A 48,859-nucleotide genomic window follows, 5' to 3' on the forward strand; every position below is an offset into this window, starting at 1 on the left:
GAGACGCAGCCTGACGGCTCGAGGCCCGCGCCTCACGTAATGAACGGCATCTGTCACCGACGCGCCGCGCGCGCCGACCCTAGGCTGAGCGGATGCCGGTGCCGGGCACCAAGCTGCGCCCGCCGAGGCCGCGCCCGCGGCTGGTGCCGCGCGGGCGCCTGATCGAGCGGCTCGAACACGCGCCGCGCCTCGTGCTCGTCGCCGCGCCGGCCGGGTTCGGCAAGACCACGCTGCTGGGGCAGTGGCTGGCCGCCGGGCGCCGGCGCGTCGCGTGGCTGGCGCTCGACCGCACGGACGGTGAGCTGCGGCCGTTCCTCACCCACCTGATCGCCGCGATCCAGATCGCGGAGCCCGAGGTCGGCGGGGAGGCGCTCACGCTCCTGGAGGCCGAGGCCGGCGACGCCGTCCTGGTCAGCCTGATCAACGATCTCGACGTGCGCGCCGGTCCGATGGTGGTGGCGCTCGACGACTACCACGTGATCGACGCGGCCGCCGTGCACGAGGCGCTCACGTTCCTGCTCGACAACCTGCCTCCGCAGATCACGCTGGCGCTGACCACGCGGGCCGACCCGCCGCTCCCGCTCGCGCGGCTGCGCGCCCGCGGCGAGCTCGCCGAGGTGCGGGCCGCGGACCTGCGCTTCACGGCCGAGGAGGCGGACGCGTTCCTCAACGAGGTGATGGAGCTCGGCCTGGAGCCCGGGTTGGTGCAGGCGCTGGAGACGCGCACCGAGGGCTGGGCGGCCGGGCTGCAGCTCGCCGCGCTGTCGGCCCGCAGCCACGCCGGCGACGTCGCCGGGTTCGTCGAGGCGTTCTCCGGGAGCCACCGGTTCGTGCTGGACTACCTCGTCGAGGAGGTGCTGGACCGGCAGCCGGACGCCACGCGCGCGTTCCTGCTCGACACCTGCGTGCTCGACGAGCTGACCGGCGGCCTGTGCGACGCGGTGACCGGCGGGCCCGGCGGCCGCGAGATGCTGGAGACGCTCGAGCGCGAGAACCTGTTCGTCGTCGCGCTCGACGACGAGCGCCGCTGGTACCGCTATCACCACCTCTTCGCGGATGCCCTGCGCGCCCGCCGGAGCCGCGACCCCGCGCGGCACGCGGCGGCCGCGCACTGGCTGGCCGAGCATGGCCTGCTCGCCGGCGCCGTCAAGCACGCGATCGCGAGCGGCGACCACGAGCGCACCGCCGACCTGATCGAGCTCGGCCTGGCCGAGCTGCGCCGGCAGCGCCAGGACCGCATCCTTCGCGAGTGGCTGCTCGCGCTGCCCGAGGACGTCGTCCGCGGCCGGCCGCTGCTCGCCACGTTCATGGGCTGGAGCCGGCTCTCCGAGGGCGACTTCGACGGGGTGGAGGCGTGGCTCGACGCGGCCGCGCAGACCCCCGCGCCGGCCATCCGCACCGCGGGCGCGCCGGCCGAGGCGCTCGGCGACCGCGAGCGCGAGATCCGCTCGCTTCCGGCGATGATCGCCGTCTACCGCGCCTCGGTCGCCCAGGCCCGGGGCGACGTCGGCGGGACGGTCGCGCACGCGCGCGAGGCGCTCGCGCTGGCCGAGCCGGACGACCACTTCCGGCGCGGCGCCGCCGCCGGCTTCATCGGCCTGGCGGCGTGGGCCGCCGGCGACCTCGTCGCCGCGGTCGACACGTTCACCGAGGCGGTCGCGAGCCTGCGCGCGGCCGGCATGGTGGCCGACGCGCTCGGCGCGACCGTCGTGCTGGCGAACCTGTGGCTCGCGCGCGGACGGCCGGACGAGGCGCGCCGGCTGTACGAACGCGCGCTGGCCGAGGCCGAGGACCCGGTGCTGTCCACCACCGGCGACCTGCACGTCGGCCTCGCCGACGTCCTGCGCGAGCAGGGCGACCTCGAACGCGCCGCCGAGCACCTCGAGATCGCCCGCGGGCTGGGCGAGCGGGCCTCGCTGCTGGAGAACCGCCACCGCTGGTACACGGCGACGGCCGCGCTGCTGCGCGCGCGCGGCGATCTCGACGGCGCGGTCGCGATGCTCGACCGGGCCGAGCCGCTGTTCCTGCCCGGCTACTTCCCGGACGTGCGGCCGATCGCCGCGACCCGGGCACGCGTGCGGATCGCCCAAGGCCGCCTGGAGGACGCGCGGGCGTGGGCGCGCGGGCGCGAGCCCGCGCCCGGCTACCTGGGCGAGTACGAGCGGCTCACGCTGGCCCGGCTGCGGATCGCCGAAGCCGACACCGATGAGGCGCTCGCGCTGCTCGACCGCGTGCTGGACGACGCGCGCGAGCGTGCCGGCAGCGCGATCGAGGCGCGCATGCTGCGCGCGCTCGCCCGCCGCGACCCCGCCGGGCTCGCCGCCGCCGTCGGCGAGGCGGTCCCGGCCGGCTACCGCCGGCTCTTCCTCGACGAGGGCGAGCCGATGGCCGAGCTGCTCCGCGCCGCGGGCTCCGAGCTCCTCCCCGGCACACCGCCGGCACCCGCCGCCCGCGCCTCCGAGGAAGGGCTCAGCGAGCGCGAGCACGAGGTGCTGCGGCTGCTCGCGACCGAGCTCAGCGGCCCGGAGATCGCGGGCCGGCTGTTCGTCTCGGTGAACACGCTGCGCACGCACACCAAGCACATCTTCAGCAAGCTCGGCGTGAACACGCGCCGCGCCGCGGTGGCCCGCGCCGCGGAGCTCGGCCTGCTGTGAGCGAGATCACCACCTCGAATCACATCGCTTGGTGATGCGGACTCACCACACCCGCGCATAGCTTGCGCGCCATGGAGATCACCGCGAACCGCCTCACCGCCGCCGCCGGCCTCTGCGCCGCGGCCGCCGGCGCCATCTTCCTCGGCGTCCAGGTCAATCACCCGCCGGCCGACGTCGAGCACATCGTCACCGGCGAGATGGCGGTCCGCGAGACCGCGAAGGTGCTCATGACCGTCCTGGCCATGATCGGCATCACCGGCATGTTCCTGCGCAACCGCGAACGCTTCGGCGTCCTCGGCCTGGCCGGCTACGGGCTGCTGATGGCCGGGTTCCTCTCGCTGTTCGCCGTCGAGTGCATCGTCGGCTACGTCCTCCCGGCGGTCGCGCACTCGAACCCCGGCTACGTGCAGGACGTGCTCGACGCGGCCGTGGGCGGGAGCCCGAAGGGCGACATCGGCCACATGAGCCAGCTGTTCCTCGTCTCCGGCATCGGCTACGCGCTCGGCGGCCTGCTGTTCGGCATCGCGCTGTTCCGCGCTCGCGTGCTCGCCCGCTGGGCCGCCGCGCTGCTCGCCTACGGGACCACCTCCGCGCTCGCGCTGTCCGCGCTGCCGGAGTCCTTCAACCGCCCGTTCGCGGTCCCGACGGCCGTCGCGCTGATCGGCCTCGGCGTCTCGCTCTGGCGCGACGGCGCCGGCGCGCCGGCCGCGGCGTGGGTCCCCGAGCCCGCGACCCGATGATCTACGCGATCCGCGTCGACGGGCACCTCGACGACCACTGGTCGGCGTGGCTCGGGGGCGACGAGATGACCCGGGACGGCGACGGCGGCAGCACCGTCACCGTCCGGGTCGCCGACCAGGCCCAGCTGCACGGGGTCCTCGCCGCGCTGCGCGACATCGGCGCCGTCATCACCGAGCTGCGCGCGACCGGGGCGCCGGCCGCGCCGTCGCTCGAGCGCCCGCTGCGCACCGCGCGGCTCACGCTCCGCCCCGGCGCCGCCGGCGACGCCGGCGCGACCTGGGCCTACCGCCGGCTCGAGCCGGTCAACGAGTGGCTCGACGGGACGCCCGCCGATCTCGACGGCTACCGCGCGCGGTTCACCGAGCCCGCGCGGCTCGCGGCGACCGTCATCGTGGCGCTCGGCGAGCGCATCATCGGCGACTTCATGCTCCGCCGCGAGGGCGCCGAGGCCGAGCTCGGCTGGGTCCTGGATCCCGCCTTCACCGGCCACGGGTACGCCACCGAGGCCGTGCGCGAGCTGCTGCGCCACTGCTTCCAGGATCTCGGCGTACGCCGGGTCACCGCGAACTGCTACCTCGGCAACGACGCCTCGTGGAGGCTGATGGAGCGCGTCGGCATGCGCCGCGAGCAGCACCTGGTGCGCGAGTCGCAGCACCGATCCGGCGAATGGCTCGACACCGTCGGATACGCGATCCTCGCCGAGGAGTTCGCCGCCGATCTGCTAAGCCCGTAGCGATGAAGCGGATCGGGTTCCTCAGCTTCGGCCACTGGTCCGGCGCGCCGGGCTCGCAGACGCGCACCGCCGCGGAGTCGCTGCGCCAGCACGTCGAGCTGGCGGTGGCGGCCGAGGAGATCGGCATCGACGGCGCGTTCCTGCGCGTGCACCACTTCGCGCCGCAGCTCGCGTCGCCGTTCCCGCTGCTGGCGGCGATGGCGGCGCGGACGTCGCGGATCGAGCTCGGCACCGCGGTGATCGACATGCGCTACGAGAACCCGCTCTACATGGCCGAGGACGCCGGCGCGGCAGACCTGATCAGCGGCGGGCGGCTGCAGCTCGGCATCAGCCGCGGCTCGCCGGAGCCGGCGCTGCGCGGCTATGAGGCGTTCGGCCCCGTGCCGCCCGAGGGGCGCAGCGATGCCGACATGGCGCGCGAGCACGCGGCGCGGTTCCGCGCGGCGATCGCCGGCGAGCCGGTCGTCGAGGCCGACCCCGCGATGACCGGACGGCGCGGCCTGCTCGCCATCCAGCCGCAGTCGCCGGGGCTGGCCAAGCGGATCTGGTGGGGCGCCGGCACGCGCGCGACCGCGGTGTGGGCGGCCGAGCAGGGCATGAACCTGATGAGCTCGACGCTGCTCACCGAGGACACCGGCGTGCCGTTCCACCAGCTCCAGGCCGAGCAGCTCCAGATGTTCCGCGACGCGTGGGCGGCGGCCGGCTGGCCACGCGAGCCGCGCGTCTCGGTGAGCCGCAGCATCTTCCCCCTCGTCAGCGACCTCGACCGTGCCTACTTCGGGCACGACCGCAACAGCCAGGACCAGGTCGGCCACATCGACGGCGGGCTGGCGCGGTTCGGCAAGTCGTACGCCGGCGAGCCCGACCAGCTGGTCAAGGAGCTGGCCGAGGACGAGGCGATCGCGGCCGCGGACACCCTGTTGCTGACCGTGCCCAACCAGCTCGGGGTCGACTACAACGCGCACGTGATCGAGAGCGTGTTGAAGTACGTCGCTCCGGAGCTCGGCTGGCGCTGACACGGAAAGTGGCAGACCTTCCTCACGCCGTTCTCGCGGCAGGCGTGTTGGGAAGGTCTGGGACTACCGGCGCGGGTGCAGGGGTCATCGGCGTGTCCGTGGCCGTGCTCGACATCGTGCTGATGCTCGGAGGGGTCGTCCTCACGGCCATCGTCCGACCCCGCCCGTGGGAGGGCCACCTGCCGGATTACGGCGGTGGCCCTTCGTCGTAGGACGTAGCCTCTGGTCCGCGGCTCCGCAGCCGTGTACAACACGACCGCCTGGCGAACACGGCGGTCGGACAAGCATGGACACTGAGGACTAGACCGGGTTGACTGAGTCGGCCGATACCCCGCGGATTCCCCGATTCTGCCGCGGGGCGGGGGGAGTGAAACCTATCGTGATCTCGATCTTGGCGGGTGCCGTCACGCACGACGGCGTCTCGAACTCGATAGACGTGGGTGGGGCGAATGTCTGAGGAGAAGCGGCGCGACAGCGCTGGGCGCATTGCGTCTGCACTTGCACTTCCCGAGTGGTCGCTCCGTCGCAAGCTGGCGCTGGCCCTGGCCATTCCGATGCTGCTGGCCGCAACCTTCGGCGGCCTCCGCGTGCACAACGAGCTGAGTGAGTCCGACAACTACTCGTCCACGGCGAAGCAGATCGAGGTGCTCCGGCCTGCCGCCGGCTACCTGGCTGCGGCCGAGCGCGCCATCATCATCTCCAGGCAGCGGCCCGCCCTCGACGACCCGGGCCGGCAGTCGGCGATCTCCGCCGTGGATGTGGCCGGCAAGCGGCTCGAGGACACGGGCAAGACCGCCGACCTGACCGCGACCCAGCAGCAGCGGCTCAATTCGGTCATCAACCTGAGCGCCCAGCTGCGTGACGGCACGGCCTACCTCTCGACCGGCCAGGCGGTCTCCCAGCTCCGCCAGCTGCAGCGGGGCGTGACCGGGCTGATCGACTCGATCGTGGCGGCACAGATCAACCCGGAGCCCAAGCTGGGCGCCCTGCAGCAGGCGCTCGACGGCCGGGTGTCCCTCGCCATGCAGCTCTACATGACCAACGCGGACCCCAAGAGCATCAACATGGTCGACCTGTCGGCCGAGCTGGGCGTCGAGCAGGTCATCATCGACCGCCTCGGTTCCTACCTGGGCCTCACCCAGCCGATGGTCCAGAAGCTCAACCAGCAGAACGCCGCTCACTTCGGTGTCATCCGGGACAACCAGACCAACATCGGTGACGCCGAGGACTTCGAGCCCTACGACAACCTGACCACGTCGTTGCTCGCGGACATCGACAAGGACCTCACCAGCGCCGCCAACGACGCCCGGGGCCTGGCCATCGCCAACGCCGTCATCACCATCGCGTTGCTGCTGGCGGCGCTCCTGCTGGCGCTGTTCGTCTCGCGCATGCTGCTGAACCCGATCCGCAAGGTGCGTGAGGGCACCCTCGACGTCGCGAACACCCGGCTGCCGGAGATGGTCACCAAGATCCGGTCGGGCGACGATCCTGGCGACATCGTCCCGATCCCCGTCACCACGCACGAGGAGATGGGCCAGCTGGCGCGGGCCGTCGACGACCTGCACCGCCAGGCGGTGACCCTCGCGTCCGGTGAGGCCAAGCTGCGCACCCAGGTCGGCGAGATGTTCTCGACCCTGTCGCGACGCAACACCTCGCTCATCAACCAGCAGCTCGGCCTCATCGAGCGGCTCGAGAAGGACGAGGAGGACCCCAACCGCCTCGAGTCGCTGTTCCGTCTCGACCACCTGGCCTCGCGCATGCGCCGTACGGCGGACTCGCTGATGGTCCTCGCGGACGCGCCGACCCAGACCAGCGACCAGGACGCCCTCGCACTCGGCGACGTCTTCCAGGCCGCGATGGCCGGCGTCCAGGAGTACCAGCGCGTCCAGATCGAGGGCGCGCCCTCCGAGAAGGTCAACGGGGCGGCGTCCGCGGACGTCGTGCACCTGATGACCGAGCTCGTCGACAACGCGCTGGCCTTCTCGCCGCCCACGGCGCCGGTGAAGATCTCGACCAAGCAGGCCGGTGACAGCACCATTGTCGAGATCAGCGACGGCGGCCTCGGCATCGCCCAGGACGTGCTGAACTCCCTCAACGAGGACCTGCGCTCCGGTGGCGAGGTCACGGTCGACACCGCCCGCCGGATGGGTCTGCTGGTGGTGAGCCGGCTCGCGAACCGGCATGGCATCACCGTCTCCCTGTCCCGCAACACCCGCGGCGGCACGACGGCCACGGTGCTCCTGCCGCCCGCGCTGCTGGGTGGCCGGCCGACCCAGGTGCAGGCCAAGCAGCGTCCGGGCCTGACCGGGCTCGGGTCGGCCAAGTCGGTGCTGCCCGCGGCCGTCGCAGAGCAGCTCAGCAACGAGGCCGAGCCGAAGCAGCCGGCCCGCCCGGCTCCCGCGGCCCCCGCGGCGCCGGCAGCGTCGGCGACGTCGTTCGCCCGGCCCGCCGGGACGGCTCCGGTCGCCCCCGTGACCCCAGCCACGCCGAGGCCCACGGTCGCGCCCGCGGCACCGGTGACCCCGGTGGCGCCTACGGCTCCGGCCGCGTCCGCCGCTCCGGCTGCACCGGCCGCTCCGGCTGCACCGGCAGCCAAGACCGACACGGCCGCGGCCGAGGTGGACCCGATCGCGGCGGCCATCAACGCCGTCACCCGGCTGCCTCAGCGTGCGCCGGGTGCGACCAGGACCGGTGGCGCCATGCCCGGCGCTCCCGTCACCTCGACCGGTGGCTCGCTGTTCCAGCGGCTTCGGGCCAGCGAGGCCGCGCAGTCCGCGCAGTCCGAGTCGTCCGAGTCCGGGAAGCCGGACCTGCCGCGGCGCGAGCCGACCACGCCCACGACCGCGTTCGCCGCGATCGACGCCGCGGCCGCCCGGGCCAGGGACCGCGACGGTGTCGGGCCGGCGAGCTCCGGGCTCGGCCTGGCGCCGACGTCGTCCGACGCGCTGCGCGAGGACGCCGACCAGAACGCGTCGTCGACGCTGGACGACGTCGTCACGCCGCTCGACGTACCGCGCCGCGGCGGCCTGAGCAACTTCCACGCGCTCAACGGCAACCGGAACGCCGGCTCCAGCAACGGCACGCCCGCACCGGAGGAGCCGGCCGCCCGGCTCGAGCCGGTGGCCGCGCCCGAGCCCGAGCCGACGGCGGAGTCCGAGCCGGTGACCGTGTCGGCGGCGGAGGCCGAGCCGGCAGCGGAGGAGGCCCCGGCCGCCAGCTGGGCGGACTCGCCGTCGAGCAGCGCGTCGGCCCCTCCGCCCACCGCGGAGCCGGCGTACGACCTGCTCGACTCGCGCAGCCCGATGCCCGAGCCGACCGAGGACGAGACGCCGATCTTCCGCACCCTGCGGTCCCGCTGGCTCAGCTCGGGCGACGACGCCACCTGGACCAAGTCGGAGATCGAGGCCGGCTGGGAGGCCGCCGAGCAGATCGCCGAGGCGCCTGCTCCGGTCAGCCAGTCCGGGCTCCCGATGCGGCGTCCCGGCAACCGGTTGGTGCCCGGCGGTGTCTCGCCGGCGCCGGCCGTCCCTGTCAGCCGCGACCCGGAGGCGATCCGGGCCAGGCTCGCCGCGCACGCTGCCGGCGTGTCCCGGGGCCGTACTGCCGCCGTGGACGAGCACGTACCCGCACAGAGCACCACCACCGAGGAAGGTCCCGCATGACCGAGATGACCGAGACCGACGAGCGCGGGCTCGACTGGGTCGTCAGCAAGTTCGTCGACGAGGTGCCGTCCGCGGCACACGCCGTGCTGGTGTCGGCCGACGGACTCCTGATGGCCAAGAGCCTGAGCCTGCCCGACGAGCGTGCCGAGCAGGTCGCCGCCGTCTCCTCCGGGATGGCGAGCCTGGCGGTCGGCGCGGCGCGACTGTTCGAGGGTGGCTCCGTCCTGCAGACCGTGATCGAGATGCAGAACGGCTACCTGCTCCTCATGAGCGTCGGCGACGGATCGCACCTCGCCGTCCTCACCGAGGACTCCGCCGACATCGGCCAGGTGGGCTACGAGATGGCCCTCCTCGTCGACCGCGTGGGCCGCATGGTCCAGGCGACCGCCCGCGTCCCGCTCAGCGGCGTCTGAAGGACGACGGGAACCAGTCATGGCACTGCCGACCCAGCCGTGGGAACCGGACGAGGACGCGCCAGCCGCGCGTGTCGTCCGGCCCTACACGCTGACCGGCGGCCGGACGGCTCCGAAGGTGGAGCTCCCGTTCGAAGCGACGCTTCGCCGGGAGACAGGTGGGGTCGAGGAACCCACCGACGGCAACCTGAAGCAGATCCTCGAGGTGTGTGACAAACGCTCGGTCGCCGAGGTGTCCGCGCACGTGCACATGCCGATCGGCGTCGTCCGGGTTCTCCTGGGCGACCTGGTCGAGCAGGGGCACGTCCGGGTGCAGGCGACCCTGACCGCCGAATCGTCGCAGGACGAGCGACGAGAGCTCATCGAAAGGACCCTCCGTGGACTACGCACGCTCTAGCGCCCAGCGCTCCGCGGCGTCGACCAAGATCGTCATCGCCGGTGGCTTCGGCGTGGGCAAGACGACCCTCGTGGGTTCAGTCTCGGAGATCATGCCCTTGCGCACCGAAGCTCTCGTCACCAACGAGTCCGAAGGCGTTGACGACCTGGCCGCCGTGCCCACCAAGGCCACGACCACCGTGGCCATGGACTTCGGCCGCATCACGCTGGCCGAGGACCTGGTCCTGTACCTCTTCGGTACGCCGGGCCAGCGTCGGTTCTGGTTCATGTGGGACGACCTGTGCCTCGGTGCCATCGGCGCCATCGTGCTGGTCGACACCAACCGGCTCGACGAGGCGTTCTCGCCGCTGGACTACTTCGAGTCGAAGGGGCTGCCGTTCATCGTGGCGGTCAACCAGTTCGACAACGCCCAGCACTACCCGCTCGAGGAGATCCGGGCCGCCCTGGCGATCCCCGAGCACGTGCCGATGATCGAGCTCGACGCCCGCGAGCGCGAGTCGTGCAAGCAGGCGCTGATCCGGATCACGGAGTACTCGCTGGAGCAGCTCACCGAAGCGGTCGCGTTCTGAGCGGAGCGCCTGAGGAACCCACCCGTTCGGTCCTCCCGGGTTGCTGACGAACCGCTCGTCCGGTCCGACCCCGGGCGGCGGTCAGCTGGCACCCCGAACCCAGCCGATTCCGCACTGCGCGGTTGCAGGCTGATCGCTCCCCGGGGTCGGGCCGGTGCAGCGGTCGGTCAGCAACCTGAACCCACCCATTTCGGCACTGTCCGGGTTGCGGGCTGACCGCTCCCCGGAGCCGGACCGCGTCGATCCCGGGTCAGCCGTCCGACAGCCGCTTGCGCAGGCTCTCGGCCTCGGTGTCGACCATCCCGCGGATCCTGCTCCCGAACAGCGCGCCGACGATCCCACCCAGGGCGCCGGTCATCTCGAAGGTGAGCGTGACGACGCAGCTGTCGGGGCCGTTGGGCTCGACGACGTGGTCGGCACGCTGGTCGTTGCCCACCCCGTGGGAGCCCCACTGGAACCGGCGGCCCGGCTCCAGCACCTGGACCTCGTAGGTCACCGTGCCGCGCCCGGGCTGCTTGACCCGCACCTTGGTCCCCGTCTGGAGCGGACCCTCGATGTCGGCCGTCTGGACCGTCGGCGTCCAGCTCGGCCAGCCGGCGACGTCCTCGAGGACCTTCCACGTCTCCTCGGCGGAGGCCGGCACCTCGATCGTGCGCTCGTACCTCATCGATATCTCTCCTGCAGCTTGCGCTTGACCAGCTTCCCGGTCGGCGTGCGTGGCAGCTCGTCGACGAAGTCCACCGTACGAGGTGCCTTGACGTGGGCGATCCGGTCCCTCACGTGGTCGATCAGCTCGCGCTCGAGCTCCGGCCCCGGCTCGACGCCGGGCGCGGGCACCACGACCGCCTTGACCACCTCGCCCATGTCGGGATCGGGTACGCCGATCACCGCCACGTCGTAGACGGCCGGGTGGAGGGTGAGCGCGTTCTCCACCTCCTGCGGGTAGATGTTGGCGCCACCACTGATCACCATGAACGCGCGCCGGTCGGTGAGGTAGAGGTAGCCGTCCTCGTCGACGTGGCCGATGTCGCCGGTGGTGGCCCAGTTGTCGTGGCGCGGGTGCTGTGCCTGCCGGGTCTTCTCCGGGTCGTGGTGGTAGGCGAAGGGCATCACGTCGCGCTCGAAGTAGACCAGGCCATCCTCGCCGACGGGCAGCTCCGGCTGGTCGGGGTGGTCCTGGTCGACGATGTGGAGGATGCCGAGAGCGGCGGTGCCGACCGAGCCAGGGTGTGCGAGCCAGTCCTGCGGAGTGATCCAGGTGAGGCCGATCGCCTCGGTGGCGGCGTAGTACTCGTAGAGGATCGGCCCCCACCAGTCGATCATCTGCTGCTTGACCTCGACCGGGCAGGGCGCGGCGGCGTGGATGGCGACCCGCAGGCTGGACACGTCGTACTTCCGGCGTACGTCGTCGGACAGCTTGAGCATCCGCACGAACATCGTCGGCACCCACTGGCTGTGGGTCGCGCGGTGCTGCTCGATCAGTGCCAGCGCCTGTTCGGCGTCGAACCTCCGCATGGCGACGACCGTGCCGCCGGTGGCCGTGACGACCATGCAGAAGCGCAGCGGTGCGGCGTGGTACATCGGTGCGGGCGAGAGGTAGACGGTGTCCTCACCGAAGCCGAACATCGGCTGGAACAGCGCCACGTAGATGCTCCCCGGCTCATCGACCTGGTGGTCGCGCAACGGCGGCTTGACCGCCTTCGGGAAGCCGGTGGTGCCCGAGGAGTAGAGCATGTCGGCGCCTGCGGGCTGGTCGCCGAGCGGGCCGCCGTCGGCCTCGGCGATCGCCCGGTCGACGTCGTCCCCCAGGAGTCTGGTGCCGACGGCTGGCGTCCGGTCGGCGAGCTCCGTGGCACGGTCGGCCTGGGCGGCGGAGGAGATCAGCACGGTCGCACCGCAGTCGTCGAGGATGTAGGCCTGCTCGTCAGCGGTGAGATGGAAGTTGATGGCGACCAGGTAGAGGCCGCTGCGCAGCGCCGCCCAGTAGGCCACGAGGTAGAGCGCGTCGTTCTCGCTGAGCAGGGCGACCGCATCGCCCGTCTGGAGCCCGGCGTCCCGAAGCACGCGAGCCAGGCGGACGGACCGGTCCTCGAGCTCGCCGTAGGTCAGGGTCTCGCCGGTGTCGGCCATCACCAGTGCCGGCTTGTCCGGGTCCTTTGCTGCGAAGGTGCCGGGGTACACGACGGTCACTCCATCACTGATGCGGAGCCGCGTCGAGGTCAGCGGTGGTGACCGTGGTTGCCCCGGTGGTGGCCGCCTGGGTGGTGGCCGCCTGGGTGGTGGCCGGCATGACGGTGCGGGGGGCCGGGACGGTGGTGCGCTTGGTGGCGGGCGTGGTGCCGGTGCTGAGGGCTGCCCTGGCGGGACACGGGTGCGGGGTCGGCCGCGTTGGTCGCGGAGGTCGTGGCGGGTACGACGTCCGGGGTGGTGGCCGCACCGGTGGCCGGCGGCTGTGGCGTGCGTGCCGCGGCCGGACGGTCCTCGGCAGCGCGCGCGTGGTGTTTGCCTGCCGCGGACGCCGTGCCCGAGGGCAGCGACAGCGAGGTCCAGCCCGCCGTGCCGAGCAGGAGCGCGAAGGCCGCGGCCGCGCCGGCCAGGACCACGCGGGCCGGCACCGCGCGGGCCGACACCACGCGGCGGCCCGGCGCCGGTCGCGCCTCGGTGGCCGCGCCGCGCAGCCGGGCGACGACCTGGGCCGCCGTCGGGCGGTCTCCCGGGTCGCGCGCGGTCATGGCTGTGAGCAGCTCCCGCCAGGGAGCCGGCAGGGTGGCGGGGATCGCCGGAGCACGGTGGAGCCGGGCCAGCGCGACCTCGACCGACGTGCCGGCGTACGCCCGGCCGCCGGTGAGCGACTCGAGGAGGACCAGTCCCAGTGAGTAGACGTCGACGGCCGTGGTGACCGGCTCGCCCGCGACCTGCTCGGGCGCCAGGTAGGCGACGGTGCCGACGACATGCCCCGTGCGGGTGTGGTGGCTGGTGTCGTCGACCAGCCTGGCGATCCCGAAGTCCGCGAGCCTCGCGGTGCCGTCCTCGCCGACCAGCACGTTGCCGGGCTTGACGTCGCGGTGGACCACGCCGGCGGCGTGCACGTGCGCGAGGGCCGCGGCGATGTCGGCGCCGATGGCGGACACCCGGGCCGGCGGCAGCGGCGCGACGAGGGCGTCGCCCAGGGTGCTGCCGCGCACCAGCTCCAGCACCAGGAACGGCCGGTCCCGGTCGACGCCGGCGTCGAGGACCCTGACCAGTCGCGGGTGGGACAGCCGCGCCAGGAGCCGGGCCTCGGAGAGGAACCGGGCCCGGTCGGTCTCGTTCGCCGTCGCCTCACGGAGCAGTTTCACCGCGACCCGGCGGTCGAGCCGGGTGTCGATGGCCTCGTGCACGTCGGCCATCCCGCCCCGTCCCAGCAGCCGGTGCAGCCGGTAGCGGTCCGCCACGGTCGCGGACGGGGCCGGGTCGCCGAGGAGAGCGGCCATGTCGGTCAGGGCCGTGTCGTCGCTCATCAGCGGGCCGTCGCCATGGCGAGAGGGCTGCTGCAGGACCGGCTCGGACATGTGCTCCCGGTTCCCCGTCCGGTCGCGGTTGATGCCTCAGCCGGACCGGACGTGGTCCGAATGTGGGTGGTGGGTCGGCTCAACATGGGTGGTTCTCCCGATCCGGGCCACGGTGATGCCGACCTAGGTTCTCGACGCATCAGAACACCGAGACCGAGGAGGACTCTGACCATGAAGACCCGCATCCTGCTGTCGTGCGTGGCCGCTGCCGCGCTGCTCACGGGCACGGCTCCGGCCGGGGCATCGACCGCGCAGCACGACCTGGGCAAGCTGCGTACGGCGACGAAGTCGTTCCACAACGTCGCCAACGCCGAGCAGGCCGGCTTCGGCCTGCTTGCCGACCAGAAAGGCATCACCTGCATCGACATGCCGGGCATGGGTGGCATGGGTGTGCACTGGGTCAAGGGCAAGCGTGTAGGCGACCCGGCCGAGAAGGTCGCGAAGCCCGAGGCGCTCGTCTACGAGCCGCTCGCGGACGGCACCCTCAAGCTGGCCGCGGTGGAGTACGTCGTGCTCAAGGCCGACTGGGACGCCACGCACACGTCCCGCCCGTCGCTGTTCGGGCACAAGTTCAACCTGACCAAGGCGCCGAACCGCTTCGGCCTGCCGGACTTCTACTCGCTGCACGTCTGGGCCTTCAAGGACAACCCGGCGGGCCGCTTCTCGCCCTGGAACCCGGACGTCCGTTGCCCGTGACCACGACGGGGGAGGGCTTCCGTGCCCGGCTGCTACGCGGGCACGGGAGCACCCCGGCTCATGTCGGAAGGAGCTCGTCATGCCGTTGCGGATCGTCGCGGCCCTGATGCTTGCTGCCGAGATCGCCATCCACCTCTACCTCACCCCCGAGCACCTCGAGGAGATGCCCTACATCGGGGTCGGGTTCGTCGTCGCCTCCGTGCTGTGCGCGGTCGCGTTGGTGCTCGTGCTCCGGGACCATCGGGCGGGCTGGCTGCTCGGCGCGGCGGTGTGCGCGGGGATGGCTGGCCTCTTCGTCGTCAGCCGGGTCGTGGGCCTGCCCGACTACCACGAGGAGTGGACCAGTGACCGCAGTCTGGGCCTGTGGTCACTGGGGCCGGAGGCCGTCTTCCTGGTGCTCGCCTGGGTCCGGCTGCGCTCAGAACTCGTAGCCGTACTCGCGTAGGTCGGCCTCGAACAGCTGGGCCACGCGCCGGCGCGTCGCCGGGGTGTAGACCTCGCGGTAGTCGGGCCGGCCGGGGTCGATGTTGACGCTCTGCGGAGGGATCCACTCCAGCCCGAGGTGGTCATAGATCTGTTTGAGGTCGCTCTCGAGGCTCTCCTGGCGGCCGGTGAAGTCGGCCCGCTTCAGGTCGTTGTTGAGGAAGGCGACCTGCGGCTTGCGCAGCCGCGGGTGCTCGTCGGGGGCATGCATCACGAAGGACTCGAAGTCCGGGTGAGCGGCGATGATGCTGGCCACGAACCGGTTGCGCTGCAGGTGGTCGACGTACCGGTCGATCCCCTGCTCGGCGCCGTCGCGGAACCGCTCCATCATCCGCCACCACGAGAGCATCCGCGCCCACGGGTTGCGGACGAAGCCGGCCGTCCAGTAGCCGGCGAGCCCCGGTTCGAGCTGCAGCAGCCGGTCCAGCGGTGCGTGCCGGTTGGCCGCGGGGATCCGGCGTACGTCGCCCAGCGCCGCGGTCAGGCCGTTGTCGATCGTCGACCCGCCGGTCTTCTGGACATGCACGAAGAGGAACCGGTGCGAGTCGGAGATGAGCACCGGATCAACCTACCGAGGGCTCTGGCACCCTCGAAGTTCGTGAGCGGCACGGTGGCCGAGGTGCGAAGGCGTTCTGCGCCTGGGCCTCGAAGCCTCCGCAGGGAAGGCACCCGGGTGGGTCCCAGCACCGGCTCACCAGGCTTCGAGGCTCGGCGCCGGGGCGCCTCGCACCTCAGCCACCGTGGTGACCCGTCGCCGGTCGAGCCTGTCGAGACCTCCGCAGCGAAGGCACCTGCTGGCCCGCCGCTGGTCGAGCCTGTCGAGACCTCCGCAGGGTAGGCACCGGGGTGAGTCCCGACGTCGGTACGACGTGCCAGTGTGTCCGCATGCGCGAGCTCGGTGACCTGGTCGTCGACCTGAGCACCCGCGGCGACCGCGCCACCGCCGTCTACCGGGCGCTGCTGGACGCGGTCCGCGGCGGCCGGCTCGAGCCGGGGGAGCGGCTGCCGCCGACGCGGGCGCTCGCTGTCGACCTGGGGGTGTCCCGGACCACGGTGGCGACGGCGTACGAGCGGCTGGTCGCGGAGGGCTTCCTCACGGCGCGGGTCGGCGCCGGGACGTTCGTCGCAGACGCGGCGCGGCCGGTGCGGCCGCCGCGGCGGGGGACGGACCTGGCGCCGCGCCCCGGCTGGGACCGCGGGCCGCACGTGACGAGCGGGACGACGCCCAAGCCGGCCCACGACTTCCGGGTCGGGATCCCCGACGCCCGACTGTTCCCGTTCGACACCTGGCGTCGGCTGGTCACCGCAGAGCTGCGGGTCGGCGCGCACGACCTCGGTGTCTACGCCGACCCGGCCGGGCACCTCCCGCTGCGCGAGGCGATCGCCCGGCAGCTGGCGCTCTCGCGCGGTGTCACCGCGACCCCGGACGAGGTCCTGGTCACCCACGGGACCCAGCAGGCCCTCGACCTGGTGGCGCGCGTGCTCCTCGCGCCGGGCGACGTGGTGGCGATGGAGGAGCCCGGCTACCCGCTCGCCCGCGACCTGTTCGCTTCCTACGGCGCCAAGGTGGTGCCGGTCCGCGTCGACCTCGAAGGGCTGGTCGTCGACGACCTCCCGACGTCCACGCGGTTGGTCTTCACCACCCCCTCGCACCAGTTCCCGACCGGACCCCCCTTGTCCCTCGACCGGCGCCATGCGCTCCTCGACTTCGCCAGCCGCCACCGGTGCGCCGTGGTCGAGGACGACTACGACAGCGAGTTCCGGTTCACCGAGCGGCCGCTGGAGACGTTGCACTCCATGGACGACGCCGGGCGCGTGCTCTACCTCGGCACGTTCTCCAAGTCGCTGGTGCCGGGGCTGCGGTTCGGCTACCTCGTGGCGCCCGAGCCGCTCCAGGCCGCGCTGCGCGCGGCGCTCCAGCTGTCGGTCGGCTACATCGACGTGCCCGAGCAGGCTGCGCTGGCCCGGTTCATCGCGGATGGGCTGTTCGCCCGCCACCTGCGCAAGGCCAAGGCGGCGTACGCCGAGCGGCGCGAGCTGGTCCTCGAGGCGGTGCACGGCCCGCTCAGCCGCCACCTCGAGCTGATGCCGTGCCAGGCCGGGCTGCATGTCACCACCGTGCTGCGCGACCAGGCGGTCGACGACGCCGCCGTGGTGCAGCGGGCGGCCGCGCTGGGCATCGTGGTCGAGACCCTGTCGCAGTACGCCGTCAGCGGCGGGCCGAAGGGCATCGTGATGGGCTACGGGGCGACCGACCCGGCGTCGATCAGGCCGGGGCTGGCTCGGCTGGCCGCGCTCCTCGACGAAACGTCGTCCACGCCAGCGCCCCCGCCCCGATGAGCGCCGGCGCGAGGAGGTGGGTCCCGGTGAGGATCAGCAGTCCGAGCGTCGCAACCAGGCCGATGGCCGCGCCCCTGCGCACCCAGCTGCCGCGCGGGAGCAGCTTGAGGGCCGCGGCGGTGCCGACGGCGTAGACCAGCGCGAAGGCGCCGGTGGTGGCCAGCAGCGGCGCGTTGAGCGAGAGCCCGCCGGCCGTGAGCACGCCGAGCGAGGTGAGGGCGCCGAGTGTCACGACGGCCAGCGAGCGGCGCGGCACCTCGCCGGCGCTCGACCCGTGGGCCAGCCACGCGGGGAGCGACCCGTCGCGGCCGAGAGCGGCGCCGAGCCGCGCGCCGCCGCCGAAGTAGGCGTTGATGGCACCCACCGAGAGCAGCACCGCGACCACCGTCGTGACCGGCCGGGCCCACTCGCCCAGGCCGAGCACGAGCAGGTCCGACAGCGGCGCCTTGCCCGGGTGGTCGCCGAGCACGGCGACGGTCGCGAACGCGACCCCCAGGTAGAGCACGCTGATGACCGCGATCGCGATGCCCGTCGCGCGACCGATGTCGCGGCCCGGGTTGCGGTACTCCGCACTCAACGAGGTGACCGCCTCCCAGCCGGCGAACGCCCACACCAGCAGCGCGGCCGCCGAGCCGACCGCCAGCCAGCCGTGGGGGGCGAACGGGGTGAGGTTGCGAAGGTCCGCGTGCGGCAGCGAGACCAGGGTCGCGGCCAGCAGCAGGGCGCCGAGGACGAACGCGATGACCAGCTGCACCCGGCCGCTGACCCGCAGGCCGAACCAGTTCATCGCGGCGACCAGCGCGATGATCGCTCCGGTGGCGACCAGCTGGGTCTGCCGACCCCCGCCGAGCGAGTCCGCGACGTACGCCCCGGCGAACCCTGCCGCGGTAGGTGCCCCGATCGGGATCGCGAAGTAGAAGCACCAGCCCACCACCGTCGCGGCCCGGGCGCCGAACGCCCGTCGGGCGTAGGTCGACACGCCGCCGCCGTCTGGGTAGCGGGCGCCGAGCGCCGCGAAGGTCGTGGCGAGGGGGATGGACAGCAACAGCAGCGCGGCCCAGGCCAGCAGCGAGGCCGGTCCCGCGGCGTGCACGGCCAGCGCCGGCAGCGAGATCACCCCGGTCCCGAGCACCGCCCCGATGGTCAGCGCCGCCCCTTGCGACACGTCCAGCCGGCCACCGACGGCGGCCTGCGGATCGGCCGGCTGGGTGGGCGGCGCGACCGATGTCATGGCTCAATTCTGGTGGCGATAATGGCCGGAGAGAACGGCCAATTCGAGGTCTTCTGTGCAGGCCATTTCGCAGTGATCCGGTGATACGGCGCACAGCGGCGGGCTTCGCCGCGCCGTTGCACAGCGCGGGCACCACCAGCCCCATCGGTGGGTTTGCGGAGGGAGATCGGCACCTGGTGCCCGAGATCCTCGGCAAAGCCCGGGTTGCGGCGGGCTACGCGCGCGGCCGACCACCCACGGACAGGTCACAAGCCGGATATCCGGTGCCCCATCCAGCCGAGACCGACTTCCAGCAGCGCCTCACCCCAGGTCGCTGATCTTCTCGATCAGCGCCGTGGTCGAGATCGCCGGCGTCCGGGGCAGGTAGACGACCTCGCAGACGTCCATGAACTCGTCGAAGCGGCCCTTCCAGTCATCGCCCATGACGAGCACGTCCGCGGCGTACTGCTCGATGTAGTGCCGTTTCAGCTCGAGGCTCTCCTCGACGAACACCTCGTCGACCGCCTTGAGGGCACCCACGATCGCCAGCCGCTCGGCCTGGCTGAAGACCGGCTCGCGGCCCTTCTTGGCCACGTTGAGCGCGTCGGAGGACACACCGACGACCAGCCGGTCGCCGTGCTGGGCCGCGCGCTCGATGACCCGCAGGTGTCCGACGTGGAAGACGTCGAACGTGCCGAAGGTCAAGACGGTGCGAGCCATGGGCGGGATTCTCCCAGCCTGGGTGCGTCCGGGAGAATCGACGGCTGATGGATGACACCGCGGTTGCCACAGCCCCTCTCGGACCCCTCGTCGCGGGGGATCCCGCTGCCGACGCCCTGCGACGGGCCGGGCTGCGGCGGATGCGCACGGTCGCCACCGGGCTCCTGGTGCTGGCCGCGGTCGTGTACGTCGTCACGAGGGACCGCGGTGGGTTCCTCGGCTTCGTCAACGCCGGCGCCGAGGCGTCGATGGTGGGTGCGATCGCGGACTGGTTCGCGGTCACCGCCCTCTTCAAGCACCCGCTCGGGCTGCCGGTGCCGCATACCGCGCTGATCCCGCGCAAGAAGGACGACCTGGGCCGGGGGCTCGAGGAGTTCGTCGGGGAGAACTTCCTGCAGGAGGCGATCATCCGCGACCGGATCGGTGCGGCGGGGGTCTCCCGGCGGCTCGGCCTCTGGCTGGCCCAGCCGGTCAACGCGCAGCGGGTGGTCGACGAGGTGGCCGAGGTGGCTGCGATCGCGCTGTCCAAGGTCCGCGATGACCACATCGAGTCGCTGGTGCGCGACGCGCTGACCCCGCGGTTCCGCGAGGAGCCGATCGCACCGCTGCTCGGCGGGCTGCTCACCGAGGCGCTGGAGGACGACCTCCACCACGGGCTGGTCGACCTCGCCCTGGCGGAGCTGCACGGCTGGCTGGTCGAGAACCCCGACACGGTCGCGGAGGTGCTCGGCGAACGTGCGCCGTGGTGGGCGCCGCCGCGGCTCAACGAGGCGGTGACCACCCGGATCCACATCGAGCTGGTCCGCTGGGTGGAGGACATCCGCGACGACCCGCGGCACCGCGCCCGGGTCGCGCTCGACTCGGTCCTGCATCAGCTGGCCGCCGACCTGCTCACCGACCCGGCGACGCAGGAGCGCGCCGAGGCCCTGAAGAGGCGCGTCCTGGACAACCCGGCGGTGCTCCGCTCCGCGATCTCGCTCTGGGACGCGCTCCGGCGCGCGCTGACCACGTCGCTCGCGGACCCCCAGGGCGCCGTACGCCAGCGGATGCTGGTCGAGATCGGGGCGTTCTCGGCCCGGCTCAGCCACGACACCGCGCTGCAGGCCCGTCTTGACGGGCTGGCCGCGGACGCCGCGGTCTTCGTGGTCGATCGGTACGGCGCGGAGGTCACCGCGGTCATCACCCACACCATCGAGCGGTGGGACGGCCGCGAGGCTGCGCGCCGCATCGAGCTGCACGTGGGGCGCGACCTGCAGTTCATCCGGATCAACGGGACCGTGGTCGGCGGCCTGGTCGGCGTGGCCATCCACGCGGTGAGCGTGCTGCTGCCCTGATCGGCGTGTGGAATTGGGTCCCCGACACGCCGGGTAGGAGAATGGGAGCGTGACGGACTACAACGACGTGCCGGTGGAGGACGACTCGATCAAGCTCGGTCAGTTCCTCAAGCTGGCAGACCTCATCGAGTCCGGCGGGGAGGCCAAGCAGGTCCTGGCCGGAGGCATCGTTCGCGTCAACGGCGAGGTCGAGACCCGCCGTGGACGCCAGCTCGAGCGTGGCGACGTGGTCAGCGTCGCCGCCAAGTCGGCCCGCGTCGGCGGCGAGCGCGCCTGGGAGTGATCTGGGCGGCGCGAGGAACGAGCCGTAGGTCAGCTGACGCCGAGCAGGTCGACCACGAACACCAGAGTCGCGCCCGGCTTGATCACGCCGCCGGCGCCCCGGTCGCCGTACGCCAGGTGCGGAGGGATGACCAGCTGCCTGCGGCCGCCCACCTTCATGCCCTGGACGCCGGTGTCCCAGCCCTGGATCACCTGACCCACGCCGAGCCGGAACCTGAGCGGCTCGCCGCGGTTGTAGGACGCGTCGAACTCCTCGCCCGTCTCGTGCGAGACGCCGACGTAGTGCACCTCGACGGTCCGGCCGGCCTGCGCCTCGTCCCCGTCGCCCTCGACGAGGTCGGTCACGACCAGGTCGGCCGGCGGCTCGGGGTCCACGAAGTCGATCTCGGGCTTCTCCATGCGTTTCTCCTATGTCAAGCCGCGGCCGGGAGCAAGCCCGCGGTCGGGGTTGAGGTGGTGGTCTTCAGGGTCTGGTAGACGACGCGGGCGAGGCGTCGTTTGAGGCAGCGGAGCGCTTCGGTCGTTGAGTCGCCGGCGGCCAGGCGCTTCTCGTAGTAGGTCCGTCCTGGACCGTGGCGTTGGATCTGGGTGATGGCGATGCGGTGCAGGGCGGCGTTGAGTTGTCGGTTTCCGGCCTTGCACATCCGGACCCGACCCTCGGTGCGCCCGGACCAGACCGGGATCGGGGCGACCCCGGCGTGCATGGCGAACTTGGCCTCGTGGGCGAAACGGTCGATGCCGGCGATCTCCCCGACGATCTTCGCCGCGGTCAGGCCGGCGCAGCCGGGCAGCTCCAGCAGCGCCGGGGCCTGGACGGCGGCCAGGGCGGTCACCTCACGCTCGAGGTCGTTGATGACCGGGGTGACCCGGTCGATGTCAGCCAGCACCTCACGGGCCATCCGGGCGTCGATCCCGGTCTTGTCGGCCAGGAACTCGGCGAGCTCGCGGCGGGTCTTGGCCTGCTTGAGCGACTTGGGCTTGGGGTCGACGGTGGGATCGATTCGGTGCAGGTGCCAGCGGAACCGGTTCATCGCCGCGGTGCGCTCTTTGACCAGGTCATCGCGCCGATCGACCAGCATCTTCAGCTCCCGGGAAGCCTCGTCGTGGGCGGCGACCGGCAGGTCCGGCTCGCGCAGCACCGCACGCGCGACCGCCAGCGCGTCGATCGGGTCGGACTTCCCCCGCGTGCGGGCGGTGCGCCGCTGCTCGGCCATCAGCTTGGCCGGCACCCGCACCACCGCCTGGCCGGCGTCCAGCAGGTCGATCTCCAGCCGCGCCGAGAGGTGCCGGCAGTCCTCGATGCCCCACCGCACCCCCTCACCACCGGCGGCGAGGTCCGCGGCGATCTGCTCGGCGAACTCGGTCTGGACCCAGCGGATCGCCTGGTCATGACCGACACCATCGGCCTTGACGGTCTTGTGCCCCAGCTTCTTCCCGACCGCGTCGACCACCACGAAGGTGTGCGTCCGCTTGTGAACATCAGCTCCAACAACAACCATGGAGGTTGCCTCCTTCACTCAGATGCGAGGGACGGTTGGGCCGGTCGGCGGACACATCTCAGTGGGGGCGATGCCACGCTCCTATCAAGTCACGCCGGCCGGTCCATCACACCCGGTGCCGGCAAAACGCATGAACATCAGCCCGAAGGCGACATCGACCCTATGAGCCAGACACCGGGTGCTCAGGATCCAACCACCGCGTGAGCGGTGCCTCACCCTGACACTGAGCTCGACCCTAGCGAGCCGCTCGTGGCCGGCCTCCCGGGCCGCCGGTGGCGGTGGGCTGGCAACGCCTGTCCACGGGGAGAGCGGTTGCAGACCCACCGCCACCCCGGCGGGCCTCAGCGGCCGCCGGCCACCCGCAGCGTCGTGCCGGTGACGTAGGACGCCTCGTCGCTCATCAGCCACGCGACCGCGTCCGCGACCTCCTCGGGCTCGCCGGCCCGCTGCATCGGGATCAGCGGCGCCACCCGCTCCAGCCGGCCGGGCTCGCCCGCATCGGCGTGGATGGAGGTCCGGATCATCCCCGGCGCCACGCCCACGACACGGACGCCCTGCTGGGCCACTTCCTCGGCCAGGCCCAGGGTGAGCGCGTCGACGCCGGCCTTTGCCGCGGCGTACTGGACGTACTCCCCGGGCGACCCCTTGGTCGCGGCTCCCGAGCTGATGTTGACGAGGACGCCGCCGGGGCCGCCGTACGCCGTGGACAGTGCGCGCACCGCCGACCGGGCGACCAGGATCGCCGAGGTGAGGTTGAGGTCGATCGTCCTGCGGATCACCTCGACCGGGGTCTCGGCGAGCGGGCCGATGTGGAAGGTCGCACCGGCGTTGTTGACGACGCCGGTCAGCGGCCCGGCCGCCTCGAACAGCCGGTCCACCCCGCCCGGCTCGAGCAGGTCGGTCCGCACCAGCGTGCACCGGCCGCCCGCGGACTCGACATCCGCCTCGGCGAGCTCGGCTGCCGCGTCGTCGTGGGCGTAGCCGAGCACCAGGTCGTGCCCGGCCCGGGCCAGCCGGTGTGCGATCGCCGCCCCGATGCCGCGGGTTCCGCCGGTGACGAGCGTGCGGGGGTGGCTGATCAGTGCCCGCCCTGGTGCACGTAGGAGTCGAGCTGGTCGCGCTCGAACTGCAGCTGGCTGAGCTTGTGCTTGACCACGTCACCGATCGAGACGATGCCGACCAGCTTGCCGTCCCTGACCACGGGCACGTGCCGGAACCGGCGCCTGGTCATGATCTCCATCAGGTCGTCGAGGGTGTCGGTGGGCGCGCAGGTCTCGACGACGTCGGTCATGATCGCGCCGACGGTGTTGTTGATGACGGTGCCGTCGTGGTGGAGGTGGCGCACCACGTCGCGCTCGCTCACGATGCCGTCGACGGTCTCCCCGTCGGCGCTCACGATCAGGGCACCCACGTTGTGCTCGGCCAGCAGGGCGATCAGCTCGCGGACACCGGCATCGGGCGTGATGGTGATGACGCCACCCTCTGGCTTGGCTTTGAGCACTTCGGCGATCTTCATCGCGACCTCCCGGGGCGGTTGGAGACTCGACGGTAGCGAGCGGACGGGGCGGTGAACAGGGGATCGTTTCAGGACTCGGGATCGCGCGGCCCGCGCGGCCGAAGCTCGGACACCGACCCCGGGCCGGACGGCTGCCAGTCCGGGTCGCCGTCGTCGTCGACCGATCCCAGGAACGACAGCACCGCGTCGTGCAGGTGGCCGTTGGTGGCCAGCGCGTTTCCGCCCCACGGACCGTCCTCCCCGGCCAGCGAGGTGAAGGTGCCGCCGGCCTCCCGGACGATGACGTCGAGCGCGGCCATGTCGTGCAGCGCGAGCTCCGGCTCGGTGGCGATGTCCACGGCGCCCTCGGCGAGCAGCATGTAGGACCAGAAGTCGCCGTAGGCGCGGGACCGCCAGCACCGGCGCATCAGCGCGACGAAGTCGTCGCCCTGGCCGCGCTCCTCCCAGCCGTGCAGCGACGAGTACGACAGCGAGGCGTCCTCGAGGCGGCGGACGTCGGACACGTGGCACTGGGTGGCCTTGAGCAGCGAGCGGCCCGTCCACGTGCCGGCCCCGGACGACGCCCACCACCGCCGCTGCAGGGCCGGCGCGGAGACCACGCTCAGCACCACCTCGTCGTCGACGGCCAGCGCGATGAGCGTGGCCCAGACGGGTACGCCGCGCACGAAGTTCTTGGTGCCGTCGATCGGGTCCACGATCCAGCGCCGCTGGCTGTGGCCGGTCGAGCCCTGCTCCTCACCCGTCACCGCGTCGCGGGAGCGCACCCGCGACAGGGTGCGCCTGATGCTCTCCTCGACCGCCTGGTCGGCGTCGGTGACCGGCGTCAGGTCCGGCTTCGACATCACGTGCAGGTCGATGGCCTTGAACCGCGCGGTGGTCAGTGAGTCGGCGTCGTCGGCCAGGACGTGCGCCAGGCGGAGGTCGTCGGTGTAGTCCGCCACGCCCTCACCCTATGCCGCGCGGCGTCTGCCGCAGCGCAGGCGCGGCCTGCCCCTATGCTGCGATGAACCACCGGGCGCGGGAGGACGTGAGTGAAGGCATGTGGGAGATAAACGGAGTCCCGCTCCATCCCCTCGTGGTCCACGCCGCGGTGGTGTTCGGGCCCCTGGCCGCTCTCTCCGCACTGCTCTACGTCGGGTGGGCGAAGCGTCGCGACCAGCTCCGGTGGGTCACGCTGGTCGTGGTCCTCATCGGGACCGGCGCGATCTGGGCCGCCTACTTCACCGGCAACAACTTCTTCTCCAGCAGCCGATTCGAGCACTTCTCGGGCGAGGCCCTGGACCGGATCCACACCCACCAGAGCTACGCCAAGACGCTGCGCTGGATCACTACCGGGTTCGCCGTGGTCACCATCGCCGCCACGTGGCTGCACGACCGGACCGGACCGACCCGCGCCGTGCTGTCGGCGCTGGTCGCCATCGGTGCCGTGCTCACCCTGGTGTGGACCATCCTCACCGGCGACGCCGGCGCCCGCGCCGTCTGGGGCAGCTGAGCGACTCAGTACGCCGGCTCGCTGCGAGCGGCCAGCAGCCGCCGGAACGACGCCACCCGGTCGGGGTCCGCCTCGCCGTTGGCGACCGCCTCGTCGAGCCCGCACTCCGGCTCGTCGGCGCCGTGCGTGCAGCCGCGCGGGCAGTCCTCGGTCATCTCATCGAGGTCGGGGAAGGCCTCGATGAGGTCCTCCGGCTGGACGTGGGCGAGCCCGAACGACCGGATCCCCGGTGTGTCGATGATCCAGCCCCCGTCGGCTCCGGGCAGCGCCAGCAGGTAGGCCGATGTCGAGGTGTGCCGGCCGCGGCCGGTCACGGCGTTGACGTGGCCGACCTCGCGGTCGGCGTCGGGGACCAGCGCGTTGACAAGCGTCGACTTCCCGACCCCGCTGGACCCCAGCAGCACCGACGTCCGGCCGGCGAGACGTGCCTCGAGCTCCGAGAGGTCGCCGCCGCGGTAGGTGACCACCCACGGCACGCCCAGCGACCGGTAGGTCGCCAGCAGCGGCTCGGGCGAGGCCAGGTCGGACTTGGTCAGGCACAGCAGCGGCGCCATGTGGGCGTCGTACGCGGCGACGAGCGCGCGGTCGAGCAGCCGCGGCTGCGGCTCGGGGTCCGCGACGGCGACCACGACGACCAGCTGGTCGGCGTTGGCCACGACCACCCGCTCGACCGGGTCGTCGTCGTCCGCGGTGCGGCGCAGGACCGTCGTCCGCTCCTGCACCTCGACGATCCGGGCGAGCGTGCCCTCGTCGCCGGAGACGTCGCCGTCGACCTTGACCCGGTCGCCGACCACGACGCCGCGACGTCCGAGAGGCCGCGCCTTCATCGCATAGACGAGCCGGTCGTCGACGAGCAGCGTGAACCGCCCGCGGTCCACGGTGACCACCACGCCGTCCGCCGCGTCCGCGTAGGTCGGGCGCTCCTTGGTCCGGGGCCGGGTCCGTCGCCGCGGACGGTCGTAGTGCTCGACGTCCTGGTCGGAGTACCTGCCCGTGGGCATCAGCGTTCCGTCCCGGGAGTGGGCGGCCTGAAGAGCCCCGACCAGAAGCCCGCGAAGTCCGGGAAGGTCTTGCCGGTCGTCTCGACGTTCTCGACGAGGACGCCGTCGACCGCGGCACCGACGATCACACCGGCGTGCGCCATCCGGTGGTCGGCGTAGGTGTGGAAGACCCCGCCGTGCAGGGGAGCCGGCCGGAACGACAGCCCGTCGGCGTGCTCGCTCACCTCCGCGCCCAGGCCGCCCAGCTCGGTGGCGAGCGCGGCCAACCGGTCGGTCTCGTGGCCGCGGATGTGCCCCACGCCCCGCAGGTGGCTCGGGCCGGACGCGAGTGCACACAGGGCGGCGACCGCGGGGGTGAGTTCGCCGTGGTCGTGCAGGTCGACGTCGATCCCCTCGAGCCGCTCCGGCCCGGTGACAGTGAGGCCCTCGTCGTCGAGGACGACCGAGCAGCCGAGCTGTTCGAGGATGTCGCGCAGCCCGTCGCCGGCCTGGGTGGTCGAGGCGGGCCAGTCGCGGACGGTGACCCGGCCGCCGGTCACCGCGGCGAGCGCGAGGAACGGCGCCGCGTTTGAGAGGTCGGGCTCGATGAGGTGGTCCACCGGCTTGACCACGCCGGGCGCCACGGACCAGCGGTTTGCCGTGGTGTCGTCCACCTCCACGCCGTGCTCGCGCAGCATCGCGACGGTCATGTCGATGTGCGGCAGCGAGGGGACCGGCTTGCCGTCGTGGCGGACGTCGACGCCTTCGTCGTAGCGCGCGCCGGCCAGCAGCAGTGCCGACACGAACTGCGACGAGGCCGACGCGTCGATCACCACCCGACCGCCGCGCACCGACCCGGTCCCGCGGATCTCGAACGGCAGCGAGTCACCCTCGGACACGTCGACGCCGAGCGTGCGCAGCGCGCCCAGCACCTCGCCGATCGGCCGGGTGCGCATGTGCGGGTCGCCGTCGAAGGAGACCGTGCCGCGAGACAGCCCGGCGGCCGGCGGGACGAACCGCATCACCGTCCCGGCCAGCCCGCAGTCGACCTCCGCGTCCCGGTCGAACCGTCCTGGTGTGACCGCCCAGTCCTCGCCGCCGGTCTCGACGGTGGAGCCCAGGGCGGTCAGGGCCGCCGCCATCAGGAGCGTGTCACGGGAACGGAGCGCGCGGCGTACGACGGAGGGGCCGTCGGCCAGCGCGGCCAGGAGCAGCGCCCGGTTGGTGAGCGACTTGCTGCCGGGCAGCGACACGGCGGCGTCGACCGGACCGGTCGCTCTCGGAGCGGGCCAGGGCGGCCCTGATGTCGCTGCCACTCAGGTGAGCCTCGCGCGCGCCAGCTTCATCTCGCGACGGCCGCCGCGGGCCAGCTGACGGGCCTCGCGGCGTGCGTCGCGCGCGGCCCGGCGGGCCCGCCAGGCCACGCCCGGCCGGCCCTCGGTGTCGCCGGCTGCGATCAGGAGGCCGCCGAGCATCGAGACGTTCTTGAAGAAGTGCACCCGCTGCTGGGCGCGCTCGGCCGGGTCCTGCTTCTCCCAGAACCGGTGGCCCGCGGCGGTGGTCGGGACCAGGCTCGCCGCCAGCACCACTGCCGACGTGCGGGGCGCCTTCCCGGTGGCCAGCGCGAGGCCGGCGGCGACCTGCACGGCACCGTTGAGCCGGACGAGGGTCGCCGGGTCGGACGGAAGCTGCGGCACGACGCGCTGCAGCATCGGCACCAGCCGCTCGGTCACCGGCTGGGCGGCTGCGGCCTTCTGCTGCGCATTGCGCACCGAGTCGATCCCACCCTGGATGAACATCGAGGCGAGCATCGGACGCGCGAAGAGTCTGCTGATGGCCATGGCCCAGTCAAACACGTCAGGCCCAGCAAGGCGCCCGGCCTGTCAGCCCGCGCCTCTAGGCTGGGCGCATGTGCGGCCGCTACGCCTCCAGCCGGCGCCCCGAGGACCTCATCGAGGAGTTCGAGGTCGTCGAGAACAAGGTCCCCGAGCCGCTCGCGCCCGACTACAACGTGGCTCCGACCAAGGAGGTCTACGCGGTCGTCGAGCGGCCGCCGTCGAAGGACTCCGAGGAGCCGCCCGCCCGCCAGCTTCGGACCCTGAAGTGGGGGCTGGTCCCGTCGTGGGCCAAGGACCCCAAGATCGGCAACCGGATGATCAACGCCCGGATGGAGACCGTGGCCGAGAAGCCCGCCTACCGCCGAGCGCTGGCCTCGCGGCGGTGCCTGCTGCCGGCGGACGGCTACTTCGAGTGGTACCCCACCGACGAGAAGACGAAAGCGGGGAAGCCGAAGAAGCAGCCGTTCTTCATCCACCCCAAGGACGGGAGCACCCTCGCCATGGCCGGTCTCTACGAGATCTGGCGCGACCCGAGCAAGGACGACGACGCCGACGACCGGTTCCTGTGGACCTGCACGGTCATCACCACCGACGCGCCGGACGACCTCGGCAAGATCCACGACCGGATGCCGCTCATGGTCGAGCACGACCACTGGGCCGCATGGCTCGACCCGCGGACCGAGAAGGAGTCGGTGCTCGACCTGCTGGTGCCGGCCGCGCCGGGGCGGCTCGAGGCCTACCCGGTCTCGCTCGCCGTCAACGCCGTCAAGAACAACGGCCCCGAGCTCGTCGAGCCGCTGGAGCTGTCGTGACGCGGCCATGAGCCAGACCCGCATGAGTCAGATCCGCAGCCTCGACACCCCGCACGGCGAGGCCCGGCTGGAGACGTTCCGCGCCAGGTCACCGTTCGTCACGCTGCTGCTCAGCCACGGCGCCGGTGGGGGGACCGGCGCCCGCGACCTGCAGGCCCTCGCCAGGCAGCTGCCGGGCCAGGGGGCGCACGTCGTCCTGCTGGAGCAGCCATGGAAGGTGGCCGGCCGCCGGGTCGCCACCCCACCGCCGACGCTCGACGCCGCCCTGGTCGCGGCCGCCCGGGCGCTGCGGTTCCGGGCACCCCTGGTCGTGGGCGGCCGCTCCGCGGGTGCGCGCTCCGCGGCGCGCTCGGCGTCCGGGCTGGGCGCGGTGGGCTGCCTGTGCCTGTCCTTCCCGCTGCACCCGCCCGGTCGCCCGGAGAAGTCGCGGCTGGAGGAGCTGCGCGGCAGCGGCGTACCGACCCTCGTCATCCAGGGCGAGCAGGACCCCATGGGCCGCCCCGAGGAGTTCCCCGGCGACCTCGACCACGTCGACCTCGCGGTGATCCCCGGCGCCGACCACGGGCTACGGGTCCCGAAGTCCGCCGGGCTCAGCGAGGCCGAGGCGATGGAGATCGTCGTGGAGTCGACGCTCGAGTGGCTGGTGCGAGAGGTGGCCGGATCCCGGGAATGACGTCGGTCACCCGGCTGTTGGACCAGTCGTGATCGCGGTCCTGGAGCCTCCCTCGACCCGCGTAGGCTGGGAGGCGATGACAGACACACCTGACCTGCAGGCGCCCGACGACCTGTCGGAGCTCGACGTCGCCACCGAGACCGACGAGGAGCGGGCGATCCGCTTCGAGCGCGACGCGCTGCAGTACCTCGACCAGCTCTACTCCGCAGCGATGCGGATGACCCGCAACCCGGCGGACGCCGAGGACCTCGTGCAGGAGACGTTCGCCAAGGCGTTCTCCTCGTTCCACCAGTTCCGGCCGGGCACCAACCTCAAGGCCTGGCTCTACCGGATCCTCACCAACACCTTCATCAACAACTACCGCAAGAAGCAGCGTCAGCCGCAGCAGTCGATGTCCGAGGACGTCGAGGACTGGCAGCTCGCCCGGGCCGAGTCGCACGCCTCGTCCGGGCTCAAGTCAGCGGAGATGGAGGCGCTGGAGCACCTGCCCGACTCCCAGGTCAAGGACGCCCTCCAGCGGTTGCCGGAGGAGTTCCGGCTCGCGGTCTACCTCGCCGATGTTGAGGGCTTCGCCTACAAGGAGATCGCAGAGATCATGGACACCCCGATCGGCACGGTGATGTCTCGGCTCCACCGTGGCCGGCGCCAGCTTCGTGACATGCTGTCCGACTACGTGCGCGCCAACGACCTGCTCCCGGCCGGACGCCTGCCCGGAAGTGAAGGGGGGGACTCGTGAACCAGCCCCACGAACACCCCGTCGAGCCGTCCGCGAGTGACTGCGCCGACTTCCTGGAGCAGATCGTCTACTTCATCGACAACGAGCTCGACGCCGCGGACTGCGCCGTGGTCCGCGCCCACCTCGACACCTGCAACCCGTGCCTGGAGAAGTACGACCTCCAGCGCACCGTGAAGTCCATCGTGGCGCGCTCGTGCTCCGAGGCGGCGCCCGAGGAGCTCCGCAAGCGGGTGCTCCTGCGCCTGCGCGAGGTCCAGGTCCGCATCACCGACGCCTGACGGGCGCCGGCGGACTGGTCGGGCTACCACCGGCTGACCCGCGCCAGCGTCAGCGCGCGGGACAGGACGAACGGTTCCTTCTGGTCGTAGAGCCAGGGCCGGCCGATCCACAAGAAGGCGTCGGCGTAGCGCTGGGCCAGCTCGACGGTGTGCCGCGGCAGGCCCCATGCCGGGTCGTCGAAGTCGTAGGTGGGCGGGATGCCCAGCGCCACACAGGGTCCCGGGTCCTGCTGGCTCTCGCAGACCCGCGCGTTGTCCGGGTCGGGGCCGCGGTAGTCGCCGAAGACGAAGCCCTTGCCGTTCGACGAGGTGTTGACGACGAAGTGCTTGTCCCGGATGCCCTGTGCGGCCAGGGCCCGGACGACGTCGGCGCCGCGTTGGACCTCGTCGACGGTCGAGGAGTAGTGCGTCGTGTTGAGGGCGATCCCACGCGCGTAGCGCACGCCGTCCTGGATCGCGATCCGGGTCGCCGCCGCCACGCCACCCTGCGACTCGATCGGCCAGTCCGCGGCCCCGACGTCGATGTAGACCGAGGCGTGGGGGAGCGCCGAGAGCGTCCGGGCGGCGAAGGCGATCAGGTCCGAGGGGGTGTGGGAGCCGTGCGGCGCGCAGAGCGCGAACGGACCGTCGGGCTGGAGGATGATCGCGGCGTGGGCGTCGCCCACCGCCGAGGCGAACCGTTCGATCCAGGTCCGGTACGACGCGCTCTCAGCGGCCGTGGGAAGCCGGTGGCACGCCTCGTCCTCCCACGGGTGCATGCGGAAGACCGACATCTGGACCAGTGCGTCGGCCGACCCCGCCTGCTGCTGGGCGCTCGCGATGTAGCCACGAACCTTGTCGGCGATCGCGGCGTCGGAGATCCAGCCCCCGAACCACTTCGCCTTGGGCGCGAGGGCGATCTTGCCGAGCAGCTCCCTGGTCTCCCCGCCGGCCCGCACGTACGGCGCCCACGCCATCTCGCCGTCGCCCCCGTAGACGCCCCACGGCCGGCCCGCCAGCGGGTTCTGCGCCTCGATGCGTCGCTGCCGCATCGCGGCCAGCCAGGCGTTGGTGCGGTGCAGCGCGGGGCCGGCGTGGTGGACCTTCGCGACCGCTGACGGCGTCGCCCGAGTCTGTGAGGGCGCCACCGGGGGCGTCGCCGGTGCCGGGTCGGACCGGGGCGGGCCGCTGGTGCCCGAGCACGACGAGAGCGCGGCGCTCAGCGCCAGCGCCGCGATCAGCGCTGACGTCCTGGCCGGGTGGCGCGATGAGGGAGGGGGCACCGGCACCGAGTCTCCCAGACGCCTCGAGCCCCAGCCGACGGCTGGGGCTCGGTGCGTGCGACGCCGGTCAGGCGTTGGGGCGCTTGCCGTGGTTGGCGGCCTTCTTCTTGCGGCCGCGGCGCTTGCGTCCGGTCTTGCTCATCGTGACCTCCTGGATCGATCGGTCCAGTCTCTCAGGGGGTCAGGACGACGGAGAAATCCGGGCGAGGAACCGCTCGGCGTCCACCACCACACGGGTCACCTCGCCCGACGCCACGACCTTGCCGTCGGCGGTGTGCCGGGCGGCGACCGTGAACCGGTGCAGCCGGCCGTCGACGTACGCCGCCTCGGCGCTCACCTCGACCACGGCGCCCACCGGGCTGGCGACCAGGTGCTCCAGCTGCACGCGGGTGCCGACCGAGGTCTGGCCCGCGCCCAGCGCGGCCTCGATCTCCGCGCAGGTGGCCGCCTCGAGCCACGCGAGCAGTCGCGGCGTGCCCAGCACCGGCAAGGAGCCCGAGCCGACGGCGATCGCGGTGTCCTCGTCGGTCACCGTGAAGCTCAAGGAGCTCACGCCAGGTCCAGTCGGTAGACGATCAGCTCCACCCCGGGCATCGGCGACCAGTCCCGCTCGGGGCAGCGGACGAAGCCGAGCCGTTGGTAGAGCCGCTGGGCCGGCGCCGTGCCGTGCGCGTTGGTCGACATCACGACTGCGGTGGCTCCCTCCTCGCGGAACCGGTCGACCACGTGCCGCACCAGCGCCTCGCCGACGCCCTGGCCCTGGGCCTGCGGCGCGACGGCCAGCATCCGGAACTCACCCTCGTCGGCGGCCGCGACCTCCCGCCAGGGCGAGCCCTCGCGGCAGATCGTCACCGTGCCCAGCACCTCGTGGTCGTCGGAGCCGACCGCGACCCACAGCTCGGCCTGGCGATCACGCGCCTCGGCGTTGGCGAGGTGCTCGGCGTAGGACGACGAGGCGTCGGTGAGCTGCGGCTGGTACGCCGCGACCGTCATGGCACCGATCGCCTCGTAGTCCTCGGGTCGGGCTCGTCGCAGGTGCATCGCGGGTCCGCTCAGATGCCGAACGTGGAGCGCGGGTAGCCGGCCTCGACGTCGGTGATGACGTTGACGAGGTAGGGGACTCCGCTGTCGAAGGCCCGGTCGAGCGCCGGTCCGATCTGCCTCGGATCGGTGACGGTCTCACCGGCGCCGCCGAGCGCCTGGACGACCGCGTCGTAGGGCGTCCGGGGCGCCAGGTCGGCGATCACGTCGTAGCCGTAGAGCATCTGCATGGGCCCCTTCTCGAGCGCCCACGCTGAGTTGTTGCCCATCACCATGACCACCGGGAGCCCGTGCCGGACCAGCGTGTCGACGTCCATGAGCGAGAAGCCCGCGGCTCCGTCGCCGAGCAGCAGCACCACCTGCGACGAGGGGCGGGCCAGCCGGGCGGCGATCGCTGCGCCCGGTCCGGCGCCCAGGCAGCCGTAGGGCCCTGGGTCGAGCCAGCCGCCGGGCCGCTTCGGCTCGACGTACTTGCCGGCGAAGCTGACGAAGTCGCCGCCGTCGCCGATCACGACGGCGTCGTCGGCCAGCCGCGGCACCAGCTCGCCGTAGATGCGGGCCGGGTGGATGGGGTCGGCCTCGGCGCCGAGCAGCTCCGCGTCGCGGGCCGACGCAGCGGCCACGGCGTCGGCCAGCGTCGAGCGCCAGTCCGCCCAATCCGGCTTCGAGCCGCGCTCGACCGTCGCCTGGAGCCCGTCGAGGACCGCGGTGAGGTCTCCGGAGACCGAGCCCGCCAGCTCGGCGTGGGTGGCGACCTGGCCCGGTGAGTCCGCCACGTGGACCACGCGCGCGGGCACCGAGCCCTCCTCCTTGCCGCCGAAGACGCCGTAGCCCAGCCGGAAGTCCAGCGGTGTCCCGACCACCACGACCAGGTCGGCACCGCCCAGCGCGAGGCTGCGCGCCTTGGTCACCAGCAGCTCGTGGCCACCGGGGACGATCCCACGGCCCATCCCGTTGGTGAGCGTCGGGATGCCGAGCTCCTGGACGAACCTCAACGCGGCCTCCTCGGCCCCGTCGGCCCACACGTCCGTGCCGAGCACGAGCACCGGCCGGCGCGCCTGCGCCAGCAGCGCGGCCACCCCGGCGACGTCGTCGCCGTCGGGCTCGAGGCGGTGCCGCTCGGGTGGCTGCGGCGCCGGTCCGGACGCGGTGTTGAAGAACTCGTCCATGGGGACGTCGACGAACGCCGGACCGCGGTGCGGGCTGCGCGCGGCCACGAACGCCTCGTCCATCCCGGCCAGGACCCCGTCGGCCGTCATGATGGTGCGGGCCAGCTTGGACACCGAGGAGACGATGGGCGGCTGGTCGAGCTCCTGGAGGCTGCCGCTACCCCAGCGGTTCTGCGGTGCGCGGCCGCCGACCACGACCATCGGCGAGCCCGCGAACTGCGCCTGCGCGATCGCGCTCACGCCGTTGGTGACCCCGGGGCCTGCGGTGAGCACGGCGAGACCCGGGATCCGGGTCAGCTTCCCGGTCGCCTCGGCCGCGAACGCCGCGGTCTGCTCGTGCCGCACGTCGAGCAGCCGCATCGGCGGGTCGGCCTGCACCGCGCCGTCGTACATCGGGAAGACGTGCGCGCCGGACAGGGTGAACATGGTCTCGACGCCGTGCGCCTGCGCCACGGCCACGGCGAGCCGGCCGCTGTGACCCTCGATGGTCTCCGTCATGGGGCCAACTCTGTCAGGGCCGCCTCAGCGGGGGTGCCTGGCCTGGAGGAAGTCCGGGTTGGAGGCTCGCAGCGCGTCCACGAGGACCAGCACCAGGTCGGGGCGGACCCCGGGAGCGTTGGGCCCGAGCGCGAGCTGGAGGTAGAGGGCGCGCAGGAACGCCTGGGCGTTGCCGCTCGCGAGGTGCGGGTCGCGGTCGTCGTAGGACGCCATGGCGCCGGCCGACGCGGCCAGCCGGGCGATCCACGGTTCGAGCACCCGCAGCGAGACGATGTTGCGGCGGAGCACCGCCATGGTGGCGGCGGCCAGCCGGTCCGGCTCGCCGTTGGAGAACAGCCGGTCGACCGGGAGCAGCACGCGGTCCGCTATGACGTCGAGGATCACGGTCAGCTCGTTGGTGGCGACGTGTGGCGACTGGGCCAGCGTGGCCAGGGCGTCCGCCCCGTGGGCGACGCCGTGCGCCCACCCCTTGCCGGGCACGAACCCGCGCAGGTCGCGCTCCCGGAGCAGCCAGGTGGCGAGCCGGTCACCCCACTCGAGGACCTTGGCACCCGGCACCAGCGGCCGCTTGTTGTCGCGGCCGATGCACTCGCCGAGGATGAGCGCCGAGAAGCTGCGCCGGAACACCGAGTCCGTGTCCCGCTCGCCCAGCCCGACGCCGAGGCCGGCGGCCATCCCGTCGCCCAGCCCGGACAGCAGGTCGTCGTAGACCCCGCGCTCGACCCAGGTGGCCAGGGTCGGGTACGCCGTCCCGTCGCGTGCCTCGGGGTCGGTGTCGCCGAGCATCCGGGTCAGCTCGGCCGTCAGGTCGTCGAGGGGCCGGTCCTGCGGAACCTCCAGCCCGGAAGCGACGACCTGCTTCCAGTACTGACCCGGCATGGAACCCATCCTGCCAAAGCATGCCGTCACCACGACGGTCAGGGGAGTCTTGTTTTGTCGTGCGAAACATGCATGCCGTCCGGGTTTCCGCGCCACCCCTACGCTGACCTGCGTGGCGTCCCTGATCGAGCTGGTCCGTGCGCACACGGACCTCGACGCGGATGACGTCGCGTGGCTCCAGCTGCTCCAGGCGGACTGGCAGATCATCGCCGACCTGAGCTTCGCCGACCTCGTGCTCTGGCTGCCCGACCGCGAGGGCACGGGCTTCTGGGCGGGTGGCCAGATGCGACCCACCACCGGCCCGACGGCGTACGTCGACGACATCGTCGGCACCTTCGTCCCCGCCGGGCGGCGCCCCCACCTCGACATTGCCTACGCCGAGGGCCGCCTCGTGCGAGAGGGCGACCCGGAGTGGCGCGACGACGTGCCGGTCCGCGCCGAGACCATCCCGGTGCGCCGGGGGCAGCGCGTCATCGCGGTCGTGGGCCGCAACACCAACCTGCTGGGCGTCCGCACCCCGAGCCGGCTGGAGCTGTCCTACCTGCAGACCGCGGCCGACCTCACCCAGATGATCGCCGGCGGGCACTTCCCGCTGCCCGGCCAGCGCAGCGACCACGCGGACACGCCGCGGGTCGGCGACGGGTTCCTACGGGTCGACGAGCAGGGCCGGGTGGTCTACGCCAGCCCCAACGCGCTCTCGGTCTACCGCCGGCTGGGCCACTCCGGCGACCTCGACGGGCTGCGGCTCAGCGAGGTCACCCGTGAGCTGGTGCCGACCCGGCACCGCTCGGACGAGGAGGCGCTGAGCGCGGTGCTGGGCGGCCGGACCAACCGCGACGCCGAGATCGGGACCGACTCGGTCTCGCTCATCGTCCGGGCCATCCCGCTGCGGCCGCACGGCCGGCTGATCGGCGCGCTGGTGCTGGTCCGCGACGTCACCGACCTGCGCCGCCGCGACCGTGAGCTGGTGACCAAGGACGCCACCATCCGCGAGATCCACCACCGGGTGAAGAACAACCTCCAGACCGTGGCCGCGCTGCTGCGCCTGCAGGCGCGGCGGATGGACAGCCAGGACGCGAAGGCCGCGCTCGAGGAGGCGGTACGTCGCGTCGGCTCGATCGCGATCGTCCACGAGATCCTCAGCCAGGCGGTCGAGGAGAGCGTCGCCTTCGACGACGTCGCCGACCGGCTTGCGGCCATGGTGGCGGACGTCGGGTCGGTCGGCGGCGGGATCCGGGTGCGCCGGGAAGGCTCGTTCGGCGAGCTGCCGTCCGAGACCGCGACCACCGTCGCCATGGTGCTGACCGAGCTGCTGCAGAACGCCGTGGAGCACGGTTATCCGGCGCTCGACGGGTCCGGGGGCACCATCGTGGTGACGGCGGAGCGCAAGCCGGACCGCCTGGTCTTCACCGTCGTCGACGACGGGCAGGGGCTGCCGGAGGGCTTCGAGGTGGAGGTGTCGAGCACCCTCGGGCTCTCGATCGTCGGCACGCTCGTGGAGTCAGAGCTCGGCGGGCGGCTCACGCTCGGCCCGACCTCAGCCGGACGCGGCACCAGGGCGGAGATAGACGTGCCCGTGTGACGTGCTCGAGTCCCAGCGCATGCTGCGGAGTGTCTCGACACGCGGTCGCGGCCTCGCAGGCTCGGCCGCGCGCGCTGCTCGACCCCCTCCTGTGAGGACCGCCTGACGGCGGTCCCTCGTTCCTCAGGACCGCCGTCAGGCGGTCCTCACCCGGGCCCGGGCGGTGCGGCGCTTGAGCGCGCGGCGCTCGTCCTCGCTGAGGCCACCCCAGACACCGTGGTCCTGCCCGGCTTCGAGGGCCCACTGGAGGCACTGCTCGCGCACGTCGCAGCGCCGGCACACCGCCTTGGCCTCCTCGATCTGGAGGATGGCCGGACCGGTGTTGCCGATCGGGAAGAACAGCTCCGGGTCCTCGTCGAGGCACGCGGAACGGTGGCGCCAATCCATGGCTGGGGTTTCCTTCTTTCCGGACAGTCTGGCGTCGTGGGGGAACAGGGCCTTTTGTGCCACACAGGGTCCCGCGGCGGGCACAGCGCGGGGACGGCAGGACGAAATGGCCGCCGGCTCAGTCCAGCGTGCCGAGATTTGGACCGTTACACAAGGGCATAGCCGGGTCTCGTGGATCACAAGCGCCCTGACGCCGGATCCGACGCACGCTCAGCCTAGGCTCCCTGCCGTGCCAGCCGACGACCGACCCCGGCCACCGTGGCCCCTGGTGGTGGCCGCGGGGCTGGTGGGGCTCGAGGGGCTCCTCCTCGGAGTCCTCGCCGTCATCGAGCTGTCCCACCTGCACTCCGGGCGCGCGACGCTGGCCATCACCACCGCGCTGTTCTTCGTCGGGATGGGCGGCGGGCTGGTGTTCTGTGCTTGGGGGCTGTTCCGCGTCGGCTCCTGGGCGCGGGGACCGGTGGTGGCCACCCAGCTCATCGGCGTCCTGCTCTCGTTCAGCTTCTGGGGCGGGGAGACCACCGCGGGTGCGGTGGTGATCCTGGTGGTCTCGCTGGCCGTGCTTGTGGGCGTGCTGCACCCCGCCTCGACCCGGGCGCTGGCCGCGGGTGAGGAGCCCGAGCAGTAGCTATCCGGAGGGCGGGTCGTCGGTCTCCAGCGAGCTGCGCAGGTGCTCCAGGGTCCTGGAGAGAAGCCGGCTCACGTGCATCTGGGAGACGCCGATCTCCTCGGCGATCTGCGACTGGGTCATGTTCTTGAAGAACCGCAGCAGGAGGATGCGCTTCTCGCGCGCGTCGAGCCGGTCGAGCACCGGTTTGATCGACTCCCGGATCTCGACGTGCTCGAGGTTGTCATCATCCACGCCGATCGCGTCGAGCATCGGGGACGCGCCGTCCTCGTCGTTGTCGCCCGCGTCGAGTGAGAGCGTCGAGTAGGCGTTGCTCGACTCGATCCCCTCGAGGATGTCGTCGACCGAGCAGCCGATCCTCTCGGCGAGCTCGCGCGGGGTGGGCGAGCGACCGAGGGACTGGGTCAGCTCGGCGCTGGCGGAGCCGATCTGCATCCGCAGCTCCTGGAGCCGGCGCGGCACCCGGATCGCCCAGCCCTTGTCGCGGAAGTACCGCTTGATCTCGCCGATGATCGTCGGGGTGGCGTACGTCGAGAACTCGACGCCGCGGTCGAGGTCGAACCGGTCGATCGACTTCAGAAGGCCGATCGTGCCGACCTGGACGAGGTCCTCGAACGGCTCCCCACGGTTGCGGAAGCGACGTGCGCAGTGCTCCACCAGCGGCAGGTGCAGGTGCACCAGCCCCTCGCGGGCGGCGTCACGGGCCGTCTCCGGCACGGAGTCGTCGTGCAGCTGTGCGAACAGCTCGGCGCTCCTCCGCCGGGTGACCTCTACCCCGCCGGACGCGTCCGCGTACTCGTCCATCGTCGGGTCGCCGGACATGTGTCAGCCAGTCATGTCAGGAGTCGGACTCCTCGACGGCCGAACGCATGGACAAGGTGATCGTGAACCGACGGTCGTCGGCCGACGCCGACGCCTTTGTCGCGAGCGTGGTCAGCACCTGCCAGGCGAAGCTGTCCTCGTCGGGCGGCGCCGGTTGGTGCGAGGGGACGCTGACCTGGATGGTCAGCTCCCCGGCCCGCATGAAGAACTCGCAGGTCAGGTCCGAGCCGGGCTCGGCCTGCGGCAGCACCAGGGCGCTGGCCTCGCCGACCGCCATCCGGAGGTCCTCGATGTCGTCGATGGTGAAGTCGAGGCGCGCCGCGAGCCCGGCCGAGGTGGTGCGGAGGACAGACACGTAGGCGCTGTCAGCCGGCACGCGCAGCTCGACATCGGCGCTCGACCCGGCTTCGGGTCCGGTCGGGGACATGCTCGTCAGCCCTTCGAATGGTGTCGTGAGTGGAGCCTAGTGTCCCGGGCGGGCAGGATCAGACCCGCCAGTCGTGGGCGCCGTCGGCCGGGAGCTCGGCCCGCTCGGCGGCTCGCAGCAGCCCGATCCGCTCGATCCAGGTCATCCCGTCCGACCACGCGCAGCGCAGCGAGATGTGCCCGTCCGGTTCTTCGACCGTGAGCAGCACCACGGCGCCGCAAACGGTTTCGTCCGGGTCGATCTGCTGCCTGACCCCGAGCTCGTCGATGAGCTGCCCGAGCTCCCGGCGCTGCGCCACAGCAACCACTTCTTCCCGTGTCATCCCCACGTTCCTCAGCGGTGACACGGTTCCCGACGGGAGGTCGTCGTATGCGTCAGGCCGGAACCGCATCCGCTCCGAGCTCTGAACGTAGCTGATCGAGGATCCGCTTGAGGAGGCGGGACGCCTGCATCTGGGTCACCCCGAGCGCGTCGCCGATCTCCTGCTGGGTGCGATCCTCCACGAACCGCATGTGCAGGATCTTGCGGTCCCGCTCGCTGAGCAGGCGGAGCGCCGGGCCGACCAGGAGCCGCGCCTCGAGGGCACGCTCGTCCGCGTCGTCCTCCGACGTCAGCTGGTCGATGGCCGGCCGGCCGTCCTCGGTGACCGGCACGTCGAGCGAGACGGGCCGGAAGCAGCCCTCGGCCTGGAGCGCCTCGGAGACGTCGGAGACCGGGAGGTCGAGCTGGGCGGCGATCCGGTCGGCCGACGGGGGAGCGCCGTGCTCCTCCCCGCGGTGGTAGGCGTGGATGACCTTGGACTGGATCTCCTGGACCCGGCGCGGCGGCCGGATCGTCCAGCCCTGGTCGCGGAAGTGGCGCTTGATCTCGCCGGAGATGGTCGGCACCGCATAGGTGAGGAAGTCGCGGTTCTGGTCGACATCGAACTTCTGGGCCGCGCGGACCAGCGCCATGCAAGCGACCTGCTCGAGGTCCTCGACGGGGACCGACCGGTTGCGGTAGCGGTGCGCGATCGCGTGGGCGACCCCGATGTTGAGGACGATCACCTGGTCGATCAGCTCATCGCGCTGCTTGCCCGTCGCGGTCGAGGCCTCCTGGAGGAGCCTTGCGGTCTCCTCACGGCGCATCGCCCGTGACGGGGTCTCATCTGGTGCCGAGATCGTCATGCCGAAGCCCCTACCCAGGGCGCGCAACGACAGAAACCTTGAAAGCTTGATTTCTGTCCCATTTCACCCATGGGGGTGAACGCCAAGGGCCTGTCGGTCAGGGTCACCCGGACAAGGGTCTGCCGATTCCTGCCCGCGGGGCGGGTCCTGAAACGCCGACGGGCCCGGCCGATCCACGGCCGGGCCCGAAGGCAGGAAGCAGCGCGTCAGCCCTGCTTGGTCTCCTTGAAGATCCGGTCGATCTCGTCGATCTTGTCCAGCAGCTGCTGGGCCACGCCGGCGTCGAGCGAGCCCTTCGCGCCGCTGGCACCGGCGAGCTTGGTGGCCTCGTTGACGAGCTGGTGCAGCTCGGGGTACTTCTCGAAGTGCGGGGGCTTGAAGTAGTCGGTCCACAGCACCCACAGGTGGTGCTTGACCAGCTCGGCGCGCTGCTCCTTGATGATCAGCGCCCGGACCCGGAAGTCGGGGTCGTCGTTGTCGGCGACCTTCTTGCAGATCTCGAGGACGGACTGGGCCTCGATACGTGCCTGAGCGGGGTCGTAGACGCCGCACGGCAGGTCGCAGTGGGCCGAGACCTCGATGGTGGGTGCGAACAGTCGTCGGAACATGCCAGTCCTTCCGGGTCTGTGGAGTGGTTGACGTCGTGGGCTTGCGACACTACTCCGCGTGTCGGGCAGCCCTGGAGCGGTACCCGGTGACCCGAGGCGGACACCGCGGTGGGGGTTCGCGGTCGTCTCCGGCGACTCGATGCGGCCGGCGCTGCGACCGGGCGACCGGCTGCTCGTCGACTACCGCCGGCCGCCCGTGCCCGGCGACCTCGTCGTCGCGCATGCGCCGGGCCGTCCGCTCTCGGTGAAGCGTGCCGCCGAACGGCGTACGACGGACCTCGGTGAGCCGGGCTGGTGGCTGCTCAGCGACAACCCGGCGGCCGGCACCGACTCGCGGACCTTCGGCGCCGTCGCGGACGCGGACGTCGTGGCGGTGGTCGTCAGGCGGATCTGGCCGCCTCGGCGCCGACGTGCTGTGCCAGACTCCAACGGTGCCTGACCCCACCCATCCGCGCGCTGGCGATCCGGTCTTCGACCTGCACCTGGGCGGCAAGATGGAGGTACGTTCGACGGTCGGGCTGGACAGCCGCGACGACCTCTCGCTGGCCTACACGCCCGGCGTCGCGCAGGTCTGCGAGGCGATCGCCGAGGACCCTTCGCTGAGCCGCCACTACACGTGGGTGCCGAACACGGTTGCGGTGGTGACCGACGGCACGGCGGTCCTGGGCCTCGGCGACATCGGCCCCGCGGCCGCGATGCCGGTGATGGAGGGCAAGGCGGTCCTGTTCAAGGCCTTCGGTGGCGTGGACGCCGTACCGATCTGCCTGGACACCACCGACGTCGAGGAGATCATCGAGACGGTCGCGCGGCTGGCGCCGTCGTTCGGTGGCATCAACCTCGAGGACATCTCGGCCCCGCGGTGCTTCGAGATCGAGGACCGGCTCAAGGAGCGGCTCGACATCCCGGTCTTCCACGACGACCAGCACGGCACCGCCGTCGTTGCACTCGCCGCGCTGACCAACGCGCTGACCCTGACCGGTCGCAGCACCGAGTCGACGCGCGTGGTCATCTCGGGCGCGGGCGCGGCCGGGGTGGCGGTGGCCAGGATCCTGCTCGAGGCCGGGATCAAGGATCTCGCGGTGACCGACCGCAAGGGCGTGCTGCACTCCGGCCGCGGCGACCTCACGCCGGTCAAGCGGGGGCTGGCCGCGCTCACCGCCGACCAGACCGGGCGCAGTGGGACGCTCTCCGACGTGCTCGACGGGGCCGACGTCTACATCGGCGTCTCGGGCGGCACCGTGCCCGAGGAGGACGTGGCCCGGATGGCGGAGGAGTCGATCATCTTCGGCCTGGCCAACCCGGTCCCCGAGGTGCACCCCGACGTGGCACACAAGTACGCACGGATCGTCGCCACCGGCCGCTCCGACTTCCCCAACCAGATCAACAACGTGCTCGCCTTCCCCGGGATCTTCCGGGGCGCGCTCGACGTGCACGCGACCGCGATCACCGAGGGGATGAAGATCGCGGCGGCGACCGCGCTGGCCGGGCTCGTCGGTGACGACCTGGCCGACGACATGATCGTGCCCTCGCCGTTCGACCCGCGGGTCGGCGAGTCGGTGTCGTCCGCGGTGGCCGAGGCCGCCCGCCAGGACGGCGTCGCCCGGGATTGATACCCCCGCAAATTTCGGGCTCTTGTGACCCATCCGTTGGTGCCCGCGCGCCTACCGGATCGCGTCTCGCCGTAAGAAGGACCGCGCTTCGCCGCCCGCTGCGCGGCGCGCCGATCTGGATTCTTGGGCAGTCCTTTGACCGCGAGCCTCGCGCGATCCGGTGATACGGCGCACAACGGCGGGCTTCGCCGCGCCGTTGCACAGCGCGGGCACCACCACCATTCCCCGGCCGGCCCCGCTGATGGGGTTTGCCGAGGGAAGTCGGCACCTGGTGCCGGAGATCCTCGGCAAAGCCCGGGTCCACCGGACTTGCACCGCATCTCGGCGTCCTGGCTGGCCAAGATGCGGCGGGTGCGGGCCTGCTACGCGCGCGGCCGCCCACCCACGGATCAGTCATAGGAGCCAAGTTTCGGCCCACCCCCGTGACGACGCTCGCTCCGCCCGTAGCACTCGGGTCCGCGAGGAGCGCTCGCTAGCGTGGCGAACATGTTCGCCGTCTATGCCGACAGGTTCAGCTCCGACGACCCGCTGTCGGGGCTGGTGGTGGGCGAGCGGCCCGATCCCGAGGTCCCGGACGGCTGGACGACCGTCGAGGTGAAGGCGGCCTCGCTCAACCACCACGACCTGTGGTCGTTGCGCGGGGTCGGTCTCAAGGAGGAGCAGCTGCCGATGATCCTCGGCTGCGACGCGGCAGGCCTCGACGAGGACGGCAACGATGTCGTGGTGCACGCGGTCATCAGCAGCCCCGCATGGGAGGGCGACGAGACGTTCGACCCCAGGCGGTCGCTGCTCTCCGAGCGCCACCAGGGGAGCTTCGCCGCGAAGGTGGCGGTGCCGAGGCGCAACCTGGTGCCCAAGCCGGCGTCGCTGACCTTCGAGCAGGCCGCCTGCCTGCCGACCGCCTGGCTGACGGCCTACCGCATGCTCTTCACCCGCGGCGGGCTGAAGCCGGGGGAGACCGTCCTGGTGCAGGGGGCCGGGGGCGGCGTGGCCACGGCCGCGGTCGTGCTGGGCCGGGCCGCCGGGCTGCGGGTCTGGGTCACCAGCCGGGACGAGGCCAAGCGCGCGAAGGCCGTCGGCGTGGGTGCGCACGAGGCGTTCGAGAGTGGCGCCCGGCTGCCGGAGCGGGTCGACGCGGTGGTCGAGACGGTGGGCAAGGCGACGTGGTCGCACTCGGTCCGGTCGCTGCGGCCGGGCGGCCGGATCATCACCTCCGGCACCACGTCGGGTGCCGACGTCGAGGATCCGGAGCTGACCCGGACCTTCTTCCTGCAGCTCTCGGTGATCGGCTCGACGATGGGCACCCGCGAGGAGCTGGCCGCGCTGATGAGGTTCCTCGACTCGACCGGCACCCGACCGCTGATCGACCGGACCATCCCGTTCGAGGACGCCCGCGAGGGTTTCGCCGCGATGGCGGAGGGCGAGGTGTTCGGCAAGATCGTGTTCACCTTCGGGCAGGGTGCCCGCTGATGGCGACGCACCTGCTGACGGGCGCCGGCTCCGGCATCGGCGCGGTGCTCGCCGAGCGGCTCCTCGAGCGGGGCGACGAGCTGGTCCTGCTGGCCCGCTCCTCCGAGCGTGCCCACGACCTGCGCTCGGACCTGCCGGACGCCACGGTCCTCGTCGCCGACCTGGCCGACCCGGCCGCGGTCGAGGCCGTGGCCAGCCAGCTCCCCGACCGGCTCGACTCGGCGGTCCACGCCGCTGGCACCGTCGAGCTGGGTCCGGTGAGCTCGCTGAGCACCGAGGTGTGGCAGGCGCAGCTGGCGGTGAACGTGCTCGCGCCCGCGGTGCTGACCCGGGTCGCGCTGCCGGCCCTGCGCGCGGCCCGCGGCACCGTCGTGTTCGTCAACTCCGGCGCCGGTCTCGCCGCCCACCCGCAGTGGTCGGCGTACGCCGCGTCGAAGTTCGGCCTGCGCGCGCTCGCCGACTCGCTGCGCGCCGAGGAGCAGGAGCACGGCGTGCGCGTCACGACCGTCTATCCCGGCCGGACCTCGACGCCGATGCAGCAGAAGGTGCACCAGCAGGAGGGCCGGGAGTACGACGCGACCGCGTGGATCGACCCGGCAACCGTCGCCGGCGCGATCCTGCACGTCCTCGACCTGCCCGAGGACGCCACGATCAGCGACCTGACGATCCGGCCCCGCTGAGGCCCCGGGTCAGAGCTTGAACGGTGCGGGCACCAGCAGCTCGACGTTGCGGTCCTCCACCCGTCCGCGCTTCCCGTCCTGGCCGTGCGGCGACTTGGCTCTCTCCTGCCAGTCGTTCGCACCCAGCTCCCGGGAGAGGGCGGCCAGCTCCAGCGGCGACCTCGGGTGCTTGCCCCAGGACGTCGGTGCCGCGTGGTCGATGATCGTGCCGAAGATCGACAGGGTCCCGTTGCGGTTGTCGACCAGCTCGACGGTCCGGGCCTGCTGGGGCCAGTCGACGTGCGAGGCGGTGTTGATCTCCCAGAAGCCGCCGGGCACCTTGGCGTGCTTGGACCGCCGGTACGCCGTCACCGTGTTGCGGTGCGTGTGCCCGTTGACCCACAGGATGACGTTGGGGAACCGGAGCAGCAGCTCGGCCACCTGGTGTCCGAGCACCCGGCCCGGGCCGGTGTCGTTGTCCATCGTGCCGATCGTGTGGTGGGAGAACAGCACGAACAGCCGGTCGTGCTTCCCGCCCTTGACGACGTGCCCCGACTCGTCGAGGTAGTGCCGGCTGCCCTTCTTGAGCTGCTCGGTGAGCCAGGCGAACTGCACCTCGTCGATGGACCCCTCGGACCCGCCGAACGGGTTGACGGTGTCGAGCGAGATGCCGCGGACCCGGCCCTTGCCGAACGCGTAGTAGGCGTTACCGGTCGCGAGGTTCCACGCGGTGTAGCCGTGCCCGTGCGGCCTGCCGGTCGACTTGAAGTACTCCGCGATGGTCTCGGCTCGGCTGAGCGGTCGCCGGTTGGGGTCGGCGGTGACCTGTCGTGACGGCCCGCCGAAGAGCGTCTGGAGCCCCGCCGGGTCGTTGGTGACCAGCTGCGCCGCGAGCTCCCCGATGTTGACGCCCGGGGGCAGGTCGATGATCTTCGTCGACCCGGTCGCGACCTGGGCCACCAGCGGGCTCGAGGGGACGTTGCCCTGGACCAGCCCGTCGTGGTTGCCGAAGACGGACATCCAGGGCATGCCGAGCCCCTTGGCGACGAACGGCCGGCGGGAGGCGTCCAGCAGCCCGGGGACGCGCGGGAACCCGGCCTGGCTGATCCGCAGGTCCGTCGGCTGGCCCGGCGGCGGTCCGTCCGGGTGCCAGTAGTGGACGTCGTACGCCGACTGGTCGGCCACGCCCTCGTACTTCGTCAGGTCACCGGAGTCGGGCACGATCCGCTTGCCGTCCAGCAGGTCGATCTGCCAGCGGAGCTCGTTGTACTGGGTGTTGTCGACGTTGTCGCCGGTCGTGATCGTGAACGCAAGCGGCAGCCCGGTGACCGGCCCCCGCCCGACCCGGCGCAGCGCCCGCACGGTCGCCTCGGCGACGTGGGTGGTGAGCGTGTCCTGCGCCCGGTAGGCGCCCTGGAAGGGGAGGATGGCGGCCCACGGTGAGCCCGGGTCGTCGAGCCGGTCGAGGAACTCCACCCGGGCCGGCGACTGGGCGTCCATCAGGTGCATGTCGGTGAGCTGGCCCATGGCGAGGATGCCGCGGCGTCGGGCGCGGCCGGGCCGACGGACGCCCCGCATCAGCTCGTGGCGGACCAGGTGCGGCTCACCGGGGCCGACCACGATCTTGCGGTAGCCGTGCTTGCCCTTGTCGCCCTTGATCAGGGTCCGCTGCAGGGTGGTGCCGCGACCGTCAGGTCCGCCCGGGCGTGCGTCGGCCGGGTCGAAGGCACCGATGCCGACCGCCACGCCGGCGGCCGCGCCCGTCCCGAGCACGGCCCGGCGGGAGAGACTGCCGTCGAGCTCGCTCAGCTCGATCGGCTCCTGGGCTGGCTGTTCCGGCATGGCGTCTCCCTCGGCGGTGAGTGTGGTGCTGCGGCCCCTCGCGCAGGCTCCCCGGGCGATACGGGTGGAGGCACAGTAGTCATCGCACGTCGGGCGTGGGAACCGCCCCGCCGCAGATGTCCGGTGCGGGTCAGCTCCGCGACCGCCAGTTGAGCGCGCCGACGAGGACCATCCGGAGCTGGGTCCGCGCGTTCTCCGCGATCTGCTTCTCGGCGCCCGGCCGGCCGGCGGCCACGATCAGCTGTTCGGCCGTCGCCACCATTGCGGTGACGACCAGGTTGGACAGGACGCGCAGGTCCTCGGTGGTCCAGGCGTCCGTGCCGGACAGCCGGGCGAGGTCGGTCGACAGCTCGCGCTCGCACAGCTCGATCTCGTGACGGATCGCCTCGCGGACCGACGGTGGCCCCGCGGCCCGCTCGCGCGCGATGAACTGGAAGTGCGCACGGTGCTGACCGACGTGCTCCTGGAGGGTGTCGACGGAGCGGTCCACGATGCTCGCGAGCGAAGGTGTGCCGGTCGAGGGGTCGCCGCGGCGGATGTCGCGGAGCATCGCCCGCAGGGAGACGAAGGACTCGTCCACCAGGGCCAGGCCGAGCGCCTCGATCGAGTCGAAGTGCCGGTAGAAGGCGGTCGGCACGATGCCGACCTCCTTGGCGACCTGGCGGAGCGAGAGCGCGACCAGGGAGGAGTCCTCGCAGAGGCGGAGTGCCGCATCGAGGATGGCGCGCCGGGTGCGCTCCTTGCGCTCGACCCGCGACCCCGGGCCCACGTCCACCACCTGATCATCCTAGTCGGTGAACGTGTGTCCACGCTCACGGTGAGCGGTTCTTGACCGTTCCCGTCGGGTTGTACCAAAGTTTCAGTGAACAGACGTTCACTCGAATTAAGGAGTCGTCCGATGGGTCTCACCGGGACCGTCCTCCGCTCCCGAGCGGTCGCCGCGCTGACCTCACCGCAACGCGTCGACCGCTATCTCGAGCAGGTCAACCCGATGTGGGCCGCCCACGAGGTGCGTGCCCGCGTCGTCGAGGTCCACCGCGAGGTCGACGTGCCGGGTCACCCTCCGGTCGCCACGATCACCCTGGAGCCGACGTCGACGTGGCGGGGCCACCGGGCCGGCCAGCACGTGCAGCTCGGAGTCGAGGTCGACGGGTCGCGGCGTACGACGCGTGTCTTCACGATCTCGAGCCCCGACTCCCGGGCCGGCGAGCGGTTCACGGTCACCCTGCGTGCCAACCCGGCCGGCGTCGTGTCGCGGTTCCTGGTCGAGAGGTCCGCGCCGGGCACGATGGTCCACCTCTCCCAGGCCGAGGGTGAGTTCGTGCTGCCCGACCGCGTGCCCGAGCACGTGCTGCTCGTCTCCGGGGGCTCCGGCATCACCCCGGTCATGTCGATGCTGCGCTCGCTGCAGCGGCGCACCCACCGCGGCCGGGTCACCTTCGTCCACTACGCACGGGGCCCCGAGCACCAGATCTTCGCCGCCGAGCTCGCGGAGGTACGCCGCTCCGGCCACGGCATCGACCTGCACCTGCTCCACCCCGGGCTGGGCGACCCCTACCTGTCCCCGGCCTTCCTCGAGAGGCTCGTCCCTGGCTACCGCGAGGTGCCGACGTGGGCCTGCGGGCCGGCTCCGATGATCGAGTCGCTGCGCGCGGCGTACGAGGGCTCGGACCAGCTCCGCGTGGAGTACTTCCGGCCGCCGCGCACGTCCGGCACGTCACCCGAGGGCGACGTCGCCTTCACCCGCTCCGGAGTCAGGACGCGCAACTCCGGCGAGCCGATCCTCGAGCAGGCCGAGGCGGCCGGGCTCGCCCCGGAGTTCGGCTGCCGGATGGGCATCTGCTTCTCCTGCACCAAGACCAAGACCGACGGCACCGTCCGCAACGTCCTGACCGGCGAGGAGTCCTCGCTGCCGGACGAGGAAGTCCGTATCTGCGTGAGCGCGCCCCTGGGCGACTGCTCCGTCGAGCTCTGAGGAGAGAACATGAAGACCAGCACCCCCAAGAAGGCCACCGTCGCAGCCAGCGACCCGAAGATCCCCAACCTGACGCCCGAGCAGCTCGAGGAGTTCGGCGCCGAGCTCGACGCGATCCGCCAGCGGATCGTCGCCGACCTCGGCGAGGAGGACGCCGCCTACATCCGCAAGATCGTCAAGCGTCAGCAGCAGTTCGAGATCGCCGGCCGT

53 protein-coding genes and 1 pseudogene are annotated in these 48,859 nt (G+C 72.2%); 26 read left to right on the forward strand and 28 right to left on the reverse strand.

What is annotated here, in order from left to right:
- Window positions 1–92: 92 nt before the first annotated feature.
- The 8 genes from VFV89_RS14615 to VFV89_RS14650 all read left to right on the forward strand — a co-directional run bounded on the left by VFV89_RS14615 (window position 93) and on the right by VFV89_RS14650 (window position 10,184).
- A complete protein-coding gene (locus tag VFV89_RS14615; protein ID WP_329706683.1) occupies window positions 93–2,654 on the forward strand; it encodes a LuxR C-terminal-related transcriptional regulator in 2,562 nt (853 codons plus the stop codon).
- 71 nt (window positions 2,655–2,725) lie between these two features.
- Complete coding sequence (locus VFV89_RS14620) at window positions 2,726–3,394, forward strand: hypothetical protein (RefSeq protein ID WP_329706684.1); 669 nt, start codon at window positions 2,726–2,728, stop codon at window positions 3,392–3,394.
- The gene (locus VFV89_RS14625; RefSeq protein ID WP_329706685.1) at window positions 3,391–4,128 is read left to right on the forward strand and encodes a GNAT family N-acetyltransferase; all 738 of its coding nucleotides are present in this window, start codon (window positions 3,391–3,393) and stop codon (window positions 4,126–4,128) included. Before VFV89_RS14620 ends, VFV89_RS14625 begins: the two co-directional genes overlap by 4 nt.
- A gap of 2 nt (window positions 4,129–4,130) precedes the next feature.
- A complete protein-coding gene (locus VFV89_RS14630) occupies window positions 4,131–5,144 on the forward strand; it encodes an LLM class flavin-dependent oxidoreductase (RefSeq protein WP_329706686.1) in 1,014 nt (337 codons plus the stop codon).
- 449 nt (window positions 5,145–5,593) lie between these two features.
- The gene (locus tag VFV89_RS14635) at window positions 5,594–8,806 is read left to right on the forward strand and encodes a sensor histidine kinase (RefSeq protein ID WP_329706687.1); all 3,213 of its coding nucleotides are present in this window, start codon (window positions 5,594–5,596) and stop codon (window positions 8,804–8,806) included.
- Window positions 8,803–9,219, forward strand: a complete 417-nt coding sequence (locus VFV89_RS14640) for a roadblock/LC7 domain-containing protein (protein WP_414690391.1) — start codon at window positions 8,803–8,805, stop codon at window positions 9,217–9,219. Before VFV89_RS14635 ends, VFV89_RS14640 begins: the two co-directional genes overlap by 4 nt.
- A gap of 19 nt (window positions 9,220–9,238) precedes the next feature.
- Window positions 9,239–9,616 carry a DUF742 domain-containing protein gene (locus tag VFV89_RS14645; RefSeq protein ID WP_329706688.1) on the forward strand — a complete coding sequence of 126 codons (378 nt, stop codon included), beginning with the start codon at window positions 9,239–9,241 and terminating at the stop codon, window positions 9,614–9,616.
- Window positions 9,597–10,184, forward strand: a complete 588-nt coding sequence (locus VFV89_RS14650; RefSeq protein WP_329706689.1) for an ATP/GTP-binding protein — start codon at window positions 9,597–9,599, stop codon at window positions 10,182–10,184. The genes VFV89_RS14645 and VFV89_RS14650 overlap by 20 nt, the downstream gene beginning before the upstream one ends.
- Window positions 10,185–10,434: 250 nt before the next feature.
- Here VFV89_RS14650 and VFV89_RS14655 read toward each other — a convergent pair whose 3' ends face one another.
- The 3 genes from VFV89_RS14655 to VFV89_RS14665 are packed head-to-tail and all read right to left on the reverse strand — an operon-like array spanning window position 10,435 to window position 13,684.
- On the reverse strand, window positions 10,435–10,851 hold the full coding sequence (locus VFV89_RS14655; protein WP_329706690.1) for an SRPBCC family protein: 417 nt from the start codon (window positions 10,849–10,851) through the stop codon (window positions 10,435–10,437).
- Window positions 10,848–12,374 carry an acyl-CoA synthetase gene (locus VFV89_RS14660; RefSeq protein WP_329706691.1) on the reverse strand — a complete coding sequence of 509 codons (1,527 nt, stop codon included), beginning with the start codon at window positions 12,372–12,374 and terminating at the stop codon, window positions 10,848–10,850. Before VFV89_RS14660 ends, VFV89_RS14655 begins: the two co-directional genes overlap by 4 nt.
- A gap of 29 nt (window positions 12,375–12,403) precedes the next feature.
- Window positions 12,404–13,684 carry a serine/threonine-protein kinase gene (locus VFV89_RS14665; RefSeq protein ID WP_329706692.1) on the reverse strand — a complete coding sequence of 427 codons (1,281 nt, stop codon included), beginning with the start codon at window positions 13,682–13,684 and terminating at the stop codon, window positions 12,404–12,406.
- 222 nt (window positions 13,685–13,906) lie between these two features.
- Between VFV89_RS14665 and VFV89_RS14670 the strand changes: the two genes are divergently transcribed.
- Entirely contained in the window at window positions 13,907–14,431 is a 525-nt protein-coding gene (locus tag VFV89_RS14670; protein ID WP_329706693.1) for a hypothetical protein, read from the forward strand.
- A gap of 79 nt (window positions 14,432–14,510) precedes the next feature.
- A complete protein-coding gene (locus VFV89_RS14675; RefSeq protein ID WP_329706694.1) occupies window positions 14,511–14,876 on the forward strand; it encodes a hypothetical protein in 366 nt (121 codons plus the stop codon).
- Here the strand turns inward: VFV89_RS14675 and VFV89_RS14680 are convergent.
- A complete protein-coding gene (locus tag VFV89_RS14680; RefSeq protein ID WP_329706695.1) occupies window positions 14,850–15,473 on the reverse strand; it encodes a sulfotransferase family 2 domain-containing protein in 624 nt (207 codons plus the stop codon). The genes VFV89_RS14675 and VFV89_RS14680 overlap by 27 nt on opposite strands.
- 326 nt (window positions 15,474–15,799) lie before the next feature.
- Between VFV89_RS14680 and VFV89_RS14685 the strand changes: the two genes are divergently transcribed.
- A complete protein-coding gene (locus VFV89_RS14685) occupies window positions 15,800–17,254 on the forward strand; it encodes a PLP-dependent aminotransferase family protein (protein ID WP_329706696.1) in 1,455 nt (484 codons plus the stop codon).
- Here VFV89_RS14685 and VFV89_RS14690 read toward each other — a convergent pair.
- Both VFV89_RS14690 and VFV89_RS14695 read right to left on the reverse strand, forming a co-directional pair.
- Window positions 17,181–18,485 carry an APC family permease gene (locus VFV89_RS14690; RefSeq protein WP_329706697.1) on the reverse strand — a complete coding sequence of 435 codons (1,305 nt, stop codon included), beginning with the start codon at window positions 18,483–18,485 and terminating at the stop codon, window positions 17,181–17,183. The genes VFV89_RS14685 and VFV89_RS14690 overlap by 74 nt on opposite strands.
- Window positions 18,486–18,785: 300 nt before the next feature.
- Window positions 18,786–19,184, reverse strand: a complete 399-nt coding sequence (locus tag VFV89_RS14695; RefSeq protein WP_329706698.1) for an adenylyltransferase/cytidyltransferase family protein — start codon at window positions 19,182–19,184, stop codon at window positions 18,786–18,788.
- 47 nt (window positions 19,185–19,231) lie between these two features.
- Between VFV89_RS14695 and VFV89_RS14700 the strand changes: the two genes are divergently transcribed.
- Together VFV89_RS14700 and VFV89_RS14705 are read left to right on the forward strand one after the other, a co-directional pair.
- Complete coding sequence (locus VFV89_RS14700) at window positions 19,232–20,518, forward strand: DUF445 domain-containing protein (protein ID WP_329706699.1); 1,287 nt, start codon at window positions 19,232–19,234, stop codon at window positions 20,516–20,518.
- Between the two features lie 49 nt (window positions 20,519–20,567).
- Complete coding sequence (locus tag VFV89_RS14705; protein ID WP_329706700.1) at window positions 20,568–20,801, forward strand: RNA-binding S4 domain-containing protein; 234 nt, start codon at window positions 20,568–20,570, stop codon at window positions 20,799–20,801.
- Between the two features lie 29 nt (window positions 20,802–20,830).
- Here VFV89_RS14705 and VFV89_RS14710 read toward each other — a convergent pair whose 3' ends face one another.
- From VFV89_RS14710 to VFV89_RS14730, 5 genes are all read right to left on the reverse strand, one after another.
- Window positions 20,831–21,199 carry an FKBP-type peptidyl-prolyl cis-trans isomerase gene (locus VFV89_RS14710; RefSeq protein ID WP_329706701.1) on the reverse strand — a complete coding sequence of 123 codons (369 nt, stop codon included), beginning with the start codon at window positions 21,197–21,199 and terminating at the stop codon, window positions 20,831–20,833.
- 14 nt (window positions 21,200–21,213) lie between these two features.
- Window positions 21,214–22,317: an IS110 family transposase gene (locus VFV89_RS14715; protein ID WP_329706702.1), complete on the reverse strand. Its 1,104-nt coding sequence runs from the start codon at window positions 22,315–22,317 to the stop codon at window positions 21,214–21,216.
- A gap of 323 nt (window positions 22,318–22,640) precedes the next feature.
- Complete coding sequence (locus VFV89_RS14720; protein WP_329706733.1) at window positions 22,641–23,381, reverse strand: SDR family oxidoreductase; 741 nt, start codon at window positions 23,379–23,381, stop codon at window positions 22,641–22,643.
- Window positions 23,378–23,815, reverse strand: a complete 438-nt coding sequence (locus VFV89_RS14725) for a CBS domain-containing protein (protein WP_329706703.1) — start codon at window positions 23,813–23,815, stop codon at window positions 23,378–23,380. The genes VFV89_RS14720 and VFV89_RS14725 overlap by 4 nt, the downstream gene beginning before the upstream one ends.
- A gap of 68 nt (window positions 23,816–23,883) precedes the next feature.
- Window positions 23,884–24,756 (reverse strand): inositol monophosphatase family protein, encoded by an 873-nt coding sequence (locus tag VFV89_RS14730; RefSeq protein WP_329706704.1) that lies wholly within the window; start codon window positions 24,754–24,756, stop codon window positions 23,884–23,886.
- Between the two features lie 98 nt (window positions 24,757–24,854).
- Between VFV89_RS14730 and VFV89_RS14735 the strand changes: the two genes are divergently transcribed.
- Window positions 24,855–25,307 (forward strand): DUF2231 domain-containing protein, encoded by a 453-nt coding sequence (locus VFV89_RS14735; protein ID WP_329706705.1) that lies wholly within the window; start codon window positions 24,855–24,857, stop codon window positions 25,305–25,307.
- Window positions 25,308–25,312: 5 nt separating this feature from the next.
- Here VFV89_RS14735 and rsgA read toward each other — a convergent pair whose 3' ends face one another.
- The 3 genes from rsgA to VFV89_RS14750 are packed head-to-tail and all read right to left on the reverse strand — an operon-like array spanning window position 25,313 to window position 28,128.
- Window positions 25,313–26,308: a ribosome small subunit-dependent GTPase A gene (gene rsgA, locus VFV89_RS14740; RefSeq protein ID WP_329706706.1), complete on the reverse strand. Its 996-nt coding sequence runs from the start codon at window positions 26,306–26,308 to the stop codon at window positions 25,313–25,315.
- Window positions 26,308–27,603: a 3-phosphoshikimate 1-carboxyvinyltransferase gene (gene aroA / locus VFV89_RS14745; protein ID WP_329706707.1), complete on the reverse strand. Its 1,296-nt coding sequence runs from the start codon at window positions 27,601–27,603 to the stop codon at window positions 26,308–26,310. The genes rsgA and aroA overlap by 1 nt, the downstream gene beginning before the upstream one ends.
- Window positions 27,604–28,128: a DoxX family protein gene (locus VFV89_RS14750; protein ID WP_329706708.1), complete on the reverse strand. Its 525-nt coding sequence runs from the start codon at window positions 28,126–28,128 to the stop codon at window positions 27,604–27,606.
- A 68-nt stretch (window positions 28,129–28,196) separates the two neighbouring features.
- On the opposite strand from VFV89_RS14750, the gene VFV89_RS14755 reads away from it, so the two are divergent.
- The 4 genes from VFV89_RS14755 (at window position 28,197) to rsrA (ending at window position 30,624) form a co-directional block, all read left to right on the forward strand.
- Window positions 28,197–28,937, forward strand: a complete 741-nt coding sequence (locus tag VFV89_RS14755; RefSeq protein ID WP_329706709.1) for an SOS response-associated peptidase — start codon at window positions 28,197–28,199, stop codon at window positions 28,935–28,937.
- Window positions 28,938–28,959: 22 nt separating this feature from the next.
- A complete protein-coding gene (locus VFV89_RS14760) occupies window positions 28,960–29,610 on the forward strand; it encodes an alpha/beta family hydrolase (RefSeq protein WP_329706710.1) in 651 nt (216 codons plus the stop codon).
- A 76-nt stretch (window positions 29,611–29,686) separates the two neighbouring features.
- Window positions 29,687–30,346: a sigma-70 family RNA polymerase sigma factor gene (locus tag VFV89_RS14765; RefSeq protein WP_329706711.1), complete on the forward strand. Its 660-nt coding sequence runs from the start codon at window positions 29,687–29,689 to the stop codon at window positions 30,344–30,346.
- Window positions 30,343–30,624 carry a mycothiol system anti-sigma-R factor gene (rsrA, locus tag VFV89_RS14770; protein ID WP_329706712.1) on the forward strand — a complete coding sequence of 94 codons (282 nt, stop codon included), beginning with the start codon at window positions 30,343–30,345 and terminating at the stop codon, window positions 30,622–30,624. Before VFV89_RS14765 ends, rsrA begins: the two co-directional genes overlap by 4 nt.
- Window positions 30,625–30,647: 23 nt before the next feature.
- Here the strand turns inward: rsrA and VFV89_RS14775 are convergent, their stop codons facing one another.
- The 6 genes from VFV89_RS14775 to VFV89_RS14795 all read right to left on the reverse strand — a co-directional run bounded on the left by VFV89_RS14775 (window position 30,648) and on the right by VFV89_RS14795 (window position 35,473).
- Window positions 30,648–31,886: a glycoside hydrolase family 6 protein gene (locus VFV89_RS14775; protein WP_329706713.1), complete on the reverse strand. Its 1,239-nt coding sequence runs from the start codon at window positions 31,884–31,886 to the stop codon at window positions 30,648–30,650.
- A gap of 67 nt (window positions 31,887–31,953) precedes the next feature.
- On the reverse strand, window positions 31,954–32,028 hold the full coding sequence (locus tag VFV89_RS24865) for a 50S ribosomal protein bL37 (protein WP_414690392.1): 75 nt from the start codon (window positions 32,026–32,028) through the stop codon (window positions 31,954–31,956).
- A 39-nt stretch (window positions 32,029–32,067) separates the two neighbouring features.
- Entirely contained in the window at window positions 32,068–32,439 is a 372-nt protein-coding gene (locus VFV89_RS14780; protein ID WP_329706714.1) for a thioesterase family protein, read from the reverse strand.
- Entirely contained in the window at window positions 32,436–32,927 is a 492-nt protein-coding gene (locus VFV89_RS14785) for a GNAT family N-acetyltransferase (RefSeq protein ID WP_329706715.1), read from the reverse strand. The genes VFV89_RS14780 and VFV89_RS14785 overlap by 4 nt, the downstream gene beginning before the upstream one ends.
- A gap of 11 nt (window positions 32,928–32,938) precedes the next feature.
- On the reverse strand, window positions 32,939–34,594 hold the full coding sequence (locus VFV89_RS14790) for an acetolactate synthase (RefSeq protein WP_329706716.1): 1,656 nt from the start codon (window positions 34,592–34,594) through the stop codon (window positions 32,939–32,941).
- Window positions 34,595–34,618: 24 nt separating this feature from the next.
- Complete coding sequence (locus VFV89_RS14795) at window positions 34,619–35,473, reverse strand: DUF2785 domain-containing protein (RefSeq protein ID WP_329706717.1); 855 nt, start codon at window positions 35,471–35,473, stop codon at window positions 34,619–34,621.
- A 112-nt stretch (window positions 35,474–35,585) separates the two neighbouring features.
- Between VFV89_RS14795 and VFV89_RS14800 the strand changes: the two genes are divergently transcribed.
- Window positions 35,586–37,055, forward strand: a complete 1,470-nt coding sequence (locus VFV89_RS14800; protein WP_329706718.1) for a sensor histidine kinase — start codon at window positions 35,586–35,588, stop codon at window positions 37,053–37,055.
- Window positions 37,056–37,190: 135 nt separating this feature from the next.
- Here the strand turns inward: VFV89_RS14800 and VFV89_RS14805 are convergent, their stop codons facing one another.
- A complete protein-coding gene (locus VFV89_RS14805; RefSeq protein ID WP_329706719.1) occupies window positions 37,191–37,442 on the reverse strand; it encodes a WhiB family transcriptional regulator in 252 nt (83 codons plus the stop codon).
- A gap of 229 nt (window positions 37,443–37,671) precedes the next feature.
- On the opposite strand from VFV89_RS14805, the gene VFV89_RS14810 reads away from it, so the two are divergent.
- Entirely contained in the window at window positions 37,672–38,070 is a 399-nt protein-coding gene (locus tag VFV89_RS14810; RefSeq protein WP_329706720.1) for a hypothetical protein, read from the forward strand.
- Here VFV89_RS14810 and VFV89_RS14815 read toward each other — a convergent pair whose 3' ends face one another.
- The 5 genes from VFV89_RS14815 to sodN all read right to left on the reverse strand — a co-directional run bounded on the left by VFV89_RS14815 (window position 38,071) and on the right by sodN (window position 41,093).
- On the reverse strand, window positions 38,071–38,892 hold the full coding sequence (locus VFV89_RS14815) for an RNA polymerase sigma factor SigF (RefSeq protein ID WP_329706721.1): 822 nt from the start codon (window positions 38,890–38,892) through the stop codon (window positions 38,071–38,073).
- A 16-nt stretch (window positions 38,893–38,908) separates the two neighbouring features.
- Complete coding sequence (locus VFV89_RS14820) at window positions 38,909–39,319, reverse strand: anti-sigma factor (RefSeq protein ID WP_329706722.1); 411 nt, start codon at window positions 39,317–39,319, stop codon at window positions 38,909–38,911.
- 58 nt (window positions 39,320–39,377) lie between these two features.
- Window positions 39,378–39,641 (reverse strand): hypothetical protein, encoded by a 264-nt coding sequence (locus VFV89_RS14825; RefSeq protein WP_329706723.1) that lies wholly within the window; start codon window positions 39,639–39,641, stop codon window positions 39,378–39,380.
- Between the two features lie 52 nt (window positions 39,642–39,693).
- Window positions 39,694–40,485: a sigma-70 family RNA polymerase sigma factor gene (locus VFV89_RS14830; protein ID WP_329706724.1), complete on the reverse strand. Its 792-nt coding sequence runs from the start codon at window positions 40,483–40,485 to the stop codon at window positions 39,694–39,696.
- 206 nt (window positions 40,486–40,691) lie between these two features.
- On the reverse strand, window positions 40,692–41,093 hold the full coding sequence (gene sodN / locus VFV89_RS14835) for a superoxide dismutase, Ni (RefSeq protein ID WP_329706725.1): 402 nt from the start codon (window positions 41,091–41,093) through the stop codon (window positions 40,692–40,694).
- A gap of 58 nt (window positions 41,094–41,151) precedes the next feature.
- On the opposite strand from sodN, the gene VFV89_RS14840 reads away from it, so the two are divergent.
- From VFV89_RS14840 to VFV89_RS14855, 4 genes are all read left to right on the forward strand, one after another.
- Window positions 41,152–41,532, forward strand: coding sequence for a S24/S26 family peptidase (locus tag VFV89_RS14840; protein ID WP_329706726.1), 381 nt, complete (start codon window positions 41,152–41,154; stop codon window positions 41,530–41,532).
- A gap of 55 nt (window positions 41,533–41,587) precedes the next feature.
- Window positions 41,588–42,703 (forward strand): NADP-dependent malic enzyme, encoded by a 1,116-nt coding sequence (locus tag VFV89_RS14845; RefSeq protein WP_329706734.1) that lies wholly within the window; start codon window positions 41,588–41,590, stop codon window positions 42,701–42,703.
- 486 nt (window positions 42,704–43,189) lie between these two features.
- The gene (locus VFV89_RS14850) at window positions 43,190–44,173 is read left to right on the forward strand and encodes a zinc-binding dehydrogenase (protein WP_329706727.1); all 984 of its coding nucleotides are present in this window, start codon (window positions 43,190–43,192) and stop codon (window positions 44,171–44,173) included.
- Window positions 44,173–44,853, forward strand: coding sequence for an SDR family oxidoreductase (locus VFV89_RS14855; RefSeq protein ID WP_329706728.1), 681 nt, complete (start codon window positions 44,173–44,175; stop codon window positions 44,851–44,853). Before VFV89_RS14850 ends, VFV89_RS14855 begins: the two co-directional genes overlap by 1 nt.
- Before the next feature lie 9 nt (window positions 44,854–44,862).
- On the opposite strand, the gene VFV89_RS14860 is transcribed toward VFV89_RS14855, so the two are convergent.
- Both VFV89_RS14860 and VFV89_RS14865 read right to left on the reverse strand, forming a co-directional pair.
- Window positions 44,863–46,674 carry a TIGR03767 family metallophosphoesterase gene (locus VFV89_RS14860; protein ID WP_329706729.1) on the reverse strand — a complete coding sequence of 604 codons (1,812 nt, stop codon included), beginning with the start codon at window positions 46,672–46,674 and terminating at the stop codon, window positions 44,863–44,865.
- A gap of 130 nt (window positions 46,675–46,804) precedes the next feature.
- Entirely contained in the window at window positions 46,805–47,452 is a 648-nt protein-coding gene (locus VFV89_RS14865) for a TetR family transcriptional regulator (protein ID WP_329706730.1), read from the reverse strand.
- Window positions 47,453–47,572: 120 nt separating this feature from the next.
- Here VFV89_RS14865 and VFV89_RS14870 point away from each other — a divergent pair, with 120 nt between their 5' ends.
- A complete protein-coding gene (locus VFV89_RS14870) occupies window positions 47,573–48,649 on the forward strand; it encodes a ferredoxin reductase (protein ID WP_329706731.1) in 1,077 nt (358 codons plus the stop codon).
- Window positions 48,650–48,658: 9 nt separating this feature from the next.
- Window positions 48,659–48,859: pseudogene (locus tag VFV89_RS14875) on the forward strand (hypothetical protein); the annotation flags it as partial.

This window comes from Nocardioides sp., from assembly GCF_036274455.1.
In the GTDB taxonomy this organism is placed as follows: Bacteria; Actinomycetota; Actinomycetes; order Propionibacteriales; family Nocardioidaceae; genus Nocardioides.

What these genes read in the sequence shown, in the direction of transcription:
- VFV89_RS14690 (WP_329706697.1), bottom strand. Translation starts at nt 18,485, where the DNA reads ATGACATCGGTCGCGCCGCCCACCCAGCCGGCCGATCCGCAGGCCGCC.
- VFV89_RS14830 (WP_329706724.1), bottom strand. Translation starts at nt 40,485, where the DNA reads ATGACGATCTCGGCACCAGATGAGACCCCGTCACGGGCGATGCGCCGT.
- VFV89_RS14820 (WP_329706722.1), bottom strand. Translation starts at nt 39,319, where the DNA reads ATGTCCCCGACCGGACCCGAAGCCGGGTCGAGCGCCGATGTCGAGCTG.
- VFV89_RS14625 (WP_329706685.1), top strand. Translation starts at nt 3,391, where the DNA reads ATGATCTACGCGATCCGCGTCGACGGGCACCTCGACGACCACTGGTCG.
- VFV89_RS14860 (WP_329706729.1), bottom strand. Translation starts at nt 46,674, where the DNA reads ATGCCGGAACAGCCAGCCCAGGAGCCGATCGAGCTGAGCGAGCTCGAC.
- VFV89_RS14645 (WP_329706688.1), top strand. Translation starts at nt 9,239, where the DNA reads ATGGCACTGCCGACCCAGCCGTGGGAACCGGACGAGGACGCGCCAGCC.
- VFV89_RS14765 (WP_329706711.1), top strand. Translation starts at nt 29,687, where the DNA reads ATGACAGACACACCTGACCTGCAGGCGCCCGACGACCTGTCGGAGCTC.
- VFV89_RS14685 (WP_329706696.1), top strand. Translation starts at nt 15,800, where the DNA reads ATGCGCGAGCTCGGTGACCTGGTCGTCGACCTGAGCACCCGCGGCGAC.
- VFV89_RS14850 (WP_329706727.1), top strand. Translation starts at nt 43,190, where the DNA reads ATGTTCGCCGTCTATGCCGACAGGTTCAGCTCCGACGACCCGCTGTCG.
- rsgA (WP_329706706.1), bottom strand. Translation starts at nt 26,308, where the DNA reads ATGCCCACGGGCAGGTACTCCGACCAGGACGTCGAGCACTACGACCGT.
- VFV89_RS14675 (WP_329706694.1), top strand. Translation starts at nt 14,511, where the DNA reads ATGCCGTTGCGGATCGTCGCGGCCCTGATGCTTGCTGCCGAGATCGCC.
- VFV89_RS14635 (WP_329706687.1), top strand. Translation starts at nt 5,594, where the DNA reads ATGTCTGAGGAGAAGCGGCGCGACAGCGCTGGGCGCATTGCGTCTGCA.
- VFV89_RS14665 (WP_329706692.1), bottom strand. Translation starts at nt 13,684, where the DNA reads ATGAGCGACGACACGGCCCTGACCGACATGGCCGCTCTCCTCGGCGAC.
- VFV89_RS14620 (WP_329706684.1), top strand. Translation starts at nt 2,726, where the DNA reads ATGGAGATCACCGCGAACCGCCTCACCGCCGCCGCCGGCCTCTGCGCC.
- VFV89_RS14870 (WP_329706731.1), top strand. Translation starts at nt 47,573, where the DNA reads ATGGGTCTCACCGGGACCGTCCTCCGCTCCCGAGCGGTCGCCGCGCTG.
- VFV89_RS14710 (WP_329706701.1), bottom strand. Translation starts at nt 21,199, where the DNA reads ATGGAGAAGCCCGAGATCGACTTCGTGGACCCCGAGCCGCCGGCCGAC.
- VFV89_RS14670 (WP_329706693.1), top strand. Translation starts at nt 13,907, where the DNA reads ATGAAGACCCGCATCCTGCTGTCGTGCGTGGCCGCTGCCGCGCTGCTC.
- VFV89_RS14755 (WP_329706709.1), top strand. Translation starts at nt 28,197, where the DNA reads ATGTGCGGCCGCTACGCCTCCAGCCGGCGCCCCGAGGACCTCATCGAG.
- VFV89_RS14695 (WP_329706698.1), bottom strand. Translation starts at nt 19,184, where the DNA reads ATGGCTCGCACCGTCTTGACCTTCGGCACGTTCGACGTCTTCCACGTC.
- VFV89_RS14795 (WP_329706717.1), bottom strand. Translation starts at nt 35,473, where the DNA reads ATGCCGGGTCAGTACTGGAAGCAGGTCGTCGCTTCCGGGCTGGAGGTT.
- VFV89_RS14785 (WP_329706715.1), bottom strand. Translation starts at nt 32,927, where the DNA reads ATGCACCTGCGACGAGCCCGACCCGAGGACTACGAGGCGATCGGTGCC.
- sodN (WP_329706725.1), bottom strand. Translation starts at nt 41,093, where the DNA reads ATGTTCCGACGACTGTTCGCACCCACCATCGAGGTCTCGGCCCACTGC.
- VFV89_RS14615 (WP_329706683.1), top strand. Translation starts at nt 93, where the DNA reads ATGCCGGTGCCGGGCACCAAGCTGCGCCCGCCGAGGCCGCGCCCGCGG.
- VFV89_RS14805 (WP_329706719.1), bottom strand. Translation starts at nt 37,442, where the DNA reads ATGGATTGGCGCCACCGTTCCGCGTGCCTCGACGAGGACCCGGAGCTG.
- VFV89_RS14725 (WP_329706703.1), bottom strand. Translation starts at nt 23,815, where the DNA reads ATGAAGATCGCCGAAGTGCTCAAAGCCAAGCCAGAGGGTGGCGTCATC.
- VFV89_RS14855 (WP_329706728.1), top strand. Translation starts at nt 44,173, where the DNA reads ATGGCGACGCACCTGCTGACGGGCGCCGGCTCCGGCATCGGCGCGGTG.
- VFV89_RS14630 (WP_329706686.1), top strand. Translation starts at nt 4,131, where the DNA reads ATGAAGCGGATCGGGTTCCTCAGCTTCGGCCACTGGTCCGGCGCGCCG.
- VFV89_RS14815 (WP_329706721.1), bottom strand. Translation starts at nt 38,892, where the DNA reads ATGTCCGGCGACCCGACGATGGACGAGTACGCGGACGCGTCCGGCGGG.
- VFV89_RS14845 (WP_329706734.1), top strand. Translation starts at nt 41,588, where the DNA reads ATGGAGGTACGTTCGACGGTCGGGCTGGACAGCCGCGACGACCTCTCG.
- VFV89_RS14825 (WP_329706723.1), bottom strand. Translation starts at nt 39,641, where the DNA reads ATGACACGGGAAGAAGTGGTTGCTGTGGCGCAGCGCCGGGAGCTCGGG.
- VFV89_RS14750 (WP_329706708.1), bottom strand. Translation starts at nt 28,128, where the DNA reads ATGGCCATCAGCAGACTCTTCGCGCGTCCGATGCTCGCCTCGATGTTC.
- VFV89_RS14640 (WP_414690391.1), top strand. Translation starts at nt 8,803, where the DNA reads ATGACCGAGATGACCGAGACCGACGAGCGCGGGCTCGACTGGGTCGTC.
- VFV89_RS14655 (WP_329706690.1), bottom strand. Translation starts at nt 10,851, where the DNA reads ATGAGGTACGAGCGCACGATCGAGGTGCCGGCCTCCGCCGAGGAGACG.
- VFV89_RS14700 (WP_329706699.1), top strand. Translation starts at nt 19,232, where the DNA reads ATGGATGACACCGCGGTTGCCACAGCCCCTCTCGGACCCCTCGTCGCG.
- VFV89_RS14790 (WP_329706716.1), bottom strand. Translation starts at nt 34,594, where the DNA reads ATGACGGAGACCATCGAGGGTCACAGCGGCCGGCTCGCCGTGGCCGTG.
- VFV89_RS14760 (WP_329706710.1), top strand. Translation starts at nt 28,960, where the DNA reads ATGAGTCAGATCCGCAGCCTCGACACCCCGCACGGCGAGGCCCGGCTG.
- VFV89_RS14735 (WP_329706705.1), top strand. Translation starts at nt 24,855, where the DNA reads ATGTGGGAGATAAACGGAGTCCCGCTCCATCCCCTCGTGGTCCACGCC.